Genomic DNA, 52579 nt, shown 5'->3' with positions numbered 1-52579 from the left:
TCCAGGCCGGCTTCTTCGGCGTGGATGGCGTAGTCGGCTAGCTGGGCGGGGTCGAACTGCTCGGCGGAGGCCTTGTAGCCCAGCTTCAGCTCACGACGCTCATCACTCATGCACCGATCCTGGCCCCTGGCGCACCGCTCTGCGAGGGCGCCCCCGCGGGGCCGGAGCTGCGGCAGAACCGGTTCCTCCCCGCGTGCTTGGCCTGGTACAGGCCCTGGTCGGCCTGGTCGACGAGGCAGGCCAGCACCTCCGAGGGCTCGTGCGCGAGTACGTCGACGGCCTGGACGGAGGCGGTGCCGATGCTGATGGTGACCCGAGGCAGGCCGGGGATGTCCCGCTGCTCCACCGCCGCGAGCAGACGCTCGGCCACAGCGTCCGCGGCGGCAGCGTCGTTCCACGAGCCGATGACCGCCGCCGACTCACCCATCCCCTGGCGATTGAGCACACCGGTCAGCGCATCGGTACGCGCGAGCTGCTCCGCTCTGGCCTGGGCGGCGTGCACTGCGCGGGCAAGGACGTGGACGACGACGACCGGCATGAGCGTGCACACGACGGGTCAGGAGTGCTCGACGGCGGCGCGCTCCACCGGGAGGGCCGCGACATACCGGCGCAGGTAGGCGTCGAAGCCGGCGACGTCGTCGTCGTCGGGCTCGAGCGTCTGGAGCTGCGCGTCGGCGAAGACGGCCTCGTTCAGGTATGCGGCCAGGCCGCGCTGCTCGGCACCACCCGTGCGTGCCGCGGTGAAGGCCGCCAGGACGGCGATGCCCCACGCGCCCCCCTCGGCGGCGACGTCGCCTACCGACACGGGGGTGTCGATCGCGGCGGCGAGGTGACGCTGCGCGACGCCCTTCGTGCCGAACACCCCGCCGTGGGCGAACATCCGGTCTAGGCGCACGCCCTCGGCGGTGAGCACGTCCATGCCGATCCGCAGCGTCGCGAACGCCGCGTAGATCTGGGTGCGCATGAACGTCGACAGGTCGAAGGGGCTGCCGGGCGTGCGCAGGAAGAGCGGCCGCCCCTCCTCCAGGTCGGTGATGGGCTCACCGGAGAGGTAGTTGTAGGCGAGCATGCCGCCGCCGTCCGCGGCGCCGTCGAGGGAGGCCTCGAAGAGGGTGCGGAAGACGTCTGCGTCGTCGAGCGGGGAGCCGGCAGCTGCGGCGAACTGCTGGAACAGCCGCGCCCAGGCGTTGAGCTCGGAGGCGCCGTTGTTGCAGTGGACCATCGCCACGGGGTCTCCGGCGGGGGTGGTCACGAGGTCGAGCTCGCGGTGGACCTGCGAGAGCGGCCCCTCGAGCACGACCATCGCGAAGATCGAGGTGCCGGCGCTGATGTTGCCGGTGCGCGGAGCCACCGACCCGGTGGCCACCATGCCGGTGCCAGCGTCGCCCTCAGGGGGGCATAGCGGGGCGCCGGGCTGCAGCGTGCCGCTCGGGTCGAGCAGACGGGCACCGGCCTCGGTGAGGTGGCCGGCCACCTCACCGGCGGACAGCACCCGCGGCAGCACGTCGGACAGCTGGCCGGTGAACCCCGCGTCGGTCAGGACGCGCTGGGCGCTGGCCAGGCGGGCGGCGTCGTAGGTGCCGGTGGTGCTGTCGATGGGGAAGACGCCGCTCGCGTCACCGACGCCGAGCACGTGCTCACCGCTCAGCGCGTGGTGGACATAGCCGGCCAGCGTGGTAGCCGTGGCCAGGCGCGGCAGGTGCTCCTCGCCGTCGAGCACCGCCTGGTGCAGGTGGGCGATCGACCAGCGGTGCGGCACGTTGAAGTCGAGGGCGGCGGACAGCTGCTCGACCGCGGCGCCGGTGTGGGTGTTGCGCCAGGTGCGGAACGGGACCAGCAGCTCGCCGTCGGCGTTGAGGGCGAGGTAGCCGTGCATCATGGCCGAGACGCCCAGGCCCGCCAGATGCGTCAGCTCGACGCCGTGCTCCTCCCGCACGAAAGCTGCGACCTGGGCGTAGGCGTCCTGCAGACCGGTGCGGACGGCATCGACGGAGTATGTCCATAGCTTGTCGACCAGCTGGTTCTCCCAGGTGTGGCCGCCGGTGGCCAGCACCTCGTGGCCGGGTCCGATGAGTACGGCCTTGATGCGCGTCGAGCCGAACTCGATGCCGAGCACGGCGCGTCCCTCAGTGATCTTCGTCGATGACCTCGTCGCCACGAGCACAGCCTGCCCGACCCATGAGAGCGTTCACACCGCGGGGCCGCTGTGGGGGCGCCGATCCCGCGGATCAACCCGGCCGCGGCCGCGGCTCCGCTAGCGTCGTCGCGTGGACGACCCGCGGACCGGCGCGCTGCGCGCGGCCCGCGGCCTCGCGCTGGCCCTCGCCGTCGTCGCCATCGCCGCCGCAGCGCACCTGCTCGGAGGCGGGCAGCTCCCGCCCCCGCTTCTGCTGGCCGGGGTGGTCGTGGCCGCGGCCTGCGTCGGCCACGCCCTCACCGCCCGCCGCCTCAGCGCTGCCGCGGCGCTCGCCGCGCTCGGAACGGGCCAGGTGGTGCTGCACTCGGCCTTCGAGCTCCTGGCCCCGGGGGCTGGTGGTGCGCCCGGCGCGCCATCGGCGTCGGCGCTGGCGGCGGTGGGCGCCCACGCGCACCGCGGTGAGCACGCGGCGAGACCCGACCTCGCCGGCGTGCACCTGGCCGGAGCGGCTGGTGGCGCCGGGAGCGGCCACGACACCGCGCTCATGCTCGTGGCGCACGTCGCGGCGACGGTCCTGACCGCCGCCGCGCTGGCCGGCACCGACCGCTCCCTGTGGCTGTTGCGGGCCTGGCTCGCTCCGCTGGCGCTGCTCATCGCGGTGCGTGCGCCCCTCGTGCACGCCGGCGGGGAAGGCCTGCGGGCGCCCGCCGCCGACGCGCTCCTCGCCCCGCCCCACCAGCCGGCACTGTGCAGCACCACCTCGCGCCGCGGTCCGCCCCGCCCGGTCCTCGCGCCGGCCTGACCGCTCCCACCCGTCGCGGGTGCGCGGTCCCGCCCGTCGCGCCGTCCGACCACCGCTGACCCCGACGACGACCCCGACGACGACCCCGACGTCGACCTCGATGACGACGACGCCTGCCACGCGCCGGCTGCTGCGCCGACGGGGGGTCGCCGCACGCCCGGAGGACCCCCGTGACCGCCTCAGACCTCACCCCGCCGACCCACCGCCCTGCCGGCGCCGCCACTGGAGCCACTGCCGCCACCTTCTCTGCCATCTCCTCCGCCGCTGTGCCGTCGGCGTGGTCACGGCTGCGCCCGCTGGTGCTGCGGCTGCACTTCTTCGCCGGGGTGCTCGTCGCCCCGTTCATCCTCGTGGCCGCGGTCACGGGCGGCCTGTACGCCACGGCGCCGCAGGTGGAGCAGGTCGTCTACGGCCACGAGCTGCACGTGGCGCCGTCCGCCACCGCCCTCCCGCTGGACGCTCAGATCGGTGCCGCCCTCGCCGCACGGGGCGCCGGCAGCGAGAGCGCGCTGGTCGCCGTCCGCCCAGCACCCACCCCGTCGGACACCACCCGCGTGCTGCTCAGCGACCCCTCGCTGGGGGAGCCCTACCGGCTGGCCGTCTTCGTCGACCCCGGCACCGGGGAGGTCCGGGGGCAGCTGCCCGTCTACGGCACGTCCGGCTCGCTGCCGCTGCGCGCCTGGGTGAGCGAGTTGCACCGCAACCTCCACCTGGGGGAGCCGGGTCGGGTCTACAGCGAGCTGGCCGCCTCGTGGCTGGCGGTGCTGGCCGTCTCCGGCCTGGCGCTGTGGACGACGCGGCGGGTCACCGCCCACCGCCTCGGGCGGACCCTGCTGCTGGAGCGCGGCACCACGGGCCGCACCCGCACGCGGTCGCTCCACGGCGTCACCGGGACGTGGATGCTCCTGGGGCTGCTGGCTCTCTCCGCCACGGGCCTGACGTGGTCGACCTACGCGGGGGAACGCGTCACCGCGCTGCGCTCCGCCCTGTCCTGGGAGACCCCGACCGTCGACACCGCCCTCCCCGCCGCTGCGGCGGGGACGTCACAGGGCCCGGCCACCGGACCGGCCGCAGGGCACGAGGACCACACCTTGATGGCGGGAAAGGCGGGTGCTGAGCCGTCGTCGCCCACCGGGGCGTCCCTGGCCGCCAACGCCACCGCGGTGCTCGCCGCCGCACGCGCCGCGGGCCTGGACTCCGCCCAGGTGGAGGTGAAGCTGCCTGCCGACGCGAGCTCCACGTGGAAGGTCGACGAGGTGCACCGCAGCTGGCCCGAGCAGGTCGGCAGCGCGGCGGTCATGCTCGGTGCGCCGCTGGTGGACGACGGTGCCCCGAGCGCGCACGTGGTCGATGTCGTGACGTTCGCCGACTACCCGTTCATGGCCAAGATGGCGCGCTGGGGCATCGACGCCCACTCCGGGAGCCTGTTCGGCCTCGCCAACCAGCTGGTCCTGCTCGCGCTGGCAGCGGGCATCGCCACGTCGGTGGTCTGGGGCTACCGGATATGGTGGCAGCGCCGGCCCGATAGGTCCACCCGCTGGGGCGTGGGTCGTCCGGCGCCGCGCGGAGCGCACCGGTGGCTGCCGCTGCCGGCGCTCGTCGTCGTCCTCGTGGTGACGGCCGCGGTGGCGTGGGCCCTGCCGGTGCTCGGCGTCAGCCTGGTGCTGTTCCTGCTGGCCGACGCGGTCACTGGAGCCGTGGTGAGGGCGCGCACCTCCTGAGAGCGGGAGAAGCGGTCAGGCGGAGGGCTGGGGCGCTGACAGCTCGGCGCACCAGCGCGTGAAGCCCTCCACGAGGAACGCGGTGGCCTCGCGGCTCACCCGCGCCCGCGGCGCCATGAGGTCGAACGCGTGGAAGCAGCCGGGGTAGACGCGGCTCTCCACCGGCACGCCCGCCTCGCGCAGGCGCTCGGTCCAGGTGACCACCTCGTCGTGGAACGGCTCGGCGTCGCCGACGAACGTCAGCACCGGCGGAAGCCCGCGCAGGTCCTCGGCCCGCGCGGGCGCCGCCGTGGCGGGCACGTAGGCGCTGCCGCGCAGCGGGCCGAGGCGGGCACGAAGGCGCTGCCGCGCAACGGGCGGTTACGTCCCCTGTAGTGGTGTAGATCGTTCTCGCCGTGCAGGTCAGCTTCGCTGATCATGCGCTCATGGCGGCTCCGGTGTCGATACCGACGGGGCCGTTCGTGGCGACGATCTCCGACTGGGGCAGGGCGGTGACGTTGGCCCCGTTCAGCGCGGCCATCGACGCCTCCGACAGGTAGCGCCGGTCCCCTGCGGCCCACTCATCGTGGGCCTCGATCAGCACACAGCTGGTCAGGCGCAGCAGGGCAGCGTCGTTGGGGAAGACCCCGACCACGTCGGTGCGGCGCTTGACCTCCTTGTTCAGCCGTTCCAGCGGGTTGGTGGACCAGATCTTCTTCCAGTGACAGCCCGGGAAGGCGGTGAAGGCCAGCACGTCCTCCCGGGCGGCGTCCATCACCGCCGCCACCTTCGGGTGCGTCGACGCGAACGTGCTCGCGACGGAGTCCCACTGACTCATCACGCCGGCGGCGGACGGCTGGGCGAACACCGTGCGGAACGCGGCGCTGACGACCTCACCGTCGGCCTTGGCCACATGCGCCAGCAAGTTCCTGGCGAAGTGGACCCGGCACCTCTGCCAGCTGGCCCCGGACATCGACTTCGCGATGGCTCTCTTCAGCCCCTCGTGGGCATCGCTGATCACCAGCTGCACCCCGCCCAGTCCGCGCCGCTTCAAGCCCGTCAGGAACGCCTTCCAGAACGCCTCGTCTTCGCTGTCACCGACGTCCACGCCCAGGACCTCGCGGTGGCCTTCGCTGGTCACGCCGGTCGCGATGACCACCGCACGACTGAGGACGCGGTGGTTCACGCGGGCCTTGCAGTAGGTGGCGTCCAAGAAGACGTAGGGGTAGGCCTGCTCACCCAGTGGCCGGGTCCGGAAGGCAGCGACCTCGGTGTCCAGGTCCGCGCAGATCCGCGACACCTCCGACTTCGAGATCCCGCTGGCCACACCCAGGGCGGCGACCAGGTCGTCGACCTTGCGGGTGGAGACCCCGTGGACGTAGGCCTCAGCCACCACCGCGAACAGAGCGACGTCGATGCGCCGTCGCCGCTCCAACAGGCTCGGGTAGAAGGTGCCGGTGCGCAGCTTGGGGATGCGCAGGTTCAGGTCCCCGGCGGTAGTGGAGAAGGTCTTGGGGCGGGTGCCGTTGCGCCGCGCGGTGCGGTCTTCGGTGCGCTCGTAGCGACCGGCGCCGATGGTCGCGGTCGCTTCGGCGTCGATGAGCTTCTGCAGGGCGTCTTCGGTGATGCGGCGGATGCGGTCGTTCTCGGTCGCGTCGTGCAGTTCCGCGAGCAGGGTGAGCAGGGCAGAGTGGTCCTCGGTCATCGCGCGCTTGTGTCCTTGCTGTGAGTTCCTTGGCGGGTTCTCACTGACCATCGCGCGGTGACCGCTCAACTTGATCGCTTCGTCGTCGTCACCGTGGACGACCTCGTATTGATCACCGGGAGCGGCTCCGGGATTTACACCACTCCACGGGACGTGACTTTCCGGGACTGTCAGGCGGACAGGGTGAGGCGCATGGCCACCCCTTGCGCATCCTCTTCATCGGCGGCACCGGGATCATCAGCTCCGCTGCGTTCGCGCTCGCCGTCGAGCGCGGCCACGAGCTGCACGTCCTCAACCGCAGCGCCACCTCGCTGCGCCCGCTGCCGGAGCAGGCCGTGCAGCACACCGCTGACGTCCGCGACCCCGCCGGCGCGCGCGAGGCCCTGGGAGACCTGGAGTTCGACGCCGTCGTCGACTGGCTCTCCTTCACGCCCGACCACGTGCGCACCGCCACCGACCTCGTGCGCGGCCGCACCGGCCAGTACGTCTTCATCTCCAGCGCCTCGGCCTACCAGACCCCGCCGGAGCGGCTCCCGGTCACCGAGTCGACGCCGCTGCGCAACCCCTTCTGGCAGTACTCGCGGGACAAGATCGCCTGCGAGGAACTCCTCACCGCCCTGTACCGGCAGGAGGGGTACCCGATGACGGTGGTGCGCCCGTCGCACACCTACGACCGCACGCTCGTGCCCTTCGACGGCGGCTGGTCGTTCGTGGAGCGGATGCGGCGCGGGCAGCCCGTCGTCGTCCCCGGAGACGGCACGTCGCCGTGGACCCTGACCCACCACACCGACTTCGCCGGGGCGCTCCTGCCGCTGCTCGCCCAGCCGCGGGCGCTGGGCGAGGCCTTCCACATCACCGGGACGACGCCTGGGCGTGGGACCAGATCGCCCGCGTGCTGGCGCGCGCCGCCGGCGTGGCCGACCCCGAGCTCGTGCACGTGCCCTCGGACGCCATCAACGCCGTCGACCGCGAGTGGGGCGCCGGTCTGCTCAGCGACAAGGGCCACTCGATGGTTTTCGACAACAGCAAGGTGAAGTCGATGGCGCCCGGGTGGCGTGCGTTGGTGCCGTTCGAGCGCGGCGCGGAGGAGATCGTCGCCTGGTACGACGCCGACCCCGTGCGCCGTGCCCTCGACGAGCGCTGGAACGGGGTGAGCGACGGCTTGGTGGAGCGCTTCCGGGTCCGCTGACGGTGGGCTGGCGGTCGACCGGGGGCCGTCTCCCCATGTCGATCACGACCTGGGGCGAAAGTCCTCATGATCCTCGGTTGATGGTCTGGAGGTCATTCGCCAGCCCCCGCAACGGGAGACACCGTGCTCGCTCGCCTGCGCGACCTCAGGGTTGCCACCAAGCTCTTCGCCACCTTCGGCGTCGTCTGCGTCCTGCTGCTGACCGTGCTCGGCATCGGGGTGCAGCGCCTGGCGCAGGCGCAGGCGCAGCTCGACGACATGTACTCCGGCAACCTCGCCTCCCTGGAGGCGCTGGACGCCACCCGCCTGGACATCCAGCTCATGCGCCAGGACACCTCCCGCGCGCGGGCTGGCATCAACGACCCGAAGACTCTGAAGCTCGCCCTGGACGGCAACACCGAACACGAGGCCGCGCTCGACAAAGACTGGAAGCGTTACGACGCCGGCTCGACCGCCGCCCAGCGTGCCGCGGCATGGGAGCTGGTCGGCCAGTGGCGGGAGCAGCGCAAGGCGCTCTTCACCTTCGCCCAGGTGGGCGACAACGCGGGCTACGGCAAGCACCGTGACGAGGTCGTCTCACCTCTGACCACCCAGATCGGGAAGGCCATGGACGGCCTGTACGCAGCGGAGCTCGCCGACGGCGCTGCCGCGTCGAAGGCCGGTGCCGCCGCGTTCCGCAGCGCCATGGCCCTGATGGTCGGCGCAGCCGTCGTCGCCCTCGCGATCGCCGTCACCACGGCCGTGGTCCTGGCGCGCTCCATCTCCCGCCCGCTCACCCGCGTGCTCGACGTGGTCAGGGGTCTGGCAGAGGGGCGCCTCGACCAGCGCACCGGGATTACTAGCAGGGATGAGGTCGGGCAGCTGGCTACCGCCGCCGACAAGTCGGTGGCGAACCTCGCCGAGGTGGTCCGCACCATCTAGACCCGCGCCGACGACCTGACCCGCGCCTCCGAGGGCCTGACCGGCGTCTCGGCGCAGCTGTCCGCCGGTGCGGAGGAGTCTTCGGTGTAGGCCAACCTCGTGGCCGCGGCCTCGGAGGAGATCTCCTCCTCCATGTCGACGATCGCCGCGGCGGGAGAGCAGATGACCTCCGCCATCGGCGAGATCGCCTCCTCCACGGCCACCGCGGCCCAGACCGCCGCTGACGCCGTGGCCACCGCGCGCGAGGCCGACGCGATCCTCGCCCGGCTGGGCAGCTCCAGCCGGGAGATCGGCGAGGTGGTCAAGCTCATCACCTCCATCGCCGAGCAGACCAACCTCCTCGCGCTGAACGCCACCATCGAGGCCGCCCGCGCCAGAGAGCTCTGCAAGGGCTTCGCCGTCGTCGCCGGAGAGGTCAAGGAGCTGGCGCGTCAGACGGCGCAGGCCACTGACGAGATCGTCGGCAAGGTCTCCGCCACGCAGGCGGACGCCGCTGACGCGACAACGGCGATCTCCCAGATCAGCGAGGTCAACGGCCGCATCGACGCGCTGCGGGCGACGGTGGCCTCGGCGGTGGAGGAGCAGCCGGCGACGACGGCGGAGATGGTGCGCTCAGTGAGCGAGGTGTCCTCGGGAACGCGCGAGATCAGCGCCAACATCGTCGGTGTGGCGACGGCGGCTCGTGAGACCACCGCCAGCGCCCAGTCCACGACGACCACCGCGGATGACCTGCAGCGCACCGCGCGTGAGCCGCGTGAGTCGGTCGCGGCGTTCAGGCTCTGACAGCGCTGATCGATCCATCTCGCTGGCTCGTCCGCCCGCTCGTCCGGAGAGACTCCGACGGGCGTGCCCGCGCCTTACGGTGTAAAACGAGGTGGTCGCTGATGACCGGCGGCGGCGACGCAGCGCCGCCGCACGGCTCCAGACCAGGAGGCCGCTGTGGCCCGCACCATGTCGTACTCGTCCCGCTCGCTGGCGCAACGCCGCGCCATCCCCCCGCGATTCGTGGCCGCCGGCGTCGGCCTTGTGCTCGTCGTGGCCAGTGGCCTGCTCGTCCTCGCCCCCGTCCTGGGGCTGGTAGGCGCTGCCGCCAGCGCGGGTCCGGTGCTGTCTGTGCCTGTCGGGTCGATCACGGCGGTGGTCGTGCTCGGCTACCTCCTGGCCCTCGGGCTACTCGTCGCGGCCGCCGTCTCCCGGCAGACGTTGCTCGCGTGGACCCTCGCGGTGGTGGCCTGGCTGGTGTCGCTGGCGGCGTCGGTGTGGCCGATCATCGCCACCGCCGACCAGGCCGTGGATCGCGTCCGCGACATCTGGCCGTGGATCATGCAGCTGGTGCAGCAGGTTCCCTGACCGCTCTCCGCTTGGGATTCTCCGTCGCGAACCCCGACCGTGATCATGGATGCCCGCCACCCCAGCGTGTGACAACGGACGTGCAGAAGTCCGGCGGACATCTCTCTGAGGGGGCCTCGGCGGACTTCTGCACGTCGGGCGTCACGCCGCCCTCACTCTGAACGTGCCGCCGAGCATGCAGAACCCCGCCGAAGTCGCCTCCAACCGACTCCGGCGGCACTTCTGCGTGCTGGGCGGGACAGCAGCCGTGCAGAACTTCCTTGATCGTCGCGGGTAGGGGTGGGTTAGGGGTGGGGGCGGAGCTGGGCGCCGGATGGCGGGGGGCTCCCGGCCGCCCAGCCGGCGGCGTGCGCCGCTGCTCGGGCCGCGGTCAGCACGTGGCGCTCGGGCAGCCCCAGCGCCGCGGCGGCCCTCGCGACCGCATCGAACTCCGGCTCCACCTGGCGGACGACGTCGTCGTCGTAACCCACCTTCACCGCCACGGAGTGGCCCTCGACGACGACGTCGAGCCACCCGCGCGACAACGCCCGCTGCCAGCAGGCCCGGCGCCGCACGCCGAGCGTGGAGGTGGTGGCGAACATCTCGCGCTCGAGGGGGTCGGCGAGGTCGGGGGCGCACAGCACGGTGAGCACGTGCGCCGGGCGGCCCTTCTTCATGAGTACCGGCACCAGCCACGCGTCGCGGGCACCGGCGTCGAGCAGGCGGGCGAGCACGCCGGGCCACAGGCGCGGGTCGAGGTCGTCGACGTTGGTGGCCAGCTCCACGAGCTCGACCAGCCCCGTCGACCCTGTCGGCGCTCCCGTCGCTGTCGGCGCTGCTGTCGCGAGCGCGCCGAGCACGACGCGCGTGGTGTTGGGGCGCCCCGGGGTGTCGCGGGTGCCGGCGCCGACGCCCACCGCCGTGGGGACCAGCGCGGGCAGGTCCTCGTCGCGCTCGGCCAGCACCGCCAGCAGCGCCATCCCGGTCGGCGTGGTCAGCTCGCCCTCGCCGCCCGCCAGGACGCGACGCCCCAGCGACAGCTCCGCCACCGCGGGCACCGGCACCGGGATGGACCCGTGGGCGGCGCGCACGCGCCCGGAGCCCAGCGCCACGGGGCCGGCGCTGGCGCTGGTGACGCCGAGGGAGTGCAGGGCCGCGCACACCCCGACGACGTCGGCGATGGAGTCGAGCGCGCCCACCTCGTGGAAGTGCACGTCAGCGGGGTCGGTGCCGTGGGTCCGAGCCTCGGCGCGGGCGAGGCGCTCGAAGACGGCGTGGGCGTCGGCGCGCACGCGCTCCGGCAGCGGTGCCCGGTCGGCCCCGGCGAGCATCGCGGCGATCGTCGTCCACGTGCGGTGCGGGGGGTCGTCGACGCGCACCTCGACGTCGGCCTTGGTCGCGCGCTGACCCGCGCGGGTCACGGTGCGGGTGGTGACGGCGACGTCGTCGCCGAGCACCGACGCCACCGCCGCCTGCACGGCCGGCAGCGACGCGCCCGCGTCGAGCAGGGCGCCCAGCAGCATGTCTCCGGCGACCCCGGCCGAGGGGTCGATCCACGCGTGCGTCACCGGCTGGGCTCCGGCGCGGCGATCTGCGCGGCGAGGTGACCGGCGCCGTAGCCGTTGTCGATGTTCACCACGCTCACACCCGGTGCGCACGCGTTGAGCATCGTCAGCAGCGCAGCGACCCCGCCGAAGGCGGCCCCGTAGCCCACCGACGTCGGCAGGCCGATGACGGGCGCGGACACCAGCCCCGCGACGACGCTCGGCAGCGCGCCGTCCATCCCCGCGGCGACGACGGCGACGCGCGCCCGGCGCAGCAGCTCCAGCTTCGACAGCACGCGGTGCAACCCGGCGACTCCCACGTCGACCACCAGCTCGCTCGGTCGTCCGAGGTAGCGGGCGGTGAGGTGGGCCTCGCGGGCCACGGGCAGGTCGGACGTGCCCGCGGCGAGGACGACGACGAGCCCGCCCGTCGGCGCCGGCGGCTGCGGGGGCCACGCGAGCAGACGCGCCGCGGGGTCGTGCGCGGCGTCGGGCAGCGCCGCGAGCACGGCGGCGGCGTGGTCGTCGTCGGCGCGGCTGAAGAGGGTGGTGACGTCGGGCCGTTCCGCCACGGCCGCGGCGATCGCGCCGACCTGCGCGGCGGTCTTGCCGGCGCAGTACACCGCCTCGGGGAAGCCGCGGCGGGCCGTGCGCTCGAGGTCGAGCTCGGCGAACGCGCTCGCGTCGCCCTGCGCGAGCCGGGCGGCGCGCACGTCGTCGTCGTCCTTCTCCACCGTGGCAGAGGTCGTGGCAGAGGTCTCAGCCACGCGGCACCAGGGCCAGGGTGAAGGCGCCCGACTGCATCCCGCCCAGGTCGAGCGCGGCGAACCGGAAGCCGGCGCTCCGCACGGCTGCGCGGACCTGCTCGCGCAGTGGCGATGTGGCCGCTCGCACGAGGTCTTCCACCGGCAGTTCGATCCGGGCGACCTCGCCGTGGTGGCGCACCCGCGAGTCGGCGAACCCCAGCGCGCGCAGCGCGGCCTCCGCGGCCTCCACCTGCGCCAGCTTCTCCGGGGTGACCTCGGAGCCGTGAGGGATGCGTGAGGCGAGGCAGGGCGCGGCCGGCTTGTCAGCGCAGGGCAGGGCCCACGAGCGCGCCAGCGCGCGCACCGCGGCCTTGTCCAGGCCGGCGTCGGCGAGGGGACGTAGCACGCGGTGGTCGGTGGCGGCGCGGGAGCCGGGACGGTCGGAACGGCTTGCGTCGTCGGCGTTCTCGCCGTAGGCGACAGCATCCAGCCGGTGGGCGGTGACCAGCTCGTCGTCGAGGGTGGTGAACAGCTCGTCCTTACAGTGGAAGCACCTGTCGGGGCCGTTGGCGCGGTACTCCGCGCGCTCGCCCTCGCGGGTGGTCACCTCCACCAGCTGCGCACCGATGTGCTCGGCGACGGCGTGCGCGGCACGTCGTTCGTCGGCGGCCAGACTGGGGGAGACGCCCAGCACCGCCACGACGCGGTCGGCACCGAGGGTGCGGACCGCTGCCGCGAGCAGCACCGAGGAGTCGACGCCGCCGGAGAACGCGACGCCGAGCCGACCGCCGCCACCGCGACCATCGCCGACCGCCGCGGCCAGCGCATCGGCCAGCGGCGTCGGCACCGCGTGCTCGAGGGTGCGCCCGAGGGTGACTGCCTGCTGTGCCATGGCTCCACCCAACACCCGGGTGACCGGTGAGCCGCGAGGGGTTGCCAGGAGTTGCTAGCGTCCCTGACCAGCAGGCCTGGAGGGAATGCGCAGATGGGGTACGGCGAAGGCGCCGAGGTCACGATCTACGACGTCGCCGCCGCGGCGGGGGTCGCGGCCTCCACCGTCTCGCGCGCGCTGAGCAAGCCGGGACGGGTCAGCTTCAAGACCGCAGAGCACGTACGGCAGGTCGCCGCGGAGCTGGGCTACCGATCGGCGCGCATCGAGGTGCCGATGGCGCAGCGAGGCACCGGTGTGGTGGCGATGGTCGTCGCCGACATCGCCAACCCGGTGTTCGTCGGCATGGTCCGCGGCGCCGAGCGGGCTGCGGCCCAGCACGACCTCACGCTCGCCATCATCGAGACGCAGGAGTCGGTGGCGGCCGAGCAGAGGGCGATCGAGCGGTTGGAAGCAACGGTCGACGGCTTCCTGCTGGCGTCGTCCCGGCTCACCGACCAGGCGATCCGCGCCGTCGCGAAGCGGCGCTCGGTCGTCGTCCTCAACCGGACCGTGGGGTCGGTGACGTCGGTGGTCAGCGACAACGTGCGCGCCATCAAGAAGGCCGTCGAGCACCTCGTGGAGCTCGGGCACACCTCCATCGCCTACCTCGCCGGTCCGGAGGCGTCCTACGCCGACGGCATGCGCTGGCGCGGTCTCAAGGAGGCCGGGGTGGAGCTCGACCTGCGTGTCGTGCGTGTCGGGCCGCACCTGCCGACGCTGCGCGGGGGAGGCGCGGCCGCGGCTGCGTGGCAGCAGCGCCCGACCACCGCCGTCATCGCCTACAACGACCTCATGGCCATCGGGTTCATCAAGGCCGTCACCGCAGCCGGACGGCGCGTGCCGGCTGACGTCAGCGTGGTGGGGTTCGACAACATCGTCGACGCCGAGATCGTGCGGCCGCCGCTGACCACCATCGCCGCGCCGCTGGTGGACATCGGGTCCGCTGCCGTCGCCCACCTGGCGTCCACCCGGCGGGGAGCTGCTCGCTCCAGCGCACCCGACGGCACGGGCGGTGAGCCGCTGCTGCTGCCCGCGTGGCTCGTGGTGCGCGCCTCGACGGGGCCTGCTGCGGGAGCCCGGGAGCGGGGCGCGGCACGGGTCCGCCCGGTCCACCAGAGGTAGTCCAGGAACCCCACCAGAGGTAGCTTAAGCCGGTCTGAACTGCGGCGATGGGCTCGGCTGCGGGCCGCCGGATGGGAGGCTCCTGGCGTGTCCTCCGCTACCCCGGTCTCCGTCTGGAGTCCCAGCTGGTACCGCGCCGCAGCGCGTCTGGCGGCGGTCGGCGTCGCCACCGGCGCGCTGACCGGGAACGTGCTGGTCCTCCTGCTGACCGGGCCCAGTCTGCTGACCGACCCGTGGGACGGCGCCGCCTTCACGATCGCATCGTTGGCGGGAGGCCTCCTCGCTGTGCCGGTAGTCGTCCTGGGCGCGACCACAGGCCTCGTCGTGGCCGCCCGCGCCCCGCGACGCCGGGTTCTCGCCACGTCCCTGCTCTTGCTCTGGCCGGTGGCGCTCGCCGGCGGAATCGGCGCGATGACCATCGTGCTCAGCGGTCTCGAGACTGGGTGGACGCTGCTGACCATCGGCGTCGTGCTTGCCGTGGTGGTGGCCTCCGTCGTCGTCACCCAACCGTGGGTGACCGCACCGCTGCGCTCACCCAATGCTCTGCCCGCCACCGCGAAGGCGGGAGCCGGAAGCGATGAGTGACGTGTCTTCCCGGCGCCTCGCGTGGTGGTGCTTTGGCTTGTGGCACGCCGCCGCGGCGCTGCTTCTCGCTGCCGTGTTCGTCGGACTACCCATGATCTTCGATTCCGGTGACCGCGATGCGGCTGTCCAGTCCCGATGGCTTCCCTCATGCCTGCTGGCTCTGGCAGCCGTTGTCTGCGCGGCGGCAGGTGTGTGGTGCATGCGTCGCGTGACGCACCGCGACGAGTCGTCGCCGCGCTGACGTCGTCGCCGTGCTCGCGTCCTCGTCGAGTGCCGGTCAGGCGCTGGACGCGCGGCTCGCGGTAGCGGCCGGATGACCGCTGACTTCTGCGAGCCAGGCTGCCGTGTCATCGCAGGGGCGACGTGCTCGCGCATTGTGCTCGATCTGCTGCTCCGGCACATCGGTGAGCGAGTCCCAGGAACGACCACCCTGCAACGCGGTGTAGGCCACCCCCAGCCAGAAAGCGGGCTCCTGCACTTCCAGGCGGCCTGCTTCATCGCCTGTCGCGGCGCGGTCGACCAGAACCTGGCTCACGTAGTGCCGCCCTCGTCCGTCGACGCCTTCGAGGACGACGAGCTGCGAGCCGTCCTGGCTGGGCGTCGGGGGGATGCCCACGACGCACAGCACCTCGGGAGCTGCCTCGGGCCCCGGAGCGCTGCCCGGGTCAGACTCCAGCGAGCTCGACATGCCCATGCATCCATCGTTGGCCTCACACAGCTGCTTCATTGCTGCGGGTGTCCGTTGTGACGCGGTGGCGATGACGTCCGCCACGGCGGCGCGGGCCTCGTGCTCGCTGACGGCGGCAGCCGGCTCGGCCATGGCCGAGCAGCCGCTCAGCGCCGCCACCACAGCACAGGCGCCGAGCGCCCAACGGCCTCGCGGAACGGAAGCGATCACCGTCGGCAGACTAGATGGTTGGTTCCCAGGGTTGCCCGTCCGTGGACACCGACCTGGACCCCTTCGCCAGGGAGAGGGCCGTGCCAGCAGCTGTCAGCTGTTGGCCCCTTGAGCGTGATCGCGTCGACACGCTGAAGGGGCCAACCGAGCACAGCTGACGGGGTCAACGCCTGCAGTTCCCGGCATGCAGGTTCCCGCTCCACGTCGTCCGCCGCAGGGAGTGCTTCATCCACGTCAGCGGGCCTCGAGGATCGTCGCCCCGAGCTCGCGGAGCCCGTCGAGCGTCTCGCCGGCGGGCGCATCGGTGACGATCCCCGCGGTCGCACCCAGGGGGAGCACCTGGAACGGCGACGCCGCCCCCACCTTCTCGCGTGACGCGAGGACGTAGGTGTCCGCCGCCCGGGCAGCCAGCGCCCGCTTCATGGCGGCCTCTTCGGCGTCGCCCGTCGTGAGGCCGTGCTCGGGGTGCACGCCTGTGACGCCGAGGAGGAACACGTCAGCCGAGACTGCCTGCGCCGCCTCGACAGCCGCGGCGCCACACGCCACAGCGGAGTGCTTGAACAGGCGACCTCCAAGCACGAAGACGTCGACGGTGGGGTGTTCGACGAGGGCAGCGGCCACCGTCGGGCTGTGCGTCACCACGGTGCAGCGCAGCTCGCGGGGGAGGGCCCGGGCAACGGCGAGCGTCGTCGTCCCCCCATCCAGCAGCACGGTGCTGCCTGGCGCGATGAGCTGCACGGCCCTGGCCGCCACCCGCACCTTGCTGTCGACGGCGACCCGTCCGCGCGCGGCGTAGTCAGCGACCGCGGGCGGTGAAGGGGCGCCCCGTCAGCAGGTGAAGCGGGAGGCGGTGGCGCGCAGGTCGGCAGCGAGCCGCGAGAGCTCGTCCACCGCGAGGCGGCACTGGCTGAGTGCCTGCGTGGTGACTTCGGAGGCCTCGGCGACACCGGAGATGTTGCGAGTGATCTCCTGCACGCCCTCGGAGCCCTCCTGCACCGACCGGGACATCTCCTGCGTGGTGGCCGTCTGCTCCTCCACCGCTGAGGCGATGGTCGCCTGGAAGTCGTGCATCTGCCCGATCACCCCGGCGATCCCGGAGATGGCCTCCACGGCGTGCTGGGAGTCCATCTGCATGGACGCGACCCGCCGGGTGATGTCCTCGGTGGCCCGCGCGGTCTCTCGTGCCAGCTCCTTGACCTCGCCTGCCACCACTGCGAAGCCCTTGCCCGACTCGCCAGCCCTGGCCGCTTCGATGGTGGCGTTCAGGGCCAGGAGGTTGGTCTGCTCGGCGATGGCGGTGATGACCTTGACGACCTCCTCCACCTCGCGGGATGAGTCGCCCAGCGCGTTCACCGTGCCGGAAGCGGCCTGTGCTGCCGTGACAGCCTGGCTCGCCACGTCGGCGGCGGAGGCCGCGGACAGGCTGATCTGCTCGATGGCCGCGCCCATCTCCTCGGCGGCGGCGGCCACGGTGGTGACGGTCTGGGCGACCTCCTCCGCTCCCTGGGAGACCACCACGGCCTGCGTACTCGTCTCCTCCGCGGAGGCCGCGATCTGGGCCGTTGATGCGCTGAGCTCTTCCGAGGACGCCGCCACGGTGTCGCTGCTGGCGCTGATGGCGGCGATGGCCGCACGCAGCTCAGCGGTACCGCGGTCCAGGGCAGCGCTCATACGGCCCAGTTCGTCGCGCGAGGTCATGCCGGTGGAGCGCGTGAGGTCTCCTTCTGCGAGTCCATCGGCCACCCACGCGACGCGCTGTACGGTGCGCGCGACGCTGCGGGCCACGGCCAGCCCCACACCTACGGCGAGCGCCACGCCTGCAACGAGCAGGACTAGCTGCAGCGTCCGTTGGCGGTCGTGGTCTGCCTGCGCCGCGGCGGCGTGCTGGGCGGCCTCCGCGGAGCGGTCCTCCACCAGCTGCGCCAGTTCCGTGCGCAGAGCGGTGTGCAGAGGAGTCACCTGCTCGGCGCGGGCCGCTTGCCAGGCGTCGACGTCACCGTTGTTGGCCAGCGGCGCCAGGACGGTGTCCTCGATGCGCACCACCTCGGCCCACTGCCGCTCGATCTCGGCCAGGTTCGCCGCCTGGTCGGCGGCGTGCGGGAGGGCGCGGACGGCGTCCACATGCTCGGCGACATCGGCACGGGCCGCGTCGAGTTCCGCGCTCGCGGCGGTGCGCTGCTCGGGGGTTCGGGCGATGACGGCGTCGGCCAGGGCAGTGGCCGAGCGCTCGATGTCAGCCTCGAGCGCCTCGAGGTTCTTCACGCTGAGCAGGTCCACGGCGTAGATCGCCTGCGCATCGCCGGCGGCGGCGGTCAGGGCGCGCAACCCTGAGACGCCGATCGCGCCAGCGACCACCGCGGCCGCGGTGACGGCGGTGAGAATCTTGGCGGCGATGGGGAGATCACCCCAGCGGGGCGCGCGACCAGAGCCGCGCGGCCCCCTGCTCGGGGGGTTCGCTTCCGCGGGGGAACCGTTGCCGCCGTCGTCGTCATGAGAGAGGTACCGCCTCGTCGGATTGGTCGCGGCGCCGGTCGACGCCGCATCTCACACTCATGATCGACAGTGATGCGGTTCTCCTTGACTCCTACCGGGGAATCTGAAGCGACATCACCTCCCGGGAGCGCTGGGGCAGCCAACGCGGGTGAGCGCTGCCGGATGTACCGGAGCGCTCCGGGTTTCCGAGCACCTCTCGGTGGCTGCCTGTCGAGCTCAGTCCGGAGGAGCGTGCGCTCTACGAACAGTGATGCGCGGGCCGGTTGGGCCAGTGACGCGCGAATGTTGCGATGCCCGGTACCTTGCATCGCAACTTCTGGAGCGTAGGCTTGCACTCATGGCCAACGCCGCGGATAGCGTGCTCACGCAGCTGCGCAAAGGCGTCCTCGAGTACTGCGCCATGGCCTACCTGCGCAGCGAGCCCAGGTACGGACTCGAGCTCGCCTCCCGCCTCGGCCAGCACAAGACGCTCCTCGACAGTGACGGCACCCTGTACCCGCTCCTGGCGCGGCTGCGGAAGGCCAACCTCGTTGAGACCGAATGGCGGGAGTCCGACAGCGGACCTCCCCGCCGCTACTACCGCCTCACCGACCAGGGACGCGAGGCGCTCGCCACCTTCGAGGCCACATGGGCTCCCTTCCACCGCGACGTCGACGCAGCACTGGAGGCAGCACGATGAGCACCCGCCCGACCGTTGGACCTCACCCACTGGTGCAGGCGTACCTCGCCGATCTCGAGCGCGCTCTCGTGGGAGCGGATCCCCGTGAGCGGGCGGATGTGCTGGACGGGGTCCGGGAGCACCTGCAGGAGTCACTCGGCGACGACGGAGCCGCTGAAGCTGTCCGCGTGCAGCGAGTCCTCGCGGACCTCGGTCCGGTGGAACGGATCGCGGCGCAGGCGACGTCGGCCGTGCCCCCTGCGACCGCATCTCCGGAGCCCGCACGCGGAGACGTCACCTCGCTGGTCGCCCTCGTCGCGGCCATCGGCGCCGCCGCCGTGTTCTTCATTCCTTTCGTCAGCATTCCGGTGGCCGTCGCCGCCCTGGTCACGAGCCTCGTCCACCTGCGGAGCCCCGAGGCGAACCGGCGCCGATGCTGGACGGCATCCGCTGTCTCGACGGCGGTCCTGGTGCTCACGGCGGCTGCTGCGGTCCTGCTGCTCCCGGTCTCGACCGTGGTCGTGGAGAGCGGTCCGGTGCCTGCTGCCACCGCTGGTTGAGTCGGTGCCGCGGTCGATCAGGACGACGACGGCAGCGGGGGGTCGTAGGGCGTCGCGCAGCTCTGCTCGGTGACCATCCAGCTGGCGAAGCGCATCTCGCGGACCGTCACGCGCCAGTCGGCGGAACCGAAGGTCACCTTGTCGTCGAGGTCTTCGACCACCACCCAGCCGGTGCGCGGCGCGCCCTGGCCGCTGGCCTCCGCTGGCAGCTCGTCGCCGTCGCCATCGAGCCAGGCCTGGAGGCCGCGGCGGGCGGTCAGTGCACCACCGGAGGGGCCGACCATGTCGATGATGAAGCTGGTGTCGCAGGGATGTGGGTCGAAGGTGGCGCGGACGGCGGTCACGGGATCGCTGGCGACGGTGGCGCCCGCGGCGAACGAGCCGGAGCCCGTGTGCACTTTCCAGAACACACCCGTGGCGTCGCTCCACCTGTCGCGGCTGACGACGGCCGTGTCGCCCTGCGGCCGTGCGACGGCGGTCGCGTCCTGACGGGGACTGCTCTGCTCGGCAACAGCGTCCGTTGCCTCCTGCTCGGTCATCGGAGTGAGGCTCGTCCAGGAGACGCCCATCTCAGCGGCCGTACGAGGTGTGACCTCGTCGAGTCCGACGTCCTTCGGGAGATAGAAGCGGAACAGGTGCGGTCATGCACGGCGTCCTCGGCGCGATGGCGGTCGCGAGACCAGGCGTGCGCCACCTGCCGCAGTCGCGGGATGGCGAAGACGGCGAAGTCGTCGAACGACTCCTCATCGCTGCGGCGCATCGGCACCTCCTTCGCCACCACGTACGCGAGACGAGGCTGCCAGGTTGGGTGCTTCCGCCTCAGCGCCAGCCGCTCTGTGCGGCGGGCTTGTGTGGGGAGCTGTGTTCTGTTGGCCCCTTCGGAGTGATCGGGCCGTCACTCGGAAGGGGCCAACACTTCACATGTCCCGAAGGGGACTTCCCGGGTGCCCTCTCCTCCGTCCACCAGGACTTGACGGCGCAGCTGGAGGCGCCCGTGCGGTCAGGTGAGGTCTGGCACGTCGAGTTGCATGGCGGCGGGCTCGCGTTCGTTCCGCCCCGAGAGGGTGCGGGAGGCGCGCTGGTCTTGTCAGATCAAGCAGGAGCTCTGCGATCGACAGGACCCGGCACTGTGCTGACATCACCGCGGGGGAGGGAGCTGGTACGTGAGGTTCTGCATCGGCACAACGCCACGCTGTCCTAGCGACGTTCGCCACCGCCGTGGTCCACGGTGAGCGCCCTCGCTGGATGGCTGGAGCGCCGTCAGGTCGCGATCTACCTGGCGGGGATCGGCGTCGGCGTCGTCGTCGGGCTGCTGCTGCCGGGTGTTCACGGCCTCACGGTGGCGATCGACCCCGCGCTCGCGCTGCTCCTGTACGCGACCTTCCTCGGCGTCCCGTTCCTGGCCATCGGTCGCGCCGTCGTCGATGCTCGCTTCTTGGCGACCGTGCTGGTCATGCTCGCTCAGGCAGTGCTGCTACCCGGGTACCTGCTGGTGATGGTCGGCCCGTCGGCGGCCCAGGCGGTGGATGTCGGTCCGTTCGCGCGGGCGTTCGTCGTCCTCATCGTTCTGCCCCTTGTGGTTGCGGCCGCCACACAGACGCTGGGGGATCGGGCAGTGCGGTACGCCCGTCGGATCGAGACCGCCGCGCCGACGGCGATGGTGCCGCTGGTGTCGCTCACGCTGGCCGTCGTCGTCGCGTCCCAGATCCGGGTGGTGAGCGACGAGCTGGGTGCGCTGCTGGGCCTCGTGCCTCTGTACCTGGCGTTCGCGGTGGTGATGGTGGCACTCGTGAGGGTTCTACCGCGCTGGGGGCGACCCGCTGAAGCGCTCGACGACGACGTTCGCCTGCGTCCGATCAGCCGCGCAGGAACGTGGAGGCCTCGGCCAGCTCGGCCGCTGCGCGCTGCCACACCTGGTCCACGACCGCCGGGTCTGCGGTCCCCTCGGGGGCGATGGCGTCTCCGAGGCTGAGGGTGATCTGGGCGTCGCCGGGCTTCAACGAGTAGAGCCGGATGGTGATCTCAGCAGCCACGGGGGGCTCCTCGTACGCGGATCCCTCCCCCTTCCTTGCCACAACCCACCCAGACTCGTCCGGCGCCTGCTCGTCGCTCATGCCCTGATCGTGCAGCCAGTGGAGCGGTGAAGGGTGGCGCCCGCCGTAGCTCAGGTGCGGTGGAGCAGGCTCAGGCGGCTGTACATCCGGGCGCCGTCGGTGATGGGCATCTCCAGCGCGCACTCCGCGCCATCGGCGGCGAGGACGACGAGCCGCACGTCGCGGTCCCAGCAGATGTCGACGAGGTTCGCGAGGCGCCGCCAGGCGTCCGCGACCGACGCCGTGACGGGCGGGACACCGACGAGCACGATCGTGCGGTAGCGATCCGTCAGCTCCAGCAGGTCGGCCACCGAGGTGGGGCGCTCGCACAGCTCGCTGAAGTGCAAGTGAGCAGTGGGTTCCGGACGGACGCTGCCGTCGCCGTCGTCGTCGTCCTCCTCTGGGTGCGGGTCGGCCGCGAGCGCCCAGAGCGGCCGGCCGCCGAGCAGCAGCTGTCGTCGCTGCGCCGGGTCGGGTGCGGCCAGTCCGAGGGCAGCGAGCTGCGCGGAGGTGCCGGTTGCCAGCCAGGCTCCCGTGCACCAGCGTGGGCGGGCGCCGCCGTGACCGAGGGCCCGGTGGTCGACGCCGCCGTCGACGTCGACGACGACGCACGTGGCCGTCAGCGCCTCGACGAGGGGTAGCACGAGGTGGTGGTAGCGAGGGTCGGGTAGCAGGTCAGCGGGCGCGTAGTTCGACGTGGCCAGCAGCACCACGCCGCGTGCAGGGAGGGCGCGCACGAGTCGGGAGAGCAGCATCGCGTCACCGGGGTCGTGGGCGTGGAGCTCGTCGAGGTACAGGGCTCGCGCCTCTCCGACCACCGCGTTGATAGCTGCGTCGAGGCCACCGCGCGTGCCGGAGTGGGCGGCGATGCCGCGGTGCAGGCGCCGGGCTGCTTCGTAGGCGTGGAGCCGCAGGACGGCACCCGACGGCAGCTGAGTGGTGAGGACTTCGACAAGCCACGTCTTGCCGCGCCCGACCGGGCCGTGCAAGTACACGCCGCGCGGAGCGCTGCGGTGAGGCCGAGTTCCATCGGCGGTCAGGCCAGCAGCGGACGCTGCGACGCACAGGGCGTCAGCTGCCGGACGCTGCGCCGCATCGAGGGTGGAGCCGAGGGCCATGGCTGCGTCGTCGAAGGCGGCTCGCAGGTGGGCGTCCGGCCGCCGTCTGAAGGGCACGTGAGCAGCCTGCCGCAGCGGGATGACAGGCCGACCGATGCGCCGTCGTGACATGCACCTCACGACCCCGGGAGGCCCTGGGAAAGTTCGGTCGAGGTCAACGAGGGGCGGTCCGAGGACATCCTGCGTTGGTCCGATGTCTCCGAGCAGCCCAGGAGCTGACCGGGGCCGCTGCCACCGTGAAGCACAGCGCGAGAGCAGCGATACCGAGCATCGCACCGCGCAGGTTGGTGGCTTCGGCGAGAAGGCCCACGTACGCCGGACCGAGGAGGAAGCCGAGGTACCCGGTGGCGGCGACGGCGGAGGTGGCGCGACCGTGCAAGGCGGGATCCAGGTCGCGCAAGCTGCGGCTGAGCAGAGTGGGGAACAGCGTCGACGTACCGAGCGCAGCCACGAGGAGACCGCTCACGGCGACCGGAACAGACGAGGCGGTGGCCAGCACCGCACTGCCTGCCGCGGCCAGTGCGCCTCCGGCGAGGAGCATCGCCATCGGGTGAGTGCGCGACAGCGGCGCCAGGCTCAGCCGGGCTACCGCCGCGGTGGCGGCGAAGGTCGCCGGGGCGACAGCTGCCAACGGAGGAGATGCGTTGAAGACGTCGGTGAGCATCACGGCCCCCCAGCTCTGATGAGCGTTCTCGATCGCGAGGGCAAGCGCTGCGACCAGCCCGACGACCAGCAGAGGAGGGGGCGTGCTGAGGAGGCGCAACAGGCCCCTTCGCCCGTGCTCGCGGCTGTCTACCGCGCGAGCCGGAGTGTTGGTCGGCTCGTCAGGGGTGGCCGCCGCTACCAGCAGCGTGCACGCGCGATGGGTGACCGCGGCCAGCGCGAGCACCACCACCGTGACCGCCGTGAAGGCCGCCGGCAACGTCGCTCCCACTCCCAGCGCCACCCCCGTGGCCAGGCTGGAGGCGACGACGCCGCAAGAGAACAGGCCGTGCGAACGGATCAGCAGGGGCTTGGCGCTGATGTGCTCGGCGCGCCCGGCCAAGGCGTTGATGGCTACGTCTGCCGCTCCGGAACTCGCCCCGACGAGCAGCATCCCGATGATCAGCGACGGCATCCCGTGGGCAGTTGCAGCGATGAGCACCCCGGCGCCTCCCAGTGCTGCGAGCAGCCAGGCAGCGACGCGCAGACCGAGGCGATCCACTGCCCGGCCGGCGACGACCATTGCCGGCAGTGCTCCCAGGCCGACGAAGAGCAGCGCGACCCCGAGCCGGCCCTCGCTGACCCCGGCCTGGTCCCGTAGGGCCGGCAGCGCCGCGCCCCAGGCTCCCCAGAACAGTCCGAAGGCGGTGAAGGCGGCATAGGGCGCCCAGCTGGACCGAGTGGTGGAGCGGCTGCTGGCCGCTGGGTCTCGTCGCATGCGTCGTAACGTTACACAGATAAGCTCCCTGCGTGCCTGCCTCTCGTCGCCGCCCGACCGTCAAAGACGTTGCTGCAGCCGCCGGGGTTGCTCCGATGACCGTCTCGTACTCCTTCAATCACCCCGCCCGCGTCGCCGAGGCGACGCGCACCCGCGTGTTGGAGACCGCAGCGCGGCTGGGTTACCGGCCTGACAGCACCGCCCGCGCCCTCCGTTCCGGGCGCGCGCGGCAGCTGGGGGTGGTGGTGGGAGAGCACCTCTCCTACCTCTTTGACGACCCTCAGGCAGCGCAGTTCCTGGCCGGCGTCTCCGACGTCTGCGTCGAGCACGACCTGGGCGTCGTGCTCATCCCCACTCGCGGCGACCATGACGACGTCGACCGTGTGCTCTCCGCGCCCGTTGACGGCTACGTGCTGTGGACCACTGTCATCGATGACCCGGTGCTCGACGCCGTTGCCGGCTGTGCGCGTCCCGCAGCGATCCAAGGCGGTCCCGCGCATCCGGGGTTGATCTGCGTGGGTCCTGATGACCGGGCGGCCGCGGCAGCCGTGGCCTCCGCGGTCCCGCTCCAGACGGCGACCCCCGTCGTCGTCAGCTTTCCGCTAGACCGACGCCGCGCGGTGAGGCTCCTCCGTGGGGCGGAACTGCCCGAAGACCTGGCCGACACGGCTGCGGTGCCGTTCCCCGTCACGGGGGCGCGTCTGGCTGGCTACCGTGACGCGCTGACCGCAGCGGGATACGACTGGGACGACGTGTGCGTCGCCGTCGTCGAGCGAAACCAGCGCCAGAACGGCGAGGTCGCCGCGCGCGAGCTGCTCGCTGCGCTGCCCGAGGCCGGTTCCCTGGCGGTGCTGGCGATGAGCGACGAGCTGGCTCTCGGGGCACGCGCGGCCCTGACCGGCGCTGGCCGGGAGGCCCTGCTTACCGGGTGGGACGGCTCCCCGGAAGCCGCCGCCTCAGGCATCTGGTCGGTGGCCGCCTCGCTGCGGGAGCAGGGGCGCGCCTGCGCGCGTGCCGCGCTCGGTGATGGGGGCGACGACGTCGTGCGGCCGACCTCGTGGACGGTGATCGCCCCGAGGTGAGCCCGGTGCCGCGGCCAGTGCCGCCGACGTGGTTCAGTCGCGGCGGGGAGCCAGGTCGTCGCTGGCAGCCGAAAGTGTCGGGCGGGAGCTGGCGGTCAGGAAGGCCAGGCGCAGGACGTGCCCGGCAATGCAGATGAGGCCGATCCACCATGCCGTGGACTGCAGCCACGCCATGGCAGGCGGCGCGCCCATCGGACTGAGGAAGGCCATCGCGAAGCTGATGACCAGGCAAAAGATGCCCGTCTCCACCAAGGGTGGGCGCTGAGACTTCGGAGCCTGGGCGGGGTTCATTGGCGTTGCCTCTTCCTCGGCGCCGGCGTTCAACTGCTTCGCCGGCGCGACTACTGGGCCGACGCGGCTGCGTCGGCAGTCTTGCAGCCGCAGCCGTCGAGGTGGCGTTGCAACGACTGATCGTCGCGATCAGGCGAGGGCGTCGAGCTGCTCGGTGACGAGCTCGACCAGCGCCTGATCGGCCGAGAGGGCGGGGCGCAGCAGGGCGAGCACCGCTGCGACGCTGCCCTCACCCGCCCGCGCCGCGGCCGCCGCGGCCTCCGCGCCCGAGTCCTTGACGGGCGCGCCGCGCCCGCGCAGGTGCCAGATCCACGCTGCGACGGCGCGCGCAGCACCGACCGGCATGCGGCCGGCCGCGCGCTCTGCCAGCAGCGTCGGCACGATCCGCACCGGCAGCTTCACCGAGCCGTCGGAGGCGATCTGCGCGAGCAGGTGCCGAACCCTGGGGTTGGAGTACCTCCCCAGGAGCGCCTCCCGGTACGAGCGCAGCTCGGCGGCGGGCATCGGCAGGTGACGGCACGCCTCGTCCCAGTACTCCTCCACCCAGGCGCGGCAGGTCGGGTCGGCGATCGCCTCGTCCACCGTGCTGTGTCCGCGCAGCGGGCCGCTGTAGGCGAGCAGCGAGTGCGAGCCATTGAGCAGCCACAGCTTGCGCTGTTCATAGGGCGTGACGTCGTCGACGACGAGCGCCCCCGCGCTCTCCCATGCCGGGCGCCCCGCGGGGAACGCCCCGGACAGCACCCACTCGGTGAACGGCTCGGTGGGCACGGGCGCGGCGTCAGCGAGGCCGGTGGCCGCAGTGGCTGCGCGCACGTCGTCGTCGGTGGTGGCGGGGGTGATCCGGTCGACCATGCTCGAGGCGAAGTCGACGTGGTCACCCACCCATGCGGCCAGCCCCCCAGCAGCACCGTCCTCGACCAGGGCCGCGAGCTCCAGCACGCCCGTGCGCGCCACCGTCCCGTTGTGGGGGAGGTTGTCGCACGGGAGCACGGTGATCGGACCGCCACCCGCGGCGCGGCGGGCGGCGAGGCCGGACAGCAGACGCGCCGGCAGCGTGGAGACAGGTGCGCCGAGGTCGGCGCGCAGCGCCTCTAGGTCGGCGACCAGCGCCGGGTCGGCGACGTCGAGGTGCCCGTCTCGCACGAGGTAGGCCGACTCCGTCAGCGTGATGGTGACGACGGCGACCTCGGGGCGGCGCAGCAGCTCCAGGTAGGCGGCGTGGTTGCTCGCCGGGTGCACCTCGGCCACCGAACCGACGATGTCGGCGGCGTCGCCGTCGGGGTGGCGCACGAGCAGCGTGTAGAGCCCGTCCTGCGGACTCAGAGCGTCGGCGATGTCGGGACGGCGGCCGGTGAAGGCGGCATAGCCCCAGCCCGAGGCGTCGGAAGCGTGGGCGGTGTACCAGGCCTGGTGCGCGCGGAAGAAGCTGCCGAGCCCCAGGTGCACCAGCCGCACGGGGGGAGCCGGGGGTGTTTCCGGGAGGGACCGCGACAGCCGAGCCGGCGTCGGCGTGTTCCGGAAGTCCATGATCACGGCGGGAGAGGGGGTGGTCACAGGCGGAAGACCTTCCGGGGCGTGGTGGTGGTCATCTCGACGATGGTCTCGGTGGCCTCGTCCTCGTCCAGGCGGTGCTCGGCCACGAGCTGCGCGAGGTGTCCGGCGTCGAGGCGTCGGGCCATGTCGTGGCGGGCGGGGATGGAGCAGAACGCGCGCGTGTCGTCGATGAAGCCCGACGTCTTGGCGAAGCCGACCGTCTCGCTGACGGTCGAACGCCAGCGGCGGATCGCGTCGGGTGCATCGAGGAACCACCACGGCGCCCCGACGAACACCGACGGGTAGAACCCGGCGAGCGGCGCGATCTCGCGCGAGAACGTCGTCTCGTCGAGGGTGAACAGCACCAGCCGGAAACCGGGGTGGGTGCCGAAGTCGTCCAGCACGGGCTTCAACGCACTCGGGAACTCCACGGTCCGCGGGATGTCGCAGCCCACGTCGTGACCGAACCGCCCGGCCGTGGGGGCGTGGTGGTCGCGGTGCACGCCCGGGTGCAGCGTCATAACCAGCCCGTCCTCCGAGGACATCCGTGCCATCTCCCACATGAGGTGGCGGCGCAGCGCCGTGGCCTCGTCTGCGGTGAGCTCGCCCTTGCGGGCCAAGTCGTACAGGTCGAGCGCCTCGATCGGGGTGAGCTTGTCGGTGCGGGCGTCGGCGTGGCTGTGGTCCGCGGAGACAGCGCCGTGTGCGCGGAAATAGTCGCGCCGGTTCTGTAGCGCGGCCAGGAAGCCGGGCCACGTGCCGGTGTCCACGCCCGAGACCTCCTCGAGCCTGTCGGCGAGGGCCGTCCAGCCGGGGGCGCCCACCTCGAGGTACTTGTCGGGGCGGAAGGTCGGGACGACACGACCGTGCCAGGTGGGGTCTTCGGCCAGGGCGCGGTGGGCGGCGAGGTCGTCGCAGGGGTCGTCGGTGGTGGCGAGCACCTCGATGCGGAACCTGTCGTACAGGGCCCGCGGCCGGAACGCGTCGTCCGCGAGGGCCGCCGCCACCTGGTCGTAGATGCCGTCGGCGGTCTCGGCGGACGGGCGCACCCGCACGCCGAACAGTTCGGCCAGTTGAGCCTCCAGCCAGAACCGCACGGGCGTGCCTCGGTAGGCGGGCCAGTGCGAGCACAGCAGGCGGAAGGCGTGCCGTGACGCCGCTTCGTCCAGGGGGCCGTCGGTCTCGGAGCGCCCCACTCCGAGGTCGGCCAGGTCCACGCCGTGGCTGTGCAGGAGACGATTGACGTAGTGGTCGGGTGTGATGAGCAGCGACGTCGGATCCCGGAACGGAGTGTCATCTGCGAGCCAGGCGGCCGGGACGTGGCCGTGCGGGGACACCACCGGCAGGTCGCGCACCCGCTGGTGCAGCCGACGAGCGACGTCACGGACGGCGGGATCGGCCGGCAGGAGTCGGTCGGGGTGCAGCTGAAGCGGCGCGGCGGTGGCCATGGCGTCAACCTGAGCCGCTGCTCATCTCACCCCGCCACCAGTTGCCGAGAGTTGCCGCCGACGGGCCGCCTGTCTTGTCAGGGCAGCCGGCGGCGCCGCACAGTCCGTCTCATGAGCGATCACGACGACGTGCGAGCGGGGTGGCAGGACGCCTTCGGCACCGACCCCGGAGACCCGACCCGCGCAGCACGCCTGGGCGGACCGGGGCAGCGGCTGGCCTCGGCCGACGTCGCGGCGTTCGTCGCGAAGTCCCTCGCGGGGGCCGACGTCGACGGTCGCAGCATCGCGCTCGTGGTGCCCGACGCCACCCGCACGTGCCCCCTGCCACTGCTGCTCGGTGCGGTGCGCGACGCGCTGGCCGGGCGCGCGGCGTCCGTCGTCGTCGTCATCGCCCTCGGCACCCACCAGGGCATGAGCGAGCAGCAGCTGGCCCGCCACCTCGGGTACGCCCCGGGTCGGCTGCAGGAGACCTATCCGGGGTGGGAGGTGGTGAACCACGAGTCGTGGCTGCCGGAGACCTTCACCACGCTCGGCACCATCACCGCCGAGCGGCTCGGTGAGCTCACCGGTGGTCTGCTCACGGACACGCCCGTCGAGGTGAAGATCAACCGGCGTGTGGCCGAGGCCGACGTCGCGCTGGTCATCGGGCCGGTGTTCCCCCACGAGGTGGTGGGCTTCTCCGGCGGCAACAAGTACTTCTTCCCTGGCGTCTCCGGGCAGGAGGTCATCGACGTCTCGCACTGGGTCGGCGCGCTCATCACCAGCGCCGCGATGATCGGTGCGCGCGGCGTCACGCCCGTGCGGGCGCTCATCAACGAGTGCGCCTCGATGGTCCCGGCGCAGCGGCTGGCGCTGTGCCTGGTGGTCGCGTCCGGCACCGATGTGCTCCACGCGGCGGCCTTCGGTAGCCCCGAGGACGCGTGGGCGGCGTGCGCGGAGGTGTCGGCGCAGACCCACGTGACGTACGTCGACGCGCCGGTGCGCCGCGTGCTGTCGATCATGCCGACCAAGTACGAGGACATCTGGACGGCGGCCAAGGGCTTCTACAAGCTGGAGCCGATCGTCGCCGACGGCGGCGAGGTCGTGCTGTACGCGCCGCACATCACGCAGGTCTCGGTGATGCACCCGCACATCACCGAGATCGGGTACCACAACCGCGACTACTTCACCGGCCAGTGGGAGCGGTTCCGCGACCAGCCCTGGGGCGACCTCGCCCACTCCACCCATCTGCGCGGACAGGGCACGTGGGACCCGGAACTTGGCGAGCGCAACCGCGTCACCGTGACCCTGGCCACCGGCATTCCCGAGGACGTCGTGCGGGCCGTTGGACTGAACTACCTCGACCCCGGATCCGTGGACGTCAAGGCGTGGGCCGCCGATCCCGACACCTTCGTCGAGCCTCACGCCGGTGAGGTGCTGTACCGCCTGCGGTCGGACGCGAAGGGACTCGAGGTATGAGCGCGTCTGCTGACCATGGCTCTGGTCAGGACGCCGGTGTGGAAGCGGACGAGCACGGCCCGCGCCGGGCCGTCGTCGTCATGGGGGTCGCCGGCTGCGGCAAGTCGACCATTGCGGGTCTGCTCGCCGAGCGGCTGGGATGGCCGCTGGGTGAAGCCGACGACCTGCACCCGCCCGCCAACGTCGCCAAGATGGCGTCCGGGACGCCGCTCACGGACGACGACCGCTGGCCCTGGCTCGACGACGTCCGCGCGTGGATCGACGCGCAACCCAGCGACTGCGTGCTCACCTGCTCCGCCCTCAAGCGCGATTACCGCGATGTGCTGCGGAAGGCCGAAGCGCAGGTCCTCTTCGCGCACCTCGACGGCACCGTCGAGCAGCTCCGGGCCCGGATCTCAGGGCGCGTCGGGCACTTCATGCCGCCGGCGCTGCTCGACTCCCAACTGGCCACCCTGGAGCCGTTGGAGGACGACGAGGCGGGAGCCGTGCTGGGCATCGCCGGCACGCCCGACGCCATCGCCGACGCGGTGATGAAGGCTCTCCGCCTGCCCTGAGTCCTTGCACCCCTGCGCCCCTGCATGGTCACGACTCACGTGATCATGCAGGGGCGTTGTTCTGCGGGGGCTTGGCAACTGCTGGCAAGCGGTGGGCTGTTCCGCCGGGCAGGCCGTTCCATCGACTCCACCGGCACCGACGAGGGTGACCGGGAACCACACCGAGGAGACCCCATGGGCAACCCCGCACGGGTGGAGGAGCTCCGGTCGATGGGGCGGCTGCGCCGCCGGACCGTCGCCGGGTACGCGGCGGGTGACTTCGCCTGCAACCTCGCCTTCAGCCTCAGCACGTCGTTCCTGCTCTACTACTACACGGACGTCGCCGGGATCTCGGCCGCCGCCGTCGGCACGATGTTCCTCGTCGTCCGTCTCTGGGACGCCTTCGCCGACCTCCTCGCCGGACGCATCGTCGACAGCACCATGACGCGGTGGGGCAAGTTCCGGCCGTTCCTCATGTTCGGCGCGGCGCCGCTGCTGTTCCTGAGCTACCTGACGTTCAACGTGCCGGCCAGCTTCGACGACGGCCTGAAGCTCGTCTACGCCTACGCGACGTACGCCGTGCTCGGGCTCGTGTACTCGCTGGTGAACATCCCCTACGGCTCGCTGGCCTCGGCGGTGACGCAGTCGGTGCGCGAGCGCGCCAAGCTCGTCGCCGCGCGTTCGTTCGGGGCGGGCATCGGTGGCGTGGTGCTGGCGTTCGTCGTCGGGCACTTCGTCAGCGAGCTGCGCGCACAGAAGGCCGCCGTGGAGAGCTCCAGCGACCTGCTGGCGTACCAGGAGTCCGTGCAGAACGTCTTCACCCAGGTGACGCTGGCGTTCGTCGTCATCGGCACTGCGGCGTTCTGGTTCACCGCGTGGGCCTGCCGCGAGCAGGTGGTCCGTACGCAGCCGCGCATCACCATCAAGGAGACGTTCGCGACCCTGAAGCACAACAAGCCGCTCGCGTACCTGTGCGGGTCGAGCTTCTTCTACCTCATCGGCTACTTCGCGGTGGGGGGCAGCACCGCCTTCTACGCGCTGTACGTGCTCGGTGACATCGGCCTGGTGGGTCTGCTGACCCTCGTCAACGTGGGCATCTCCCTGGTCATCACGCCGTTCATCCCCGCCATTGTCGAGAGGTTCGGCAAGAAGGCCACGTTCCAGTACTGCGGCCTGTTCACCGTGGTCGGTGGGGTGGGCCTCTTCTTCGCACCGGCGAGCATGTTCTGGCTCGTGCTCCTCACCCTCGCCGTCAAGGGCGTCGGCGCCAGCCTCATGAACACCGTGATGTTCGGCCTCGAGGCTGACACCGTCGAGTACGGCGAGTGGAAATCAGGACGGCGCAGCGAGGGTGCCAGCTACGCGATCTTCTCCTTCACTCGCAAGATCACGCAGTCTCTGGGCGGGGCGCTCGGCGCGTGGGCGCTGGCCGTGGGCGGCTACGTGGCCGCCAGCGCAGTGACACCAAGCCCCGTGCAGCCGGAGAGCGCCATCATCGCCATCAAGGCGACCATGGGTCTGCTGCCCGCTGCCGCCGCTGTCATCGCCATGCTGATCTTCGTCAAGTACCCGCTGACGGACGAGGTGTTCCGGAGGATCCGCAACGAGACCGAGCAGCGCAAGCTTGCCGCGCGCACCGAGGCGGACGCGATCGCGAGCTGAGCGCTCGCCCTCTCGGGCCTCTCGGGAGTGGCACAGGGCCACCCCGTGCCTAGCGCTGGCACGGGGTGGCCCTGTGCCATCCAGGGACTGGCGTGGAGCCACCCACTCCCGGCCGCCGGTGTCGTGAGCCGGCCGCCCGGTGCCCAGGCGGCCCCTTGAGCGCGCAGATAGCCCCTTGGGTGCGCACTTAGCCCCATGAGTCGCGTCGATGGGGCCAGCTGCGCATCGATGGGGCCAGCTGCGCATCGATGAGGGCCAGTCGCACCCGTCTCGGCGGGAGGAGCATGCGGTCGGGCCGGTCCACTCCTGCCGACTCAGCACCGTCGATGATCACGCACGTCAGCGCCACATCCAACGGCCGAGGTGGCGGTGCGGACGTGGGGCGCAGGGCGGGACGCCATGACGAGCAGGGGCCCGTACACCGATCGGTGCGCGGGCCCCTGTTCTGCGTCGTGCGCACAACTCCCATGATCACGGTCGGTGCTGTGCACAACGTCCATGATCACGGACGGGGTGAGGTCTCCAGACGCGCGTGGCGCTCGGGATAGATCCCCTCCGCGCGGATGCGCGCGTTGAGCTCGCGCAGGTACACGTCCTCGTCGAAGTCGAGCGGCACCTCCTCGCCGAGCCAGCTCGACAGGTGGATGGCGTTGGCCAGCCGCACCCCGCGGATGCCGTCGCTGCCCGGCGCGATGAGCGGCGTGCCGCGGAGGATGTTCGCGGCGAAGTTCTCCATCACCCCGGCGTGCTGGGCCCAGAACTCCGTGGGGAACTCCAGCATCTCCTGGGTGTAGTAGTCGGTCGGGTCGAACCCGCCGCGGAACAGTCCGCGCACCTGCTCGGGGGAGAGGCCCTCGGAGATGGCGCGCTCGTCGTCCACGAGCCGCGTCACGGTCGCGGTCTTCGACCCCTCGACGACGATCTTGCCGCGGTCTCCGAGGATCTCGAACCTGTCCGTGCCGACGAGGTCGTGGACGGCGGTGACGAAGACGCCGGTGGCGCCGTCGCCGTAGTCGACGACGGCGGTGACCTCGTCCTCCACGGCGATGTTCCGCCGGAACCCGTAGGCCACCTTGGAGTACACGGACTTCGGCACACCGCAGATCCACTGCCACAGGTCCAGCTGGTGCGGGGCCTGGTTGACGAGCACGCCGCCGCCCTCGCCGCCCCAGGTGGCGCGCCAGGCGGACTGCTCGTAGTAGCCCTGCGGCCGCCACCACGTCGTGATGACCCAGGTGGTGCGGCGGATGGCGCCGATCTCCCCGGCGTCGACGATCTCCTTGATGCGCCGGTACAGCGGGTTGTTGCGCTGGTTGAACATCATCGCGAACGTCAGCTCAGGGCGGCTCTGCGCCACCTCGATGAGCTCGTCCACCTGCGAGGTGTGCACGCCCGCGGGCTTTTCCACCAGCACGTGGACGCCCGCGCGCAGCGCGGCGATGGCGATCTCGGGGTGCAGGTAGTGGGGCACGCAGATGACGACGGCGTCGACGTCACCGCTGGCCAGCAGCGCGTCCGCACTGTCGTGCACGGGCACGCCCAGCTCCTTCGCGGCGATGCGCCGCTCAGGGCTGACGTCGGCGACGGCGCCCAGCACCGCGCCGGGAACGCGCCCTTCGAGGATGAGGTTCGCGTAGACGGTGCCCTCGGCGCCGGTGCCGATGATGCCGAGGCGCACGGCGGTGTCGCTGGAGGCGGGGCTGGGGACGGCGGACATGGGTCTCCTCGTCAGGCGGTGCGGGCGCTGCCCACCTTCACCGCGGTCCAGGCCACCGGGCGAGCGGTTGCCACCTGTTGCCGCAGGAGTCCGACGGCCGAGACCTGGCACCTGGCACCTGGCAACACCTGGCAACGGGACAAGGGTGACCGCGCTCGGCGCGCACGGTGGGGCGCGTGGGGTGTGGCACGAGGCCGCAGGTCACCCAGCGAGACCGAGGAGAGCGATGTCGACCATCGGCGTGCAGATGATGATGCTCAAGGAGCAGGTCGAGCAGACCGGCCCGCGCGAGGTGCTGCGCCGGCTCCACGAGCTGGGGTTCCGCAGCGTGGAGGTCAGCCAGATCCCCATGACGCCGGAGAACGTCGACCAGATGCGCCGAGCCGGAGACGACTTCGGCATCGTCTTCGGAGCTCTGTCGGCCGGCGTCGGCCCGGGCCCTAACGACTCGCTGCTCGACGCGGCGGACAAGGTCATCGCCGATGCCCGTGCGCTGGGGGCCGAACGTGTGCGGATCGGCATGATGCCGCTGGCGGCCTTCACCTCTCACGAGGCGCTCGTGGCGGCCAGCCGGCAGGCCGAGAAGGCCGCCCGCCGTCTCGCCGAGGAAGGCATCACCCTCAGCTACCACAACCACCACGTCGAGTTCGCTCGCCGCGGCGGCATCACCCTCCTCGACACGATTCGCGCCGAGGCACCCACGCTGAAGCTCGAGATCGACGTCCACTGGGTGCAGCGGGGCGGCAAGGACCCCGTGCGCACTCTGACGGAACTCACGGGACGGGTGGATCTGGTCCACCTCAAGGACTACCGCGTCGCCGCACCCACCCCCGAGGTGCTCGAGCAGGTCAGCAGCGGTGGCCCGGAGGCCTTCCAGCGCGCCTTCACCGACCTCGTCCAGTTCGCTGAGGTCGGCGAGGGCAGCCTCGACTGGGTGGAGGTGGTGCCCGCTGCGCTCGACGCCGGCGCGAAACACCTGTTCATCGAGCAGGACGTGCAGTACGGACGCGACCCGTTCGACTGCCTACGCACCTCGCGGGACAACCTCGTCGAGCTGGGGTTCGGCCACCTGATCTGAGCGTGGACCGCCCCTGGGATCACGCTCGGCAACTTCCGGCAACTCGGAGGGGCGGTTTCTGCGCCGACCCTAGCGTCGCCGCCAGGTGGACGGGCCAACGTGGACACGTCCCTGGAAGGAGAACGTCATGCAGCTCTCTCGCCGTTCGGTCTTGTTCGCTGCGTTCGCCGCGTCGTCGACTGCCGCCCTGGCTGCGTGCGGCAGCTCGGACTCGTCCAGCTCCACCGGGACGGGTGCCGCCGGCGCCGTCGACGGCAAGGGCAAGACGCTCACCGTGCTCGTGGCTGCTCAGCCGAACTACCCGACCCAGTTCGCCGCGTGGTCCAAGCAGGTCACTGACGCCTTCACGGCCGCGACCGGCGCGACGCTGGCCATCGAGACGTTCTCCAACTCCGCGGAGGAGACCACCAAGATCCAGGCCTCCATCGTCGCGGGCACCGGGCCCGACGTCTACCAGCTCGGCACCACCTTCACGCCGGTCGCCTACGGCACCGGGGGCTTCCTGGAGCTGTCCGCGGACGACTGGAAGGCCATCGGGGGCAGGGAGAAGTTCTCCCCGGAGACCTTCGGCATGTCCGGCCCTTCCGAGGACAAGCAGATCGGCATCCCCAGCGCGACGCGCCCCTTCGTGTACGCCTACAACACCGAGATGTTCACGGCGGCCGGCATCGCCTCGCCCCCCACCACCTGGAACGACCTCATCGCCGCTGCCACGAAGCTCACCTCCGACGGGACGTACGGCATGGCCGTCGCCTACGCCGACGGGTACGACCCGTGGAAGTACATCTGGGCGTTCACGGAGCAGACCGGTGGCTCCTACGTCAGCGAGGACCTCACGAAGGCCCAGCTCGACAGCGAGCAGGTGAAGAACGCTGTGGCCCAGTACTTCGGCCTGCTGACCCAGCACAAGGTGGTCGACCCGGCGGCCGTCGGTTGGAAGAGCGGTGACGCGCTGGCGGCCTTCTCGGGCGGCAAGGCGGCGATCCTGCCGATGACGTCGGCCGCTGCCGTACCGGCCCTCGACCAGGGCGCCGTCAAGGGCAAGTACGCCTTCGCGCCGCTGCCCGATGTCGCCCCCGGGCAGACCTCGCGGCCCGCGGGCGCCCCGCCCGCGCAGTCGATCGTCTCCGGTGACAACCTCGCGATTGCCAGCTACACGCCGAACAAGGACCTCGCGCTGGCGTACGTCAAGCTCGTCACCGACGCGGAGATCCAGCAGGCGCAGTTCACGTACTTCGGCAACCTGCCCACCAACAAGGAGGCGCTGGCCGCGGTGACCAGCGCCAACCCGGTGCTCGCTCCCATGGCAGCTGCCGAGAAGGGCTCCACGCCCACGGCGTTCACGGGAGCCTGGGCCGACGTCCAGAACGGCGTGCAGAACGTCGTCGTCCAGTCGCTGCCCGAGCTCGCCAAGGGCAGCGTCGATCCGGCCAGCACCGCGTCGCTCCTCGAGGCCGCGAACGCCAAGGCGCAGGCCTCGCTTGACAGGGCTGCCCGGTGACCGTCCCCCCGGCCCTGGCCGCTCCCGAGGCGGCGGCTGACGCCGCCCCCCGGGAGCCGGGGCCGCGCCGGGCCGCGCGCCCCACGAGCGGGCGGCGCGGTCGCCGTTTCCCGGGAGGACGGCCGCTGTGGCTGATGCTGCCCACCCTGCTCCTGCTCGTGCTGGTCATCGTCGTCCCCTTCCTCCTCGCGGTGTGGATCGGGTTCCTCGACCTCGATCAGTACACGCTGCGCCAGCTGTTCTCGGCGCCGTTCATCGGCCTGAAGAACTACAGCGAGGGCTTCGCCGCGGGCCAGCTCCTGCACTCGATCTGGATCAGCGCGGCGTTCTCCGTGCTCACCACGGCGTTCTGCCTGCCGGTCGGGCTGCTGGCCGCACTGGCGGTGAACTCCGCCTTCCGCGGCCGGGGACTGGTGCGCTCGGCGTTCCTCATCCCCTACGTCATCCCGTCGTTCGTGACTGCCATGGTCTGGCGCTTCCTCATGCGCCCCGACGGCGCCTTCAACGACTTCCTCGCGGTCTTCGGGATCACCGGCGGGCAGTGGCTCATCGGCGAGCAGGCCTTCTGGGCCCTCGTCATCGTCGACACCTGGGCGGCGTGGCCGTTCATCTACATGATGACCACGGCCGGTATGCAGGCCATCCCCGACGAGCTGTACGAGGCCGCGGCCTTGGACGGCGCCGGGTGGGTGGCGCGGATCCGCCACGTCGTGCTGCCGGGCATCCGGCACCAGCTGCTGCTCGGCCTGCTGCTCTCGACACTGGCCCACTTCAACAACTTCACGCTGCCGTACGTGCTGCTGGGATCACCGGCTCCCGACGCAGCACTCACCCTGCCGGTGAACATCTTCCAGACGTCGTTCCAGTTCTTCCGGTTCGGCCTCGGGAGCGCCATGTCGGTCATCTCCCTCGTGCTCCTCATGATCCCCGCCATCTACTACCTGAGGGCGTCCAAGCTCACCGCCGCGCCCGGAGAGGACTGACCGTGGCTGCTCCCGCCGCTCCCACAGCTCCCCGGGCCGGGCGCCGCCCGGGCGTCGTCCGCAACCCGCAGCAGCTGCTCCCCACGTGGCTGCAGAGGACCGTCATCGTGGTCCTCCTCCTGTCGATGGCCCCGGTGGCCTACATGGCCCTGATCTCCGTCAGCCCCGACGTCGAGGTGGGCGCGGGGCAGCTCTGGCCCAGCCGACTGGTGCTCTCCAACTACGTCGCCGTGTGGTCGAGCATCGACCTCGCGACGGGGCTCGTGAACAGCCTCGTCGCCTCCCTGGCGGCGGGCGTCATCGCCACCGTCTTCGGGTTGGGGGCCGCCTACTGCCTGGCGCGGCTCGACTTCCGCGGCCGCGGGCCATTCCTCAATGCGCTGGTCGGCTTCCAGATCATCCCCGGAACGATGATCATCCTGCCGCTGTTCGTGGTGTTCTCCTCCGTGGGGGCCGCGATCGGCGTGCCGCTCATCGGGCAGCGCCCCACGCTCATCGTCACCTACCTCACCTTCGCCATCCCGTTCGCGACCTGGCTGCTGGTCACCAACCTGCGTCAGATCCCGACCTCCTTCGAGGAGGCAGCGATGATCGACGGCCTCAACCGCTTCGGCGTGCTCCGCAAGATCATCTTTCCACTAATGCTGCCCGGGATGCTGGTCACCGTCGTCTTCTCCATGCTGGTCGGCTGGAACGACGTGCTCTTCGCCAACGTCCTCACCAACCCGCAGACGCACACCGTCGCGATCCAGCTGCAGGCCTTCGGCTCCGCCACGGAGACCGGTGCGCTGCCGCTGTACGGCCAGCTCATGGCCGCGTCGCTCATCTCCTCGGCGCCTGTCGTCCTCCTCTACATGATCTTCCAGCGGCAGCTCGTCGGCGGTCTGGCCGCCGGCGGCGAGAAGGGCTGAGCCACAGCCCGTCCCCGCTTCACCCCTCCGAACCTCTGAGAAGGAGCTCTGCCGTGTGGACCCTGTCTGGATTCGCTGACGAGATCGACGATGACCTGGAGGTTCAGTGCCAGGTGCTCGACGAGCTCGGCATCCGCTACCTCGAACTGCGCAGCGCGTGGGGCGTCAACGTCCTCGACCTCACCGACGCTCAGCTCGACGAGGTCGAGCGGGTGCTGGCGGCGCACGGCATCGCCGTGAGCTCCATCGGCTCACCCATCGGAAAGATCAACATCGAGGACGACTTCGAGGCGCACCTGATGCGCATGGAGCGCGCGCTCGACGTCGCCGAACGCCTCCGGGCGCCGTTCATCCGGATCTTCTCCTTCTTCCTGCGCCCCGACCAGGCTCCTGGGGCTCACCGCGACGAGGTCCTCCGACGCATGCGGGCGCTCACGGACCGTGCAGAAGCGCGCAGCAGCGGTGTGGTGCTCCTGCACGAGAACGAGAAGGAGATCTTCGGGGACACTCCCGAGCGGGTCCTCGACATCGTCACCTCGGTCGACTCCCCGGCCCTGCGCCTCGCGTGGGACCCGGCTAACTACGTCCAGGTCGGCGTGCGCCCGTACACCGAGGGCTACGAGGCGCTGCGGGCCCACACCGTCTACATCCAGGTCAAAGACGCCCTACTGGTCTCGGGCGACGTCGTGCCCGCGGGAGAGGGCGACGGCCAGGTGCCCGAGACCGTGCGGGCGCTGTGCGAGGAAGGGTTCGACGGGTTCTTCTCGATGGAGCCGCACCTCGGTGACACCACGAGCTTCGGGGCGATCTCCGGCCGCGACGGCTTCGTGCGGGCCACGGAAGCCCTGCTGAAGATCTTCGCCGAGCAGGGCATCGAGTACCGCTGAGCTCCACACCCACACCAGTGAGCGCCGTCCCCTCACGAGGGGGCGGCGCTCACGTCCAGGACCTCGACGACCGCCGGTACCTCGGGGAAGACCTGGACAGAGGGCGACGACGACGCAGCCGCCAGGCAGGCGAGGGCTGCTGCGCCGGCGGCTCGGGAGGCGGCGGCTGCGCCGATGTTCGACAGCTTCACAGGAAGTCCCTTCGCAGGTGCTGGCCGGATCGGCCTTCCCTGCGATCGGTGCGGCTGTGAGCTGACATGAGGTGGCCCGGGACTTTCACGGCACCGTCACAGGAAACGCGATCAGCCGGCCCCGGGCTCGCCGATGCGCGCCAGCGCGTCGACCACGAGGTCCCAGAACCGCTCGCGGTCGAGCTCCATCGCCGCCGACGTCCTGCAGCCGGTCGGCGCGGGCGCGCGGCGGTCCGCCACGGTCATGCCGAGCGTGTGCGTGCCCGTGGTCTCCACAACGATGGGCATCCGGACGGCGCGCACGACGGTCGGGTCGATGACGTGCGCGACGGCGCACGGGTCGTGCACGGGCGGGTGCTCGAAGCCCTGCGCGTCGCGGTAGGCGCGGGCGAAGTGCTCGAAGAGTTCCCCGACGAAGCGCGCCGGGCCGGTGCCGACCTCAGCGATCCGAGCCACGACGTCCGGGGTCGCCAGCGCCTGGTGCGTCACGTCGAGCCCGACCATCGTCACGTCCCAACCGGCCGAGAAGACGATCGCCGCGGCCTCGGGGTCGATGACGATGTTGAACTCGGCCACCGGGCTCCAGTTGCCGACGGCGACACCGCCGCCCATGAGCACGACGCGCTTGACGCGCTCGACGATCCGCGGCTCCTTGCGTGCCGCCAGTGCGATATTGGTGAGCCCGCCGGTCGGCACGAGGGTTACGGTGCCCGGCTCGTGGGTCATGACCGTGTCGATGATGACGTCGACGGCGTGCCGCGGGTCCAGCGCGAGGTCGGGCTCGAGGAGCTCCGGCCCGTCCATGCCGGTCTCGCCGTGGATGTCGGGGGCGGTCTGCACCTCGCGCAGCAGCGGCCGGTCGGCGCCCGCGGCGAACGGCACCCCGGTGATCCCGGCGACGTGCGCCACCACGAGGGCGTTGCGGGTGACCTTCTCCAGTGTCTGGTTACCGACGACGGTGGTCACCGCCAACAGCTCGATGGCGGGGCTGCCGTGCGCCAGCAGGATCGCCACGGCGTCGTCGTGGCCGGGATCGCAGTCGAGGATGATTTTCTCGGGGGCGCCGGGGCAGGCTCCGGCGCTGACTTCTCGGTGAAGCACCCGCTCATCCTCGCGCCGACCGCGCCGCTGACCCTCCCCGCCGTGATCATGGTCCCCATTAGCGGGAGGCGCCCCCATTCCGCCATCGTCCACAGGGTGGCGGAAGCCCATGATCACGCAGGGGGTCAGGGGGCGGGGCAGATCCGATGGCAGCGGGGGCCGCCGACATCCTCACTCTCAGGGGGTGAGGCCCTCCTCGAGGGCGTCGGTCAGCAGGCCCACCAGCGCCTCCAGCTGCACGTTCACCGAGTCGGCGACTTCCTCGTCGGAGCCGTCCAGCGCCCGCGCCGCCAGCCCCGCCTTGCTGTCGATCATCGCGGCGATCCGTGCGTCCAGCGTCTGCGCAGCGATCACGCGCCACGCGGTCACCGGCTCGGTCTGGCCGATGCGGTGTACACGGTCGATCGCCTGGGTCTGCTCCGCGTCGGTCCACGACAGCTCGGCGAGCACCACGTCGGAGGCGACCTGCAGGTTCAGCCCCACCCCGGCAGCTGTCAGGGAACAGACGACGACGGCGACGTCGGGGTCGTTGACGAAGGCGTCGACGTTGCGCTGCCGCACCTCCGGCGTCTGCCCGCCACGCACGGAGGAGAACCGCAGGCCCTGCCGGGCGAACAGCTCCTCGGCGGTGTCCATGACCTCCACGTGCTTGGCAAAGAACACGACCTTGCCCGCGCTGCGCGCCAGCTGGGCTGTGTAGTCGGCCGCCAGCTCGGCCTTGGCCCGGCCGATGCGGCGCACCACGCTGAAGACGTTCTCGCCGTCGGCGGTTTCGGAGTCCTTGAGCTCAGCCTTGGCCACCCGGCGCACGAGCGCGGCGTCGATGACCGGTGCGGCCGGTGCCGCCGAGGCCGGTGTGGCGCCGAGGGCCTCGTAGGCCTCCTCGAGCACGGCCGCGGCCTCGGCCTCGGCCTGAGCGGCTGCCTCGGCCTCTGTCTGGGCTCCGATGGTCGGCGCGGCGACAGCGGCAACCACGCTGCGGCTCTCGTCGTCGTCGGAATCCATCGCCAGCACGCCGTCCAGGCCAGCGGCGGCCCGGTGCGCCAGTGCCCGGTGGTACCGCTCCACCATGCGCAGCGCGAGGTCGCGCTCGGCGGCGCGCACGGAGCGGCCGGCGGGCCCGTCGAGGTCCACCGGGAGGTCCGCCACGCGGCGGGAGGGGATGTCCGCGGCGACGTCGACCTTGCGGCGCCTCACGATGCCCAGGTCGACCACGGCCCGGCGCGCCCCGGGGTAGAAGTCAGGGTCGGCGGGGGTCCTGTCGAGGTCTTCGAGGGCCTCCAGCAGCGCCGGCACCGGGCGGGTGCCGTCGGTCCAGCCGAGCAGCTGCCAGATGGCGCGGAAGTCGTCGACATCGTTGATGAGCGGCGTGCCCGTCAGCGCCATGACCAGCGGGTCCGGCGTACGAGCGCGGACGCGGTCGGCGATGGCCAGCACGTTCTGGGACCGCTGGGAGGTCTTGTTCTTGATGAAGTGCGCCTCGTCGACCACCATCCCGCGGAAGCCGAAGTCGCCCAGCCACCCCAGGTGCCGATCGAGCACCTCGTAGTTCACCACCACAACGTCGGCGAAGCCGTTGACGCTCTCGCCGCTGCCCTGCACCACGGTGGTGGAGCGGTGCGGCACCCACAGCCCCGCTTCGCGGGCCCAGTTGGTCTTCACGACGCTCGGGACGACGACGAGCAGCGGGTACGCCATCGCGGCTTCGGCGGCGAGCAGCGCCTGCGCGGTCTTGCCCAGGCCCGGCTCGTCGGCGAGCAGGAACGTGCGGTGGCCCTGCGCGGCGGCGGCCACCAGCTCGCCCTGGTGCTGCATCAACTCCTTGCCCGCCGGCGTGTACTGCGACGTCGGCTCGGGGAGCTCCATGCACGCGGCGTCGCCGCCGCCGGCCCGTTCGAAGGCGGACAGCAGCGCCGCCACGAGGTCCCAGCCGCCCAGACGGCGGGGGAGGACGGCGTGGTCGGGCTGGGTCGTGAAGACGGGCGCGAGGAACGGGTTGGCCAGCTGCCGGGAGGCCACCGACGTCGGGACGACGGCGCGCTCGGACGCCGCTGCCGGCGCTGCGGCGCCGGAGGGCGGCGCGAACGGGGCGGCCGTCGAGGCAGCCGTCGGCGGCACCGGGACCTCCTGCGTAGCCGGCTCGATCCCGGCTTCGCGCTGCATCTCCCGGAGCAGGGAGCGCGAGGAGGGCGCCACCACGGCGTCGTCGCTGAGGAGGTGGAGCAGGCCCGCGTCGCGGACGGCGGCCACCGCCAGTTGCTGGGCCACCTGGTCGAGCCGCTTGAGGCGCTCCGCGCGGCGGGCGTCGCTGATGGCCGCCGCCTGCACGCGAGCGCGCTCCTCGCGCAGCAGCAGTGCCACGGCCTGGAACCGGGAGCGGACGGCGGGTGTCAACCGCCCCGTCTTCACCGCCTGCTGTACCTCGCGCACGCCATCGAGCAGCACGGCGACCACGTCCTTGCGGGGGCGCGGCGCAGGGCGCCGTCCCCCGGTCCCGTTCTTGCTGGTGCCGCTGGCGCGACCGCGAGCGTCGCCGCGAGGCGCGCTGCCGGTACTGCTCGTGCTGCCGGTACTGCGGCGGCCCTGGCCACCGCGTTGGCCCTGGGCCAATGCCACCTCCTGGAGGCGTCGAGGCGCAGGAGCGCCACGTCGTCGCCCGCTGACTCGGCGGCGCTCGCGCTGGAGCAGGCGGCGGACCAGCGGGCATCGTGCCCGGGTCTTCGCGTCAGGGGACGTTGTCCCCATGGTAGGCGGACGGCGCGCCCCGCCCGGACGTGATCCAGCGACCTGCGTGCAACGACCCGCGTCCAGCGGGCTCGGCCTCGTCGTCGACTGGGCCGAGATCTTCCGTAGGGGGGGCCGCGGCGCGAGGATGGACCGGTGCAGGAACTGCTCGGGCGCCTCACCGCGCTCGACCCCGACGCCAGCCACGGGCTGCGCGTCATCGCGTGCTTCGACGAGCTGGTGCTCGGCAACGTCGGCACACGGGCCCTGCTCAGCGCGGCCGCCGCACTGGCCGGCTGCCCCGCCGGCTTCCAGCAGGACCACCCTCCCGTGCAACTGCGGGTCGCCGGAGACGGCGAGCTGCTCGCTCCCGGGGCGCCTCCACCCGGGGCGGAGGTCGTGGATGGCCAGGTGAGCTGGCTGGTCCGTCAGGGCGCGCCGGGACCGCACGACGCGATCATCCTGGAGCGACTCGCGCTGGCGCTGCGCATCCGACACGGCCGGGGGCGGGCCGCGCTCGTCGAGCGCCGCCACATGGCGACGCTGCTCGACGCGACGGTCCCGGTGGAGACCCGGCGCGCGGCCGCCAGTGCGTTGGGGGTGCCACCCCAGCGACGCAGCTGCGTGGTGGTGGCGCCCCTCTTCGCCCGGTGGACGGCGCACCCGGTGGTCCCCGAGGACGTGGTGCCCTCCCCGTACGGTCCCCTGCACGTGCTGGTGGTTCCCGAGGGGGTGGAGGCGGTGGGTGCCTCTCCGAGTGGCACCAGCGCCCCCAGCACCGTCGACGACCTGCCGCGCGCCCTGCGGACGGCTACGACGGCGCTGCGGCTGTGGGACGAGGGCTGCGGCCCCACCTCGCACGCGGACAGGTTCGGCGGGCTGGTCGAGCTGCTGGTGGACCTCCCCGACGACGCGGCCGGCGCCAGCGGCGGCGACGTCGACAGGTTGGAGGTCGTCGTCGCGCACGCCTGGGGGGCCGGCACGCTGGAGGCGCTGGTGCAGGCGTCGTCCGTACGGCAGGCGGCGCGCCTCGCGGGCGTGCACCACAAGACCATGAGCGCACGCGTCGAGGAGGTCACCGCGACGCTGGGCTTCGACCCGCTGGCCGGGTACGGCCGCGCGCGTCTGGGAGTGGCCTGGCTGAGGTGGCGCCTGCGGCATTCGCGCGTGCTCGACCTTCCGGCGCCGCCACGGACCTGAGCCGTCCCCGCCAGATGGCGGGGAGCGCACCGCCGAGGAGCCGCCGACTGCCGGTTCCGTGCCCCGGTGAGCACGGGCAGTCTTCGCTGCGAAGGACGACGACGTCTGGAGGAGCACCACCCATGATCGAGAACAGCTACTACACCCACGAGCACCACGGCGAGTACGAGCTCGTCAGCATCGGAGAGCTGCAGCTCGAGGAGGGCGGGGTCATCCCCGACTGCGAGCTGGCGGTGGCGACCTTCGGGACGCTCAACGCAGCCCGGGACAACGCGATCTTCGTCTCCACCTGGTACTCCGGCACTCACCAGATCTGGCGCGACGCCTACATCGGTCCCGACCACGCCCTCGACCCGACGAAGTACTTCATCGTGGTGGTCGACCAGATCGGCAACGGCCTGTCGACGTCCCCCCACAACGCCACGGGTGCCAACGCGGGCATCGCGATGTCGAAGTTCCCCCACGTGCGCATCGGCGACGACGTCGTCGCGCAGGAGCGGCTGCTGCGCGAGCACTTCGGCATCGAGACGCTGCAGCTGGTCACCGGCGGCTCGATGGGTGCCCAGCAGACCTACGAGTGGGCCGTCCGCTTCCCCGAGAAGGTCAAGCGGGCCGCCCCGATCGCCGGCACCGCGCAGAACACCCCTCACGACTTCCTGTTCACCAAGGCCCTCATCGACACCATCACCTGCGACCCCGGCTTCGCTGGAGGGGAGTACAGCTCCCACGAGCAGGTGGTGGACGGCCTCAAGCGGCACGCCGGCATCTGGGCCGTGGTCGGCTTCTCCACGGAGTACTTCAAGACCGAGGCGTGGCGTTCCCTCGGCTTCGAGACGGTGGAGCAGTTCATGGAGCAGTTCCTCGAGCCGTACTTCACCGCCATGGACCCCAACGATCTGCTGACCATGGCGTGGAAGTGGCAGCGCGGAGACGTCGCACGCCACACCGGCGGCGACCTCGCCGCGGCACTGGGGCGCATCTCGGCCAAGACGTTCGTCACGCCCATCGACGAGGACATGTTCTTCCCCGTGCGCGACTGCGCCGCCGAGCAGGCGCTCGTCCCGGGGAGCGAGCTGCGCGTCATCAACGACGTCGCCGGTCACCTGGGACTCTTCGGCGTCTCCGCGGGGTACATGCCCCAGGTCGACGCGCTCCTGTCCGAGCTCCTGGCCACACCGGTCTGACAGACCAGCCGCAGCGCGTTCCCCCCGCGTGCTGCGGCCGTGAACCCCCTCCGGGCTCGCTCGAGACCAGGGCGAACCCGGAGGCGGGGGGTCAGCCAGCGCGGTGCAGGGGGACGTCCAAGCGGGCGGCCAGATCGTCCACCGACGTCCCCCAGGTCTCCAGGACCACGACCTCGGGTCCGCTGACGTCGAACAGCGCGACCTCGGTGTAGACCCGGCTGACGCACCCGACGCCGGTCAGGGGGTACGTGCACGTCGGGACGAGCTTGGCGGAGCCGTCCTTGGCGAACAGCGTCATCATCACGAAGACGTCCTTGGCGCCGTTCGCGAGGTCCATCGCCCCGCCGACGGCGGGGATGGCGTCCGGGGCGCCGGTGTGCCAGTTGGCGAGGTCGCCGCTCGCGGAGACCTGGAACGCGCCGAGCACGCACACGTCGAGGTGGCCGCCGCGCATCATGGCGAAGGAGTCGGCGTGGTGGAAGTACGCCGCCCCCGGCGGCTCGGTGACGGGCACCTTGCCGGCGTTGGTGAGGTCGGGGTCGACCTCGTCGCCGTGGGCCTCCGGCCCCATCCCGAGCATCCCGTTCTCGGTGTGCAGCACCACGCCGGCTTCCGGACGCAGGTGGCCCGCGACGCTCGTGGGCTGGCCGATGCCGAGGTTGACGAAGGAGCCGTCGGGGATGTCGCGGGCGACGACGGCGGCCATCTCGTCGCGTGACAGGGGTCCACGGTCGAGGTGCTCGACGGTGGAGCGAGTGCTGGGAGTGCTCATGCCTGCGGCTCCTCGGTCGTGGGGGCGGTCGTGGGAGCGGTCGTCTGGCCGGTCGTCGTCGACAGGTCCACCACGTGGTCGACGTAGATGCGCGGGGTCACCACCGCTTCGGGGTCGAGGGCACCGGTGGGCACCACCTCGTCGACCTGGACGACGGTGACGGCGCCCGCCGTCGCCATGACGGGGCCGAAGTTGCGGGCGGTCTTGCGGTAGACGAGGTTGCCGACACCGTCGGAGCGGTGGGCCTTGATGAGCGCTACGTCCCCGCGCAGCGCGGTCTCGAGGACGTGGTCGCGTCCGTCGATGACCCGCGTCTCCTTGCCCTCGGCCAGCAGGGTGCCGACCCCGGTGGGGCAGAAGAACGCGCCGATCCCGGCTCCCGCCGCGCGCATCCGCTCGGCGAGAGTGCCCTGCGGCACCACCTCCAGCTCGACCTTCCCGGCGCGGTAGAGCCCGTCGAAGACCCAGGAGTCGTGCTGGCGGGGGAAGGAGCAGACGACCTTGCGCACGCGGCCGGCGGCCAGCAGCGCGGCCAGGCCGGTGTCGCCGTTGCCGGCGTTGTTGCTCACCACGGTGAGCTCGTCGGCGCCGTGGCGGATGAGGGCGTCGATGAGGTCCACCGGCATCCCGGCCATCCCGAAGCCGCCCACGAGCACCGTCATGCCGGAGGTGATCCCTGAGGCCGCCAACGCGGCGTCGGCCGCCTCGGCAGCGGTCACGCCCGAGTGGAACTGCGTGCGGCTCACCGGCTCGCCTCCTGGTTCTCCAGCACCACGGCCAGGCCCTGGCCCACGCCGATGCACAGCGCCGCCACGCCCCAGCGGGCGTCGCGCTCGCGCAGCACCGCGGCGAGCGTGCCGAGCAGCCGCGCGCCCGAGGCGCCGAGGGGGTGGCCGAGGGCGATGGCGCCGCCCCGGGTGTTGACGAGGTCGGGGTCGACGTCCCACGCGTCCAGGCACGCCAGCGACTGCACGGCGAAGGCCTCGTTGAGCTCGACCGCGCCGACGTCGGACCAGCCGATCCCCGCACGGGCCAGGGCCTTGTTCGCCGCCTCGATGGGTGCCAGGCCGAAGTCCTGCGGGTCGAGCGCGTGCGCGCCGCGGGCGGCGATGCGGGCCAGCGGCGCGACCCCGAGGGTCTCGGCGGCGGCCTCGGACCCGATGACCAGCGCGGCGGCGCCGTCGGTGAGGGGGCTGGCGTTGCCGGCGGTGATGGTGCCGCCGTCGGCGGGGGAGCGGAAGGAGGGCTTGAGCCTGGCGAGCGCCTCCGGTGTGGAGCCGTCGCGGACGCACTCGTCGCGGGCCAGCTCGACACCGGGGACGTCGGTGACGAGCTGCTCGTAGAATCCGTCGGCCCAGGCCTTCGCGGCCAGCTGGTGGGAGCGCGCGGCGAAGGCGTCCTGGCGCTCGCGGCCGATGCCGAGGCGCCGCGCCACCTGCTCGTTGCACTCACCGAGCGAGGCGGTCCACTCCGCGGGCATCGCGGGGTTCACGAGCCGCCACCCGAGCGTGGTGGACGCGGCCGTCACGTCACCGGCGGGGTAGGCCCGCTCCGGCTTGGGCAGCACCCAGGGCGCACGCGACATCGACTCGACCCCACCGGCGACGACGACGTCGGCGTCGCCCGTCTCGACGCTGCGCGAGGCCAGGGCGGCGGCGTCGAGGGAGGAGCCGCACAGCCGGTTGACGGTGGTGGCGGGGACGGAGGTGGGGAGCCCGGCGAGCAGCACCGCCATGCGCCCGACGTTGCGGTTGTCCTCGCCGGCCTGGTTGGCGCAGCCCCACACGACGTCGTCGATGCGGGCCGGGTCCAGGGCGGGGGTCTTCGCGAGGGCGGCCGTGAGGGCCGTGGCGGCGAGGTCGTCGGGGCGGACGCCGGCCAGCGCGCCGCCGAACCTGCCGAACGGCGTGCGGGCGCTGGCGTACAGGTGGGCCGAGGGCATGGTGACGACGCTAGGCCGCCGATCGATCGCCGTCCAAGACGTGTTCTGCCGTCATTGATAAGCGGAGTGCATGATGGGTGCGTGGAGACCCGGCTGCTGCGCTCCTTCGTGGTGCTCGCGGAGGAGCAGCACTTCGGCCGCGCGGCGGCCCGGCTCCACATCGCCCAGCCCGCGCTGTCGCAGCAGCTGAAGCAGCTCGAGCAGCAGCTGGGCGCGCGGCTGCTGGACAGGTCCACGCGGAAGGTGGGGCTCACCGCGGCCGGTGCGCTGCTGCAGGAGCGGGCGCAGCAGGTGCTGGCGGACCTCGACCGGACCGCCGCCGACCTCGCGCTCGTGGCCTCCGGGCGCGCCGGCCGGGTGCGGCTCGGGTTCGTCGGGACGGCCACCTACGAGCTGCTGCCCAGCGTCGCGCGCCGGGTGCGCGCCGAGCTGCCGGGCGTGGAGCTGGAGCTGCACGGCGAGCTGCTCGCGCCGGCGCTGCTCGACAGGGTGCTCGGCGACGGGCTCGACCTCGCCGTCCTGCGCCCGTCGGGGCCGCCACCGGCCGGGCTGGTGGTGGAGGAGCTGCGCCGGGAGCCGCTGGTGGTGGCGCTGCCCGCGGGCCACCGGCTGGCGGAGCGGGAGGCCGTGGCGCTGGGGGAGCTGGCGGGGGAGGTGCTGGTGGCGCACCCCTCGGGACGGCGCTCGACGCTGCAGCCGCTGGTGCTCGACGCCTGCCGGGCGGCCGGCTTCGAGCCGGAGGTCATCGAGGTGGGCGAGACCGGCACGCTGGTGGCGCTGGTGGCCGCCGGGCTGGGGTTCGGGCTGGTCCCCGACGCGGTGCGCGCGCTGCGCCTGGACGGCGTGGTCTACCGGCCCCTCGCCGGCGACCCCGTCGAGGTACCGCTGGCCCTCGTGCACCGCGCTGACCCCAGCCCGCTCGTGCGTCGCGTGGTGGACGCCGTCCGCGCCGCCACGACCCCCTGAGGGCGCCGACCTCCCACTCGTGACGATCATGCAGCTCCGCGCCACGACCGGAGGAGGGGTCGCAGCGTCGACCGCGGCGGTGTGTGATCCTCGAGGTTCCGTCCAACGGAAGGACACCGGTGTCCCGCAACGAGTCCCCGGGCCGCACGGTCACCAGCAAGGTGCTCGCGGTGCTGGCCGCCTTCGACGCCGGCTCGCGCGAGCTGTCGCTGACCGACCTGGCGCAGCGCGCGGACCTGCCCGTGGCCACCGCGCACCGCCTCGTGGGGGAGCTGCTGGAGTGGGGCGCGCTCGACCGGACCACCGCTGGCGGCTACGCCGTGGGCCGGCGGCTGTGGGACCTCGGGCTCCTCGCCCCCGTCAACACCGACCTGCGCTCGGTGGCGGCTCCCTTCCTGCAGGACCTGCACGCCGCGACGCGTGCCACCGTGCAGCTGGCCGTCCGCGACGACGACCGGGCGCTCTACGTCGACAGGCTGTCGGGCTCCGTGTCCACCCCGGTGGTGAGCCGGGTCGGCTCGCGACTGCCGCTGCACGCCACGGCCGTGGGCAAGGTGCTGCTCGCGCACGCCCCGGACGCGGTCCGGCTGCGCGTGCTGGGCTCGCTGACGCGGCACACGCCGCACACCGTGACCTCACCGGCGATCCTCGACGAGCAGCTGCGCCGCGCGCGCCGCGACGGGTTCGCTACCACCGCCGAGGAGATGAGCCGCGGGGCGTGCTCGGTGGCGGTGCCGGTGTGCGTCGGAGACGAGGTGGTCGCAGCGCTCGGCGCGGTGGTGCCGGACCTGCGCCACGGGCGCCCCGAGCTGGTGGCGGGCCTGCGCGTCGCCAGCCAGGGCATCGGTCGGCGGCTCGCCCTGCACGCCGCCCGCTGAGCCCCGCCCCGCCCCTTATCGCACTTGCCGCGGAAAGTGCGCCAAGACGGCCCTGGGAGACGCACTTGCCGCGGAAAGTGCGAGAAGAGGGGTTTCCTGAGTCGCACTTGCCGCGGAAAGTGCGGGGAGGTGGGGGAGGTGGCGGGGTGGGCCAGCGGGTGGCGGTTCCGTTGGACGGAAGGATCGGCTGGGGACGACGACGACGGCGGGGCAGTCTCAGCCCATGGCCGATGACCGTCCTGCAGCGCTCGCTTCCTCCACCCGCACGCCCGTCGGCATCGTCGGCGGCGGTCCCGCGGGTCTCGTGCTCAGCCACCTCCTGCACCGCGCGGGCGTGCCGTCCGTCGTCGTCGACAGCCGCAGTCGGGAGGAGATCTCCACGACTGTGCGCGCGGGCATCCTCGAGCACGGCACCGTCCAGCTGCTGCTCGACTCCGGCGTCTACTCCGACGGCGCCTCCCGCCGGGTGCTCGAGGAGGGCTACGAGCACGAGGGCGTCGAGCTGGCCTTCGGCGGGCGCCGCCACCGCGTCGACTTCCACGACCTCGTCGCCGCCTCCGTGTGGCTGTACCCGCAGACGGAGGTCTTCGCCGATCTCGCCCATGCCCGCGAGCGCGACGGCGGTGACGTGAGGTTCGGTGTGCAGGACGCCCGCGTCGTCGACCTCGAGGGCGACCAGCCGCGGATCCTCTACCGCGATGCCGAGGGCCTCGAGCACGAGGTGCTCCCCGACTTCCTCGTCGGCGCCGACGGCTCGCGCAGCGCGTGCCGCCGCGCGGTGCCCGAGGGGCAGGGGCAGAACACCGGCCGCGAGTACCCCTTCGCGTGGTTCGGCTTCCTCACCGACGCCCCCGCCAGCGCGCCGGAGCTGGTCTACAGCCACTCCCCGCACGGGTTCGCGCTGGTCAGCCAGCGCACGGACACCGTGCAGCGGATGTACTTCCAGTGCGATCCCGACGAAGACGTCACCGCCTGGAGCGAGGACCGCATCTGGGAGGAGATGCGCCGCCGCACCGCCGTCAACGGCCTGGAGCTGAAGACGGGCCCGGTGCGCGACGCCGCCGTCCTGCGCTTCCGCAGCTTCGTGCACGCCCCGCTGCGCCACGGGCGCATGCTGCTGGCGGGCGACGCCGCGCATACCGTGCCGCCCACCGGCGCCAAGGGACTCAACCTCGCCGTCGCCGACGTCCGCGTGCTCGCCCCCGCCCTGGCAGACGCCGTCCTGCGCGACGACACGACGGGCCTGGACACCTACTCCGAGCGGGCCCTGGAGCGGGTGTGGAAGGCGCAGCACTTCTCGTACTGGATGACGACGATGCTGCACACCCTCCCCGGGAGCGCGCCCTTCGACGTCCGTCGCCAGGAGGCCGAGCTGGCCACGCTCGCCGCCTCACGCGCCGGGCAGACGCTCCTCGCGGAGGGCTACACCGGCTGGCCCGGCTCCCAGGTGTGAGGGTGGCCGGACCAGCGACGGGTCAGTGCGCGTCGGGTCAGTGCGCGTCGTGTCCGTGCGCGGTGCTCTCGGTCAGCACCTCCTGGGCGATCCGGAACGCGGTGTTGGCGTCCGGCACGCCGCAGTAGATGGCCGCCTGGAGGATGACCTCCTTGATCTCGTCCACGCTCAGGCCGTTGCGGCGCGCGGCGCGCACGTGCATGGCGAACTCCTCGTGGTGGCCCCGTGCGATGAGCGCCGTGAGCACCGCTACGGAACGCGAGCGGCGATCCAGGCCGGGTCGGGTCCAGACGCTGCCCCAGGCGAACTCGGTGATGAACTGCTGGAACTCGCGGGTGAGATCGGTGGCGGCGGCGGTGGCCCGGTCGACGTGCGCGTCGCCGAGCACCTCGCGGCGCACGACCATGCCCGCGTCGCGCACCTGCGCCACCGTCATCGCGTCCCGGACCGCAGGAGCCGAGGACGACGACGCGCCGGTCGCGCTGCCTGCGGCTGCGCTGCCCGTGGCCGCGCTGCGTGCCGCGAGCACGTGCTCCTCGACGAGCCGAGCGACCTCTTCCGGCGCCTCCGCCGGGGCGAGGTGCGCGACGTCCTCGAGCACCACGAGGCGGCCGCGCGGCACGCCGTCGGCCACCTCGCGCAGGCTGGCGGGAGGGGTGGCGACGTCGTGGGCGCCTGCCACGGCGAGCACCGGAGCGGCCGCCTCGCCGAGCCTGTCGCGGACGTCGAAGCGCGCGAGCGCTCCGCACACGGCGGCGTAGCCGGCGTCGTCGGCCTGGGACAGGGCGTGCAGCAGCGCCGAGCTGCGCGCCGGCTCGCGCTCCACGAATCCCGGCCCGAACCACCGCTGCGCGGAGGTCGCCACCAGCGATGGCGTGCCCGAGGCGCGCACGGCCGCGGTGCGCTCGGCCCACGAGGCCGGCGTGCCGATCGCGGCGCCCGTGCACAGCAGCACCGCCGAGCGCACGCGCGCGGGCGCGTCGAGCAGCAGCTGCAGCGACACGGCGCCGCCGACGGAGTCTCCGGCGACGTCGAAGGTCGCCTTCGGGCCGGCGAGGGCGTCGACGGCGGCCAGCACGTCCGCCGCGAGGTCGGCCATCGAGACGTCCTGCTGGGGCACCCAGCGGTTGCGG

47 protein-coding genes and 2 pseudogenes (1 of these 49 cut by a window edge) are annotated in these 52579 nt (G+C 72.3%); 25 read left to right on the top strand and 24 right to left on the bottom strand.

Translation table 11 applies throughout. The features are described from left to right. Positions 1 to 106: 106 nt before the first annotated feature. Positions 107 to 538 (bottom strand): nucleotidyl cyclase domain-containing protein, encoded by a 432-nt coding sequence (locus BXY45_RS07870; RefSeq protein ID WP_109773791.1) that lies wholly within the window; start codon positions 536 to 538, stop codon positions 107 to 109. 18 nt (positions 539 to 556) lie between these two features. After that, positions 557 to 2158 (bottom strand): xylulokinase, encoded by a 1602-nt coding sequence (locus BXY45_RS07865; protein WP_109773790.1) that lies wholly within the window; start codon positions 2156 to 2158, stop codon positions 557 to 559. 109 nt (positions 2159 to 2267) lie between these two features. On the opposite strand from BXY45_RS07865, the gene BXY45_RS07860 reads away from it, so the two are divergent. Next, positions 2268 to 2939, top strand: coding sequence for a hypothetical protein (locus BXY45_RS07860; RefSeq protein WP_109773765.1), 672 nt, complete (start codon positions 2268 to 2270; stop codon positions 2937 to 2939). A gap of 170 nt (positions 2940 to 3109) precedes the next feature. After that, a complete protein-coding gene (locus BXY45_RS07855) occupies positions 3110 to 4660 on the top strand; it encodes a PepSY-associated TM helix domain-containing protein (RefSeq protein WP_211319337.1) in 1551 nt (516 codons plus the stop codon). Between the two features lie 15 nt (positions 4661 to 4675). On the opposite strand, the gene BXY45_RS07850 is transcribed toward BXY45_RS07855, so the two are convergent. Beyond that, positions 4676 to 4960 carry an alpha/beta hydrolase fold domain-containing protein gene (locus BXY45_RS07850; protein ID WP_170131372.1) on the bottom strand — a complete coding sequence of 95 codons (285 nt, stop codon included), beginning with the start codon at positions 4958 to 4960 and terminating at the stop codon, positions 4676 to 4678. A 115-nt stretch (positions 4961 to 5075) separates the two neighbouring features. Beyond that, positions 5076 to 6344 (bottom strand): IS256 family transposase, encoded by a 1269-nt coding sequence (locus tag BXY45_RS07845; RefSeq protein ID WP_109773763.1) that lies wholly within the window; start codon positions 6342 to 6344, stop codon positions 5076 to 5078. A 203-nt stretch (positions 6345 to 6547) separates the two neighbouring features. Between BXY45_RS07845 and BXY45_RS07840 the strand changes: the two are divergent. The 4 genes and pseudogenes from BXY45_RS07840 to BXY45_RS07830 all read left to right on the top strand — a co-directional run bounded on the left by BXY45_RS07840 (position 6548) and on the right by BXY45_RS07830 (position 9804). Beyond that, a pseudogene (locus BXY45_RS07840) lies at positions 6548 to 7533 on the top strand (NAD-dependent epimerase/dehydratase family protein). A gap of 123 nt (positions 7534 to 7656) precedes the next feature. Then, positions 7657 to 8454 carry a Tar ligand binding domain-containing protein gene (locus tag BXY45_RS24140; protein WP_245961693.1) on the top strand — a complete coding sequence of 266 codons (798 nt, stop codon included), beginning with the start codon at positions 7657 to 7659 and terminating at the stop codon, positions 8452 to 8454. 99 nt (positions 8455 to 8553) lie between these two features. Then, the gene (locus BXY45_RS24135; RefSeq protein WP_245961692.1) at positions 8554 to 9237 is read left to right on the top strand and encodes a methyl-accepting chemotaxis protein; all 684 of its coding nucleotides are present in this window, start codon (positions 8554 to 8556) and stop codon (positions 9235 to 9237) included. 156 nt (positions 9238 to 9393) lie between these two features. Further along, entirely contained in the window at positions 9394 to 9804 is a 411-nt protein-coding gene (locus BXY45_RS07830; RefSeq protein WP_109773762.1) for a hypothetical protein, read from the top strand. A 284-nt stretch (positions 9805 to 10088) separates the two neighbouring features. On the opposite strand, the gene larC is transcribed toward BXY45_RS07830, so the two are convergent. From larC to larE, 3 genes are read right to left on the bottom strand one after another with little or no spacing between them, the layout of a single operon-like run. Continuing rightward, complete coding sequence (gene larC, locus BXY45_RS07825; RefSeq protein WP_109773761.1) at positions 10089 to 11351, bottom strand: nickel pincer cofactor biosynthesis protein LarC; 1263 nt, start codon at positions 11349 to 11351, stop codon at positions 10089 to 10091. Then, positions 11348 to 12040, bottom strand: coding sequence for a nickel pincer cofactor biosynthesis protein LarB (gene larB / locus BXY45_RS07820; RefSeq protein WP_109773788.1), 693 nt, complete (start codon positions 12038 to 12040; stop codon positions 11348 to 11350). The genes larC and larB overlap by 4 nt, the downstream gene beginning before the upstream one ends. 46 nt (positions 12041 to 12086) lie before the next feature. Continuing rightward, a complete protein-coding gene (gene larE, locus BXY45_RS07815) occupies positions 12087 to 12965 on the bottom strand; it encodes an ATP-dependent sacrificial sulfur transferase LarE (protein WP_109773760.1) in 879 nt (292 codons plus the stop codon). A gap of 93 nt (positions 12966 to 13058) precedes the next feature. On the opposite strand from larE, the gene BXY45_RS07810 reads away from it, so the two are divergent. After that, positions 13059 to 14126 (top strand): LacI family DNA-binding transcriptional regulator, encoded by a 1068-nt coding sequence (locus tag BXY45_RS07810; protein ID WP_109773759.1) that lies wholly within the window; start codon positions 13059 to 13061, stop codon positions 14124 to 14126. An 87-nt stretch (positions 14127 to 14213) separates the two neighbouring features. After that, on the top strand, positions 14214 to 14711 hold the full coding sequence (locus tag BXY45_RS07805; RefSeq protein ID WP_109773758.1) for a hypothetical protein: 498 nt from the start codon (positions 14214 to 14216) through the stop codon (positions 14709 to 14711). Between the two features lie 277 nt (positions 14712 to 14988). On the opposite strand, the gene BXY45_RS07800 is transcribed toward BXY45_RS07805, so the two are convergent. The 3 genes and pseudogenes from BXY45_RS07800 to BXY45_RS07790 all read right to left on the bottom strand — a co-directional run bounded on the left by BXY45_RS07800 (position 14989) and on the right by BXY45_RS07790 (position 18003). After that, entirely contained in the window at positions 14989 to 15609 is a 621-nt protein-coding gene (locus BXY45_RS07800) for a hypothetical protein (RefSeq protein WP_146211127.1), read from the bottom strand. A 234-nt stretch (positions 15610 to 15843) separates the two neighbouring features. Next, positions 15844 to 16428: pseudogene (locus BXY45_RS07795) on the bottom strand (DeoR/GlpR family DNA-binding transcription regulator); the annotation flags it as partial. Between the two features lie 9 nt (positions 16429 to 16437). Continuing rightward, positions 16438 to 18003, bottom strand: coding sequence for a methyl-accepting chemotaxis protein (locus BXY45_RS07790; protein ID WP_109773755.1), 1566 nt, complete (start codon positions 18001 to 18003; stop codon positions 16438 to 16440). Between the two features lie 436 nt (positions 18004 to 18439). Between BXY45_RS07790 and BXY45_RS07785 the strand changes: the two genes are divergently transcribed. Then, positions 18440 to 18781, top strand: a complete 342-nt coding sequence (locus tag BXY45_RS07785; RefSeq protein ID WP_109773754.1) for a PadR family transcriptional regulator — start codon at positions 18440 to 18442, stop codon at positions 18779 to 18781. Then, positions 18778 to 19320 carry an HAAS signaling domain-containing protein gene (locus tag BXY45_RS07780; RefSeq protein ID WP_146211126.1) on the top strand — a complete coding sequence of 181 codons (543 nt, stop codon included), beginning with the start codon at positions 18778 to 18780 and terminating at the stop codon, positions 19318 to 19320. Before BXY45_RS07785 ends, BXY45_RS07780 begins: the two co-directional genes overlap by 4 nt. A gap of 17 nt (positions 19321 to 19337) precedes the next feature. Here BXY45_RS07780 and BXY45_RS07775 read toward each other — a convergent pair whose 3' ends face one another. Then, a complete protein-coding gene (locus BXY45_RS07775; RefSeq protein ID WP_146211125.1) occupies positions 19338 to 19859 on the bottom strand; it encodes a hypothetical protein in 522 nt (173 codons plus the stop codon). Positions 19860 to 20548: 689 nt separating this feature from the next. On the opposite strand from BXY45_RS07775, the gene BXY45_RS07770 reads away from it, so the two are divergent. Beyond that, a complete protein-coding gene (locus tag BXY45_RS07770) occupies positions 20549 to 21292 on the top strand; it encodes a hypothetical protein (protein WP_109773751.1) in 744 nt (247 codons plus the stop codon). A gap of 192 nt (positions 21293 to 21484) precedes the next feature. Here the strand turns inward: BXY45_RS07770 and zapE are convergent, their stop codons facing one another. Both zapE and BXY45_RS07760 read right to left on the bottom strand, forming a co-directional pair. Next, positions 21485 to 22588 carry a cell division protein ZapE gene (gene zapE, locus BXY45_RS07765; RefSeq protein WP_170131371.1) on the bottom strand — a complete coding sequence of 368 codons (1104 nt, stop codon included), beginning with the start codon at positions 22586 to 22588 and terminating at the stop codon, positions 21485 to 21487. Positions 22589 to 22685: 97 nt separating this feature from the next. Continuing rightward, positions 22686 to 23951 (bottom strand): MFS transporter, encoded by a 1266-nt coding sequence (locus BXY45_RS07760; protein ID WP_109773749.1) that lies wholly within the window; start codon positions 23949 to 23951, stop codon positions 22686 to 22688. A 32-nt stretch (positions 23952 to 23983) separates the two neighbouring features. Here BXY45_RS07760 and BXY45_RS07755 point away from each other — a divergent pair, with 32 nt between their 5' ends. After that, positions 23984 to 25033: a LacI family DNA-binding transcriptional regulator gene (locus BXY45_RS07755; RefSeq protein WP_211319332.1), complete on the top strand. Its 1050-nt coding sequence runs from the start codon at positions 23984 to 23986 to the stop codon at positions 25031 to 25033. A gap of 33 nt (positions 25034 to 25066) precedes the next feature. Here the strand turns inward: BXY45_RS07755 and BXY45_RS07750 are convergent, their stop codons facing one another. The 3 genes from BXY45_RS07750 to uxaC all read right to left on the bottom strand — a co-directional run bounded on the left by BXY45_RS07750 (position 25067) and on the right by uxaC (position 28305). Then, positions 25067 to 25285 carry a hypothetical protein gene (locus BXY45_RS07750; RefSeq protein WP_146211124.1) on the bottom strand — a complete coding sequence of 73 codons (219 nt, stop codon included), beginning with the start codon at positions 25283 to 25285 and terminating at the stop codon, positions 25067 to 25069. Between the two features lie 168 nt (positions 25286 to 25453). Next, complete coding sequence (locus BXY45_RS07745) at positions 25454 to 26779, bottom strand: mannitol dehydrogenase family protein (RefSeq protein WP_211319331.1); 1326 nt, start codon at positions 26777 to 26779, stop codon at positions 25454 to 25456. A gap of 95 nt (positions 26780 to 26874) precedes the next feature. Further along, positions 26875 to 28305, bottom strand: a complete 1431-nt coding sequence (uxaC, locus tag BXY45_RS07740) for a glucuronate isomerase (RefSeq protein ID WP_109773746.1) — start codon at positions 28303 to 28305, stop codon at positions 26875 to 26877. A gap of 111 nt (positions 28306 to 28416) precedes the next feature. Here uxaC and BXY45_RS07735 point away from each other — a divergent pair, with 111 nt between their 5' ends. From BXY45_RS07735 to BXY45_RS07725, 3 genes are all read left to right on the top strand, one after another. Continuing rightward, positions 28417 to 29763 carry a lactate racemase domain-containing protein gene (locus tag BXY45_RS07735; RefSeq protein WP_109773745.1) on the top strand — a complete coding sequence of 449 codons (1347 nt, stop codon included), beginning with the start codon at positions 28417 to 28419 and terminating at the stop codon, positions 29761 to 29763. Continuing rightward, positions 29760 to 30317 carry a gluconokinase gene (locus BXY45_RS07730; RefSeq protein WP_109773744.1) on the top strand — a complete coding sequence of 186 codons (558 nt, stop codon included), beginning with the start codon at positions 29760 to 29762 and terminating at the stop codon, positions 30315 to 30317. Before BXY45_RS07735 ends, BXY45_RS07730 begins: the two co-directional genes overlap by 4 nt. 174 nt (positions 30318 to 30491) lie before the next feature. Beyond that, positions 30492 to 31958, top strand: a complete 1467-nt coding sequence (locus BXY45_RS07725) for a glycoside-pentoside-hexuronide (GPH):cation symporter (RefSeq protein ID WP_170131370.1) — start codon at positions 30492 to 30494, stop codon at positions 31956 to 31958. Between the two features lie 502 nt (positions 31959 to 32460). Here the strand turns inward: BXY45_RS07725 and BXY45_RS07720 are convergent. Further along, positions 32461 to 33675, bottom strand: a complete 1215-nt coding sequence (locus BXY45_RS07720; RefSeq protein ID WP_109773742.1) for a Gfo/Idh/MocA family protein — start codon at positions 33673 to 33675, stop codon at positions 32461 to 32463. 226 nt (positions 33676 to 33901) lie between these two features. Here BXY45_RS07720 and BXY45_RS07715 point away from each other — a divergent pair, with 226 nt between their 5' ends. The 5 genes from BXY45_RS07715 to BXY45_RS07695 all read left to right on the top strand — a co-directional run bounded on the left by BXY45_RS07715 (position 33902) and on the right by BXY45_RS07695 (position 39035). Continuing rightward, complete coding sequence (locus BXY45_RS07715) at positions 33902 to 34753, top strand: sugar phosphate isomerase/epimerase family protein (protein WP_109773741.1); 852 nt, start codon at positions 33902 to 33904, stop codon at positions 34751 to 34753. 127 nt (positions 34754 to 34880) lie between these two features. Next, on the top strand, positions 34881 to 36254 hold the full coding sequence (locus tag BXY45_RS07710) for an ABC transporter substrate-binding protein (protein ID WP_109773740.1): 1374 nt from the start codon (positions 34881 to 34883) through the stop codon (positions 36252 to 36254). Continuing rightward, positions 36251 to 37237 (top strand): carbohydrate ABC transporter permease, encoded by a 987-nt coding sequence (locus tag BXY45_RS07705; protein WP_211319330.1) that lies wholly within the window; start codon positions 36251 to 36253, stop codon positions 37235 to 37237. Before BXY45_RS07710 ends, BXY45_RS07705 begins: the two co-directional genes overlap by 4 nt. Before the next feature lie 2 nt (positions 37238 to 37239). Further along, positions 37240 to 38148, top strand: a complete 909-nt coding sequence (locus BXY45_RS07700) for a carbohydrate ABC transporter permease (protein ID WP_211319329.1) — start codon at positions 37240 to 37242, stop codon at positions 38146 to 38148. A 53-nt stretch (positions 38149 to 38201) separates the two neighbouring features. Continuing rightward, the gene (locus tag BXY45_RS07695) at positions 38202 to 39035 is read left to right on the top strand and encodes a sugar phosphate isomerase/epimerase family protein (protein ID WP_109773738.1); all 834 of its coding nucleotides are present in this window, start codon (positions 38202 to 38204) and stop codon (positions 39033 to 39035) included. Positions 39036 to 39067: 32 nt separating this feature from the next. Here BXY45_RS07695 and BXY45_RS23160 read toward each other — a convergent pair whose 3' ends face one another. The 3 genes from BXY45_RS23160 to BXY45_RS23750 form a co-directional block, all read right to left on the bottom strand. Further along, positions 39068 to 39226: a hypothetical protein gene (locus tag BXY45_RS23160; protein ID WP_170131369.1), complete on the bottom strand. Its 159-nt coding sequence runs from the start codon at positions 39224 to 39226 to the stop codon at positions 39068 to 39070. Positions 39227 to 39337: 111 nt separating this feature from the next. Continuing rightward, positions 39338 to 40327 (bottom strand): uridine-preferring nucleoside hydrolase UriH, encoded by a 990-nt coding sequence (gene uriH / locus BXY45_RS07690; protein WP_245961690.1) that lies wholly within the window; start codon positions 40325 to 40327, stop codon positions 39338 to 39340. A 177-nt stretch (positions 40328 to 40504) separates the two neighbouring features. Further along, complete coding sequence (locus tag BXY45_RS23750) at positions 40505 to 42943, bottom strand: DEAD/DEAH box helicase (RefSeq protein WP_425468310.1); 2439 nt, start codon at positions 42941 to 42943, stop codon at positions 40505 to 40507. Between the two features lie 264 nt (positions 42944 to 43207). Here BXY45_RS23750 and BXY45_RS07675 point away from each other — a divergent pair, with 264 nt between their 5' ends. Both BXY45_RS07675 and BXY45_RS07670 read left to right on the top strand, forming a co-directional pair. Further along, positions 43208 to 44251 (top strand): CdaR family protein, encoded by a 1044-nt coding sequence (locus tag BXY45_RS07675; RefSeq protein WP_109773736.1) that lies wholly within the window; start codon positions 43208 to 43210, stop codon positions 44249 to 44251. A gap of 122 nt (positions 44252 to 44373) precedes the next feature. Next, positions 44374 to 45435 carry an alpha/beta fold hydrolase gene (locus tag BXY45_RS07670; protein ID WP_109773735.1) on the top strand — a complete coding sequence of 354 codons (1062 nt, stop codon included), beginning with the start codon at positions 44374 to 44376 and terminating at the stop codon, positions 45433 to 45435. Positions 45436 to 45526: 91 nt separating this feature from the next. Here the strand turns inward: BXY45_RS07670 and BXY45_RS07665 are convergent, their stop codons facing one another. From BXY45_RS07665 to BXY45_RS07655, 3 genes are read right to left on the bottom strand one after another with little or no spacing between them, the layout of a single operon-like run. Further along, positions 45527 to 46207, bottom strand: a complete 681-nt coding sequence (locus tag BXY45_RS07665; protein WP_109773734.1) for a 3-oxoacid CoA-transferase subunit B — start codon at positions 46205 to 46207, stop codon at positions 45527 to 45529. Further along, entirely contained in the window at positions 46204 to 46926 is a 723-nt protein-coding gene (locus BXY45_RS07660) for a 3-oxoacid CoA-transferase subunit A (RefSeq protein WP_109773785.1), read from the bottom strand. The genes BXY45_RS07665 and BXY45_RS07660 overlap by 4 nt, the downstream gene beginning before the upstream one ends. A gap of 23 nt (positions 46927 to 46949) precedes the next feature. After that, positions 46950 to 48149, bottom strand: a complete 1200-nt coding sequence (locus BXY45_RS07655) for a thiolase family protein (protein ID WP_109773733.1) — start codon at positions 48147 to 48149, stop codon at positions 46950 to 46952. Positions 48150 to 48230: 81 nt separating this feature from the next. Here BXY45_RS07655 and BXY45_RS07650 point away from each other — a divergent pair, with 81 nt between their 5' ends. The 3 genes from BXY45_RS07650 (at position 48231) to BXY45_RS07640 (ending at position 51446) form a co-directional block, all read left to right on the top strand. Further along, positions 48231 to 49115 (top strand): LysR family transcriptional regulator, encoded by an 885-nt coding sequence (locus tag BXY45_RS07650; protein ID WP_109773732.1) that lies wholly within the window; start codon positions 48231 to 48233, stop codon positions 49113 to 49115. A 119-nt stretch (positions 49116 to 49234) separates the two neighbouring features. Then, a complete protein-coding gene (locus BXY45_RS07645) occupies positions 49235 to 49993 on the top strand; it encodes an IclR family transcriptional regulator (RefSeq protein ID WP_109773731.1) in 759 nt (252 codons plus the stop codon). A 223-nt stretch (positions 49994 to 50216) separates the two neighbouring features. Next, positions 50217 to 51446 (top strand): 4-hydroxybenzoate 3-monooxygenase, encoded by a 1230-nt coding sequence (locus tag BXY45_RS07640; protein WP_109773730.1) that lies wholly within the window; start codon positions 50217 to 50219, stop codon positions 51444 to 51446. A 37-nt stretch (positions 51447 to 51483) separates the two neighbouring features. On the opposite strand, the gene pcaDC is transcribed toward BXY45_RS07640, so the two are convergent. Then, positions 51484 to 52579 carry the 3' portion of a bifunctional 3-oxoadipate enol-lactonase/4-carboxymuconolactone decarboxylase PcaDC gene (gene pcaDC / locus BXY45_RS07635; RefSeq protein ID WP_109773729.1) on the bottom strand. It continues 158 nt past the right edge of the window, so 1096 of the gene's 1254 nt are visible here — the last part of the coding sequence; its start codon lies beyond the right edge, outside the window; its stop codon occupies positions 51484 to 51486.

Source organism: Quadrisphaera granulorum, from assembly GCF_003149145.1.
Classification (GTDB): Bacteria; Actinomycetota; Actinomycetes; order Actinomycetales; family Quadrisphaeraceae; genus Quadrisphaera; species Quadrisphaera granulorum.
The sequence above is the reverse complement of the archived record's forward strand: the minus strand, read 5'-3'. Positions and strand labels throughout refer to the sequence as shown.

Excerpts from the sequence above, each read along its gene's own strand:
- BXY45_RS07730 (WP_109773744.1), top strand. The coding sequence starts at position 29,760 with ATGAGCGCGTCTGCTGACCATGGCTCTGGTCAGGACGCCGGTGTGGAA.
- larE (WP_109773760.1), bottom strand. The coding sequence starts at position 12,965 with ATGGCACAGCAGGCAGTCACCCTCGGGCGCACCCTCGAGCACGCGGTG.
- BXY45_RS07810 (WP_109773759.1), top strand. The coding sequence starts at position 13,059 with ATGGGGTACGGCGAAGGCGCCGAGGTCACGATCTACGACGTCGCCGCC.
- BXY45_RS07775 (WP_146211125.1), bottom strand. The coding sequence starts at position 19,859 with ATGACCGAGCAGGAGGCAACGGACGCTGTTGCCGAGCAGAGCAGTCCC.
- BXY45_RS07725 (WP_170131370.1), top strand. The coding sequence starts at position 30,492 with ATGGGCAACCCCGCACGGGTGGAGGAGCTCCGGTCGATGGGGCGGCTG.
- BXY45_RS07665 (WP_109773734.1), bottom strand. The coding sequence starts at position 46,207 with ATGAGCACTCCCAGCACTCGCTCCACCGTCGAGCACCTCGACCGTGGA.
- BXY45_RS07715 (WP_109773741.1), top strand. The coding sequence starts at position 33,902 with ATGTCGACCATCGGCGTGCAGATGATGATGCTCAAGGAGCAGGTCGAG.
- BXY45_RS07780 (WP_146211126.1), top strand. The coding sequence starts at position 18,778 with ATGAGCACCCGCCCGACCGTTGGACCTCACCCACTGGTGCAGGCGTAC.
- BXY45_RS07655 (WP_109773733.1), bottom strand. The coding sequence starts at position 48,149 with ATGCCCTCGGCCCACCTGTACGCCAGCGCCCGCACGCCGTTCGGCAGG.
- uxaC (WP_109773746.1), bottom strand. The coding sequence starts at position 28,305 with ATGGCCACCGCCGCGCCGCTTCAGCTGCACCCCGACCGACTCCTGCCG.
- BXY45_RS07720 (WP_109773742.1), bottom strand. The coding sequence starts at position 33,675 with ATGTCCGCCGTCCCCAGCCCCGCCTCCAGCGACACCGCCGTGCGCCTC.
- BXY45_RS07710 (WP_109773740.1), top strand. The coding sequence starts at position 34,881 with ATGCAGCTCTCTCGCCGTTCGGTCTTGTTCGCTGCGTTCGCCGCGTCG.
- BXY45_RS07785 (WP_109773754.1), top strand. The coding sequence starts at position 18,440 with ATGGCCAACGCCGCGGATAGCGTGCTCACGCAGCTGCGCAAAGGCGTC.
- BXY45_RS07845 (WP_109773763.1), bottom strand. The coding sequence starts at position 6,344 with ATGACCGAGGACCACTCTGCCCTGCTCACCCTGCTCGCGGAACTGCAC.
- BXY45_RS07735 (WP_109773745.1), top strand. The coding sequence starts at position 28,417 with ATGAGCGATCACGACGACGTGCGAGCGGGGTGGCAGGACGCCTTCGGC.
- BXY45_RS07870 (WP_109773791.1), bottom strand. The coding sequence starts at position 538 with ATGCCGGTCGTCGTCGTCCACGTCCTTGCCCGCGCAGTGCACGCCGCC.
- BXY45_RS07640 (WP_109773730.1), top strand. The coding sequence starts at position 50,217 with ATGGCCGATGACCGTCCTGCAGCGCTCGCTTCCTCCACCCGCACGCCC.
- BXY45_RS07670 (WP_109773735.1), top strand. The coding sequence starts at position 44,374 with ATGATCGAGAACAGCTACTACACCCACGAGCACCACGGCGAGTACGAG.
- BXY45_RS07760 (WP_109773749.1), bottom strand. The coding sequence starts at position 23,951 with ATGCGACGAGACCCAGCGGCCAGCAGCCGCTCCACCACTCGGTCCAGC.